The organism is Streptomyces sp. NPDC102514 (assembly GCF_055584525.1).
The window spans coordinates 1-42,198 of record NZ_JBVJLW010000037.1 but is presented as its reverse complement, the minus strand read 5'-3'; the positions used below and the strand labels follow the sequence as shown (position 1 = coordinate 42,198).

The following is a 42,198-nucleotide window of genomic DNA, read 5'->3' as shown; positions in this document are numbered from 1 at the left end:
ATTTTTGGCACGCTGTTGAGTTCTCAAGGAACGGACGCTTCCTTTGTACTCACCCTCTCGGGCTTTCCTCCGGGCGCTTCCCTTCGTGTTTCCAAACTCTATCAGTGAATTTCCGTCTCCCTGACCACCGATTCTGCGAACATGCAGAACCAGACCCCGAGAGAGGAACTGACAAGTTTGGGTGCTGCCAGGCACGGACACTTTCGCGTCCCTCGGCCTCAAGCAGGAGTACGACAGTACACGGGGCTCCGGAGCGGGCGCAAATCGTTTCCGTCGAGCACAACGACCGCCAACCGGCTCACCAGCTCCTCTTGGCGCGGAACCGTCACTTCTCATGACTTACGCTGCTCAACAGTGCGCCGTCCGGGACAGGCAGTGACGGCCCATATGAATCCCCGCCCCCCGGGAGGCTTCCCATGACCAACGTGACGTCCCCTCTTGCAGGACGCACCATCGGACTCACCGCTGTACCCGACCCGGTCTTCTCCGGGGCCATGGTGGGCCCCGGGACCGCGATCGACCCCGTACGGGAGGCCTCTGAGTCGGTCTCGCCCATCGACGGCGTCGTCGTCTCCCTTCACCCGCACGCCTTCGTCGTGGTCGACGACGAAGGTCACGGAGTGCTGACGCACCTGGGCATCGACACCGTTCAGCTCAACGGCGAGGGTTTCGAGCTGCTCGTCAACAAGGGCGACACCGTGCAGCGCGGGCAGGCCGTGGTGCGCTGGGACCCCGCCGCCGTCGAAGCGGCCGGCAAGTCCCCCATCTGTCCCATCGTGGCCCTCGAAGCCACGGCAGAGTCCCTCTCCGACGTCAGCGTTGACGGCGAAGTGAAGGCTGGCGACGCTCTCTTCAGCTGGCACTGACCTCATCGCCGTCAGCGACGGCAGGCACGGCACGACATCACGGCGGCAGGAGCCGCCGCCCTATCGGAGACTGGTGACATGGAGACAACGCTGCGAGGCGTCGGCGTGAGCCACGGTGTGGCGATCGGCGAAGTTCGGCACATGGGAACGGCGGTCCTCGAACCGCCTGCCAAGCAGATACCTGTGCAGGACACGGAGCGCGAGCAGGGCCGCGCCCGTAAGGCCGTGGAAGCCGTGGCCGCCGATCTGATGGCACGCGGCAATCTGGCGGGCGGCGAGGCCCAGGCCGTGCTTGAGGCGCAGGCCATGATGGCCCAGGACCCGGAGCTCATGGCCGACGTCGAACGGCGTATCGCCGTCGGCAGCACGGCGGAGCGCGGGGTGTACGACGCGTTCGCCTCGTACCGCGCCCTCCTGGCGAACGCCGGCGAGTACCTCGCGGGCCGGGTGGCGGACCTCGACGACGTGCGGAACCGTATCGTCGCCCGGCTGCTCGGTGTTCCGATGCCGGGTGTTCCCGACAGCGACGAGCCGTACGTCCTCATCGCCCGTGACCTCGCGCCGGCCGACACGGCGCTGCTGGACCCGACGCTCGTCCTCGGTTTCGTCACCGAGGAGGGCGGGCCGACCAGCCACAGCGCGATCCTGGCGCGGGCTCTCGGTGTACCCGCCGTGGTGGCACTGCCGGGAGCCGGTGAGCTGGCCGAGGGCACGATGGTCGCCGTGGACGGCAGTTCCGGTGAGATCTTCGTGAACCCGAGCGCCGAGAAGAAGGCCGAGCTGGAGGCCGCGGCTGCCGCGCGCAAGGCGGCGCTTGCCGGGTCGACCGGCCCCGGGGCGACCTCCGACGGACACAAGGTTCCGCTGCTGGTCAACATCGGCGGCCCGGCCGACGTTCCGGCGGCGGTCGAGGCCGGTGCCGAGGGCGTGGGTCTGTTCCGCACCGAGTTCCTCTTCCTCGACGACAGCAAGAACGCGCCGTCGGAGGAGAAGCAGGTCGAGGCGTACCGCACGGTGCTTGAGGCCTTCCCCGAGGGGCGGGTCGTGGTGCGTGTGCTCGACGCCGGCGCCGACAAGCCGCTCGACTTCCTGACGCCCGCCGACGAGCCGAACCCGGCGCTGGGCGTGCGTGGTCTGCGGTCGCTGCTCGACCACCCCGACGTACTGCGTACGCAGCTGACGGCACTGGCGAAGGCTTCCGAGGGCCTGCCCGTCCACCTCGAGGTCATGGCGCCGATGGTCGCCGACCGTGCGGACGCCAAGGCGTTCGCCGACGCGTGCCGTGCCGCGGGCCTGCAGGCGAAGTTCGGTGCCATGGTCGAGATTCCGTCGGCCTCTCTGCGGGCGCGCTCGATCCTGCAGGAGGTCGAGTTCCTGTCGCTGGGTACGAACGACCTCGCGCAGTACACCTTCGCCGCCGACCGTCAGGTGGGCGCCGTGTCCCGGCTCCAGGACCCGTGGCAGCCGGCGCTGCTCGACCTGGTCGCGATGTCCGCCGAGGCGGCCCGGGCCGAGGGCAAGAGCTGTGGCGTCTGCGGTGAAGCCGCTTCGGACCCGCTGCTCGCGTGTGTGCTGACTGGTCTCGGTGTCACCTCCCTTTCCATGGGTGCGGCGTCGATTCCCTACGTCCGCGCGACGCTGGCCAAGTACACGCTGGCGCAGTGCGAGCGGGCCGCGGCGGCCGCGCGTGCCTGCGACAGCGCCGAAGAGGCGCGCACGGCGGCTCAGGCAGTGCTGTCCGGCGAGTAGTTCGGGCGAGTAGTCATCCGTGATCGAGGGGCGCTCCACCGAAGGGTGGGGCGCCTCTCGCGTGTTCTGCGGGCGTGTTCAGTGCGTGTGCGCGGTTGTGTGGCCGTCGTCGCCCAGGTCCGGTGGCGCGCAGTAGTCGACGCCCGACTCCGGGGAGACGAGGTCGCCCGATTCGACGTCCGTGCAGTAGGCGTCGAAGACCTCTCCCGCGGTGAGGGGTTCCAGTCCCTCTCCTCGCAGACGCCAGCCGTAGACCTGGTCGGTGGCGTCGGGTGCGGCGGTGCGCATGACGAGGCCGCCTGCGCACCGGGTGGCGATGCCCAGAGCGAGCACCGTGGTGAATTCGAGTGCCTCCGCCTCGTCCAGGTGCGGTGTTCCGTGCTGGTCGTCGTCGGTGCGAAGGACGGCCACCAGTGCCTCTGGTTCCGTGGAGACACTGCACACGAGGTGCCGCTCCCCGGGGCCCGAGGCCTGGAGGATGCGGACGAGCAGATCCGAGGCGCGCTGGAAGGCCGCTCGGCCGATGTCCTCGCCGCAGGACGCGCAACTGCCGATCCGGGCCAGGAGCGTGGTCGCGTACTCCCAGGTGGCCCGGCGGACCGCTTCGTCGATGAGATCGGGGACGAGGATGTCGAGGGTCTGGCCCTCGTAGGGGACGGTCGCGCCGGTCGTGGCGAGTTCGGCCGTGAAGCGGGTGCGGCTGGAGGCGGTGTCGGGGTCGAGTGCGTGCTCGGCGCAGAACTCCGCGTACTCCTCGGGGTCGAAGAGTGCCACCGTGGTGTGGCCGCCCTCGGACGCGAGTGTCCTGAGGAGGGCCTCCACCTGCCGGAGATAGTTGGTGTGGTCGTCGAAGGCGAAGGTGCGGTAGCGGCGTCGCATGGCGGTGAAGTCCTGCTCGTCGGTCAGCAGGCCGATCGTTCCGGCGACTTCGCGGCGCAGGACGCGTCGCATGGTCTGGTGCTGGGTGTGCGCCATCTTTCCCCCTGTGCGCGGTGATCAATGCTCACTCACCGTAACCGGCGGCACTGACAATCCGCCTCGGGGTGTCCGAGGCGGTCGCGGCAGGGGGCAGGTCAGGCGCGGTCGCGGGCCAGCTGCACGTAGAAGTGGAGCAGGTCCAGGTTGTCGACGGAGCCGGAGTTGACGGCCTTTTCGAGGGGGGTGCCCTGGAGGAGGCGTTTGACCGGGACCTCGATGCGCTTGCCCGTCAGGGTGTGGGGGATGCCGGGGACTTCGATGACCTCGTCGGGGATGTGCCGGGGCGAGAGCTGTTCCCGGATGGTCCGCTTGATACGGCCGAGGAGGGCGTCGTCGAGTTCGGCTCCCGGTGCCAGGTGGACGAAGAGCGGCATCCAGTAGCCGCCGTCGGGCTGTTCGACGCCGATGACGAGGGATTCACGGATCTCCGGAAGGCGTTCGACCGCTTCGTAGATGTCGGCCGACCCCATGCGGACGCCCTGGCGGTTGAGGGTGGAGTCCGAGCGGCCGTGGATGACGACGGAGCCGCGTGAGGTGAGGGTGATCCAGTCGCCGTGGCGCCAGACTCCGGGGTACGTGTCGAAGTAACTGTCGTGGTAGCGGCTGCCGTCGGGGTCGTTCCAGAAGCGGATCGGCATGGACGGCATGGGGTTGGTGACGACGAGTTCGCCGACCTCGTCGATGAGGGGTTTTCCGCTCGGGTCCCAGGACTGGAGGTCGGTGCCGAGGCCGGGGGCCTGGAGTTCGCCGATGTGGACGGGGAGGGTGGGGACCGCTCCCGCGAAGCAGGAGCACACGTCGGTGCCGCCGCTGACGGAGGCGATCCACAGGTCGTCGCGCACCTCGTCGTGGAGCCAGCGGAATCCGTCGGGCGGCAGGGGCGAGCCGGTGGTGGCGACGCACTTGATCCGGGACAGGTCGAAGTCGCGGGAGGGGTGCACGTCCGCCTTGCGGCACGCCATGACGTAGGCCGCGGAGGTGCCGTACAGGGTGGCGCCGGTGCGTTCGGCGATGCGCCACTGGGCGCCGGTGTCCGGATAGCCGGGGCTGCCGTCGTACAGGACGATCGTGGTGCCGGTCAGGAGGCCGGAGACGAGGAAGTTCCACATCATCCAGCCGGTGGACGTGTACCAGAAGAAGCGGTCCTCGGGTCCCAGGTCGCAGTGCAGGCCGAGTTGTTTGAGGTGCTCGACGAGGATGCCGCCCTGGGACTGGACGATGGCCTTGGGCAGGCCGGTCGTGCCGGAGGAGTAGAGCACCCAGAGCGGGTGGTCGAAAGGCACCTCTTCGTAGACGGGTGTCACGTCCGCCGAGATGAGGGCGGACCATTCCAGGGCGCCTTCGGGGGCCTCGGTGCCGAGCAGCGGGATGTGGACGACGGCGCGCAGGGTGGGCAGTTCGCGGCGCAGTTCGGCGACGGTGTCCCGGCGGTCGTGTTCCTTGCCTCCGTAGCGGTAGCCGTCGACCGCGAAGAGGACGACGGGTTCGACCTGCTGGAAGCGGTCCAGGACGCTGCGGGCGCCGAAGTCCGGGGCGCAGGACGTCCACACCGCGCCGACGGCGGCGGTGGCGAGGAGGGCGGCCACGGCCTGCGGGATGTTCGGGAGGTAGCCGCTGACGCGGTCTCCGGGGCGTACGCCGAGGGCACGCAGTTCGGCGGCCAGGGAGCCGACCTGCCGGCGTAGTTCGGACCAGCTGACGGGACGGAGCTCGTGGGTCTCGTCGACGTACAGGAGGGCCGGTTCGTCCGCTCGGGTGTCGGCCGCTCGCAGTGCGTGCTCGGCGTAGTTGAGGGTGGCTCCGGGGAACCACTGGGCTCCCGGCATCGAGCGGTCGCCCAGCACGCGCGCGTAGGGGGTGGAGAACCGTACGTCGAAAAACTCCGTGACGGCTTTCCAGAACGTGTCCAGTTCGTCCACCGACCAGCGGTGCAGACCGGCGTAGCCGCCCTCGGCAGGGGCTCCGTGGTGCTCGGCCGCCCAGGCCTGGAATCGGGTGATCTGTGCCTGGGCGATGTGTTCCCGGTCGGGCTGCCAGAGCGGCGAGGGGTTCGATGAGGTCATGGGTCGGCTCCCGGACTGCGCGCGTCGTGTGCGTGTACCGCGCACGGGCTGGGGTGTGCGCGTCACGCGGCTGAGACGGACGATGCCATGTGATCGACTTTGGCACCAGGGTTGGTCCCACATAGTCCGCCCCGTGAACATGTGGTGGGGCCATGGGTGAACGGAAGTTGAACGGAACACTCATGGGTCCATTCGGGTGGCAGGCTGAGCAGCATGAACGGTCGTGACCTGGTGCGTTCGATGAAGGCGGTCGGTTCTGCGGGGGCGGGCCAGGGCTTGCTCACCGTGCGGGCCGCGTGGCGCAGGAGGCGTACCGACGCCGTCGGGCTGCCGGTGCGGGGGGCCGAACGGGCGCGGGTTCCCGGGCCCGTGCTGGCCGCGGAACCCGCGCCCGGCGGCGGCGTCGTCCGGTTCACCCGGTCGGAGCTGCGGATCACCGTCACGGCCGGTGGAGCGGTCTTCTGGGGGTGGGACGGGGCGGGGCCCGAGCCCTCGTACGCGCTCGACGGCGGTGTTCCCGAGCCGGATCCCCGGGCCGTGCTGGAGCCGGACAAGGACGGCGCCTGGCGGGTGGTGGCGGAGCGGATGACGGTGGTCGTGTCGCGGCTCGGTGCCGTGGAGGTGCGGACGCCGGGCGGGGTGAGTCTGCGGCGCGAACTGCCGCCGCGGTGGTGGGAGCCGGTCGGGGGTGGCGTGGCGCGCTGGATGCAGCGCTCCGAAGTGGCCGCGGACGCGCGTTTCTTCGGCCTGGGCGGGCGTGCTTCGGGGCTCCGGCTGCGCGGCGGGACGTACCGGCTGTGGAACACCGGTCCCGGGCACGCCTTCGGTCCCGGTGACGATCCGCTGCACCTCACCATGCCGGTGCAGATGGTGGTGGCCGACGCGGCCACGCACCTGGTGTTCCACGACAGTTCCTGGGACGGCACCGTGACCCTGCGCGAGGGCGAGGAGGGCGCCGGGTCGGGGCACGACCGGGCCGGGACGAGCGATCTGCGCATGGACGGCGGTCCGCTGCGCTGCTGGGTGGTGGTGGGCACTCCCGCGCGCGTGCTGCAGACCTGGGCGTCCCTGACGGGTGCCGCCGCGCTGCCGCCGGCCTGGGCCCTGGGGCACCATCACGTGCTGCGGGGCCCTGGGAGCGAGCAGGAGGTGCGGCGGGTCGCGGGGGGTTACCACGAGCACGGGCTGCCGCTGGACGCCGTGCATCTGGGTGTCGACCACTTCGACGCGCAGCGGACGTTCACGGTCGACCGGGACCGCTTCCCGAAGCTGCCGGTGCTCGCGGAGGAACTGCGCCGGGACGGGATCCGGCTGGTGTCGGTCGTGGAACCGGCCGTCAGGCCGGAACCCGGCGACTCCGTGTACGACACCGGAACCGCCGAGGACGCCTTCGTGCGGGACTCCGCCGGAGAGGTGGTGCGCGGGGTGGTCCGGTCGGGCGAGGCGGTCTATCCGGACTTCACGCGCGCGCGTACGCGCCGGTGGTGGGGCGGGCTCTACGAGGAACGGCTCTCCCAGGGGTTCGCCGGTTTCTGGCACGACCTGGACGAACCCGTGTCCCTCACCGCTTTCGGCGAGTCCACGCTGCCCCGTTCGGCGCGGCACGACCTTGAGGGCCGCGGCGGCGACCATCGCGAGGCGCACAACGTGTACGCCCTCACCATGGCCCGGGCCGCCCATGAGGGGCTGAGCGAACTGGTCCCCCTGGAGCGGCCGTTCCTGTTCTCGCGTTCCGGGTGGGCCGGAACGCAGCGCTACGGAGGGATCTGGTCCGGGGAGCCGGCCACGGGCTGGCCCGGTCTGCGGGCCTCGCTGTCGCTGGTGCTGGGACTGGGACTGTGCGGAGTGCCGTACTCGGGGCCGGACGTGGGCGGCGTCGACGGGGAGCCCTCCCCCGAGCTGTATCTGCGGTGGTTCCAGCTGGGCGCGTATCTGCCGCTCTTCCGTACGCACGCGGGTCCGCGGGCCGGGCACGGGGAGCCCTGGGAGTTCGGTGACGAGGTTCTGGAGCACGCGCGCGTGGCGCTCGTCGAGCGGCGGCGGCTGCTGCCGTACTTCATGACGCTGGCGCATCTGGCACGGCGTACGGGTGCGCCCTATGTGCGGCCTCTGTGGTGGGGCGTCCCGGAGGACAGGGCGTTGCGCGACTGCGAGGACGCCTTCTTGCTGGGTGACTGTCTCCTGGTGGCCCCGGTGCTGGAGCCGGGGACGGACCGGCGTGCCGTGCGGTTGCCGCGGGGCCGCTGGTACGACGTGGAGACCGAGAGGGTGTACGAAGGGCCCGCGCAGGTGCTGGTCGACGCCCCGCTGTCACGGATCCCGGTACTGGTCCGCGCGGGTGCCGTGCTGCCCGTACGCGGCGACGACGGCTCTCCGGAGCTGGAGGTGTGGGCGCCCGCCCACGGGCGGACCGGGGGCGGGCTGGTGGTCAGCGACTCCGGGGACGGCTCGGAGGAGCCGGAGATCGAGCGGTATGTGACGCGCCGGCAGGGGGCGCGCGTGGTCGTGGAGCGGGAGGGGGAGGACGGCCCGGTCGAGCCGTCCCTTCCCGTACGGGTGCGGGGGCTGGGGCCGACGCCCTGACGAGCCGGCTGCGAGAATCCCGGGGGTCCCTCAGATGTACCGGCCGTCGAACCACGCCTTGGCCGCCATGGTGTGCAGCGGGAAGGCGAGTTCGGTCGACCTGCGCAGCAGGTGCCAGCCCTCGGTCTCGTCCGTCGCGGCGGACGGCGGCAGGTCGTCGGCGGGGCGCTCCGGGAGGGCTCCGAAGAGCAGCAGGTGCCCGTCGGGTGAGCTCAGCGCGTCGACGAGGCGTACGTCGCGGCTCGCCGCGACGATGCCCGTCTCCTCCTTGAGCTCACGGACGACGGCCTGCCGCCAGTCCTCCCGGTGATCGATGAACCCGCCGGGCAGAGCGACTCCCCCGCGCGCGGGGTCGATCGTTCTGGTGATGACGACCAGGGCCGCCCCCTTGGTGTCGTACACGGGCTGCAGGGCCACCGCGACCGGCAACGGGTTGCGGTAGGCCACACCGCCGCAGGAGGCGCAGGTACGGGGCCAGCCGGAGACGCCTTCTCCGTAGGGCGCGCCGCAACTCGAACAGTGGGTGCCCGGCGCGGAGTTGGCGGACGGGATATGGGATGGAGACACGCCCGGGACTGTATCCGATGATCAGAAGGTTGTTTTCTGTCGACCGCCCCAGTGGTGTTTCAGCGCCTCCTCAGTACCTGCCCAGCGCCTGCCCAGCGCCTGCCCAGCGCCTGCCCAGCGCCTGTTCAGTGGGTTGTGACGAGGGAGTGGGCCGAGACCGGGAAGTCGAAGTAGGTGTCGGGGTAGGCCTCGGGCTTGAAGGTGAAGTGCCACCATTCCTCCGCAAGGTTCACGAAGCCCAGGTTTTCGAGCGTGTCCTTGAGGAGGAGCCTGTTGGCTCGCTGCTGCCCCTGGATGCGCGGGTCGAGCGTGTGGGACAGGGTGTCGAAGCAGTCGTAGCCCGTGCCCATGTCCACGGAGTTGTCGGGGAAGCGGTCACTCCGGGGCGCGAAGCAGGGCACGAGGGGTTCTCCGGGGACGTACGGCCGGGTCGGCTTCGCCGGGAGCTTCACGATCGTGAGGTCCATGGTCGAGCCGCGGCTGTGACCGGACTTCTCGGCGATGTAACCGTCCTCGAACAGCCGGGTCTTGTCGACGTTCGGGTAGAACTCGTCCTTCATGCGCTGGTCGTCGAGGTCCTTGGCCCAGCGGACGAAGTGGTCGACGGCCCGCTGGGGCCGGTAGCAGTCGTACACCTTCAGGGAGTAGCCCTGGGGCAGGAGTTGCCGCTGGGCCTCGTGGAGGGCTTCGGCGGCGGGTTTCGTGAGGATGCACAGCGGCTCGCGGTAGCCGTCGATGCGCTCGCCCACGAAGTTGTGCGGGGTGAAGTAGCGGATCTCCTGGATGATCGTGCGGTCCACGGACCGGAGGGCCACGAAGTCCCCGGGGGCCTTCGGCTCGGGTGTCGCCGTCGCGGTGGCGGAGGCGGCGCTGACGGCGAGCAGGGCGGCGAGCGCGGTGACGAGACCGCGTACCGCTGTGGTGAGTCGGGTCATGACCCATGCGTCTATCAGGCGCGGGTTGCCCGGGGGAAGTGATCGGATACGGTCCGCGCCCGATCGGCGGGCCGGGCCGGGCCGGGCCCGGGAGGGAGGGGATCCGGGCGACCGGACCGGGTGGTTCCGGGTGAGGGACGGCCGGGACCACCCCCGTGGGTCCCGGTCGTCCCTACCGATGCTCGGACGCCCAGGAGGCCCGCGCCGGTTCTCCGCGGTCACCCGCGGTTCTCCGCACCGGGCGGCGTACTCCCTGCACACTGCCCAATCGGCGTGGCCCGTGGCAGACTTCTGACGTTCCGTCAGATCCAGCAGATCCAGCGTCGTGGAGGAACCTTGTCGCGCACTCGTACACCCGTCGTCACCGGCTGGTTCGCCGGCGAGGGAGACGACTTCCGGCTCCTCGGCACGCGCTGCTCGGTCTGCGCGTCCGTGTTCTTCCCCCGGGAAGACGCCTTCTGCCGCAATCCGGGTTGCTCCGGCGGCGAACTCGTGGAGACACCGCTGTCGAGGAGGGGCCGCATCTGGTCCTACACGGACAGCCGGTACCGGCCGCCGTCACCCTACGTGTCCGACCGGGAACTCGAATGGCAGCCCTACGCGTTGATCGCTGTGGAGCTGGCGGCCGAGCGTCTCGTGGTGCTCGGGCAGACGGTTCCCGGTGTCGCCGTCGCCGATCTGACGGTGGGCATGGAGGTGGAGGTCGTCCCGGGCGTGCTGAACGAGGACGCGGAGACGACCTGGACGACCTGGCACTGGCGGCCGACGGGGGTGACGGCATGACGGGTGAGGTGGCGGTGCTCGGCGCGGGTATGCACCCGTGGGGCAAGTGGGGGCGGTCGTTCGTCGAGTACGGGACGGTGGCGGCGCGCGAGGCACTGGCCGACGCGGGGCTCGACTGGCGTCAGGTCGGCTCGATCGTCGGCGCGGACACGGTGCGTGGCGGTTATCCGGGATATGTCGCCGGAGCGACGTTCGCCAGGGCGCTGGGCTGGCAGGGGGCCCGGGTGGCGAGTGTGTACGCAGCGTGCGCGTCGGGGGCGCAGGCCGTCGACACGGCACGGGCGCAGATCCTCTCGGGGCTCGCGGACGTGGTGCTCGTGGTGGGTGCGGACGCGGCGCCGAAGGGGTTCTTCCGGCCCGCGGGCGGGGACAGGGCCGACGATCCGGACTGGCTGCGGTTCCGGGTCCTGGGGGCGACGAATCCGACGTACTTCGGGCTGTACGCGCGTCGGCGGATGGCGGTCCACGGGGACACCCTGGAGGACTTCGCGCAGGTCAAGGTGAAGAACGCGGCCATGGGGGCGCTGAATCCGAACGCGCGCTACCGCAAGCGGGTCACCGCTGAGGAGGTCGCCGCGTCGGCGGTGGTCGCCGATCCGCTGCGGCTGCTCGACATCTGCGCCACCTCGGACGGCGGGGCGGCGCTGGTGCTGTCCAGCATGGAGTTCGCGCGCCGGCACGGGGCCGCGGACCCGGTACGGATCCGCGCGGTGTCCACGGTGACGCCCCGCTATCCCACCACCGTGCTGGACCTGCCCGACATCGCGACGGACTCGGCGGTCGCGGTGGAGCCCGCGGACGGGACGTTCCGCGCGTCGATCGCGCGGGCGGCCTACGAGGAGGCAGGGATCGGTCCGCAGGACCTCTCGCTCGCCGAGGTCTACGACCTGTCCACGGCCCTGGAACTGCAGTGGTACGAGGATCTGGGGCTGTGCGGTGAGGGCGGCGCGGCCAAGCTCCTGCGGGAGGGCGCGACGGCGCCGGGCGGCCGCATACCCGTGAACATGAGCGGCGGACTCGCCTCCTTCGGAGAGGCCGTTCCCGCCCAGGCCATCGCCCAGGTCTGCGAGCTCACCCAGCAGTTGCGGGGAGCGGCGGGCGACCGGCAGGTGGCGGGCGCCCGGGTCGGAGTCACCGCGAACCAGGGCCTGTTCGGGCACGGTTCGGCCGTGATCGCCGTCAGATGAGACGGCGGGCGGCTCCTCGCCGGCATCGGACAGGGCCGGCGGTACACGGCCCCGCGGCGGCACGCGATCGGTGCGAGGGGTGGGTGCGAACCGTTCTCGCCCGCGACCTTGACGCTCCATCAGCGCCGGTGAACACTTCCGGTGTCAGTCGGCGTCGCCGCAATTCGGCGTATTCAGGCACTGCGCCGCGCGGGCCTCGTCCGCGCCAACGGGCCATCCCCCACCGGCGATTCGACTGCTACGGCACGCTCGTCACGGACGCCGGGCGGGGCGCGGGATCTCCCTGCCCTCGGCTGAAGTAGCCATGGGAACGCACCCTGCACGGTGGACCGGGGCGGATCGCCCCGGGTTTGGGCCTAGGAGCCGCCATGAGCAACGGAGATGTTTTCGTCGGTGAGGTCATCGGCACAGCGATACTCATCCTCTTCGGCGCCGGAGTCGTCGCCGCTGTCGTACTCAACTATTCCAAGGCGAAGGACGCCGGCTGGGTCGTCATCGCCTTCGGGTGGGGCTTCGGCGTGCTGGCCGGCGCGTACACCGCCGCGCCGCTGTCCGGCGGGCACCTCAACCCCGCGGTGACGATCGGCATCGCGATCGACACCGGCGACTGGGACCAGGTCCACATCTACATCGCCGGGCAGATGGTCGGCGCGTTCCTCGGCGCGGTGCTGTGCTGGCTGGTCTACTTCGCGCAGTTCCAGGCCAATGCCGAGGAGGAGATCGCGCAGCCGACGCTCGGGATCTTCTCCACCGCGCCCGAGATACGCAATCCCGTGGCGAACCTCATCACCGAGATCATCGCGACCATCGGTCTGGTCCTGCCGATCCTGGCCTTCGGGCTCACCGAGGGGCTCGGCCAGTCCGGTACCGCGATCCTGATCGTCGCGTTCCTGGTGGTCGGCATCGGTCTGTCGCTCGGCGGGCCGACGGGGTACGCCATCAACCCGGCCCGCGACCTGGGCCCGCGTATCGCCCACGCCATCCTGCCGATCCCCAACAAGGGTACGTCGGACTGGAGTTACTCGTGGATTCCGGTGGCGGGGCCGCTGATCGGCGGAGCGCTGGCCGGGGTCATCTTCAACGCGGCCTTCTAGGCCCGGTCGTCACCTTCCCGGTGCCGGTCGGACGACGGGCACCGGGAAGGTGACGAAGGGAGCCGCTGCCGCCCTACGCAGAATCCGACGAAGGGGACGTCATGACGGACAAGTTCGTCGCCGCGATCGACCAGGGCACCACGTCGAGCCGCTGCATCGTCTTCAACCAGGACGGCGCGATCGTCGCCGTCGACCAGCGTGAGCACCGCCAGATCTTCCCCAAGCCCGGCTGGGTGGAGCACGACGCCACCGAGATCTGGTCGAAGGTGCAGGCCGTGGTCGCGGGCGCGATCGCGAAGGCCGGGCTGCGCGCGGACCAGCTCAGCGCGCTGGGCATCACCAACCAGCGGGAGACGACGGTCCTGTGGGACCGGGCCACCGGCAAGCCCGTGCACAACGCGATCGTGTGGCAGGACACCCGTACCTCCGCGCTCTGCAACGAACTCGGCGGCACGGACGGGCAGGACCGTTTCCGCGAGCAGACGGGGCTGCCGCTGGCCAGCTACTTCTCCGGTCCCAAGGCGGCCTGGCTGCTGGACAACGTGCCGGGGCTGCGGGCCCGCGCCGAGCGCGGTGAGATCGCCTTCGGCACGATCGACTCCTGGCTGATCTGGAACCTCACCGGCGGCACCGACGGCGGCCGGCACGTCACCGACGTCACCAACGCCGGCCGCACCATGCTGATGAACCTCGAAACGCTGCAGTGGGACCAGTCCATCCTCTCCGCGATGAACGTCCCCGAGGCGGTCCTCCCCGAGATCAAGTCCTCCTCCGAGGTGTACGGGACGGCCGTGGGCCAGCTCGCCGGGGTCCCGGTGGCCTCCGCGCTGGGCGACCAGCAGGCGGCGGTGTTCGGGCAGGCCTGTTACGACGTGGGCACGGCCAAGAACACGTACGGGACGGGCAGTTTCCTGCTGCTCAACACCGGGAACCGGCCCGTGCCCTCGAAGAACGGGCTGCTGACCACCATGGGGTACAAGATCGGCACGGAGGCGCCGGTCTACTGCCTGGAAGGGGCCATCGCGATCACGGGCGCGCTGGTGCAGTGGTTCCGCGACCAGCTCGGCATCATCCGTACCGCCGACGAGATCGAGACCCTGGCGACGAGTGTCGACGACAACGGAGGCGCGTACATCGTGCCCGCGTTCTCGGGTCTGTTCGCGCCGTACTGGCGCTCCGACGCGCGCGGGGTCGTCACGGGGCTGACCCGGTACGTCACCAAGGGGCATCTGGCGCGGGCGGTCCTGGAGGCGACGAGCTGGCAGACGCGTGAGGTCGTGGACGCGATGTTCCAGGACTCCGGGGTGCAGATCACGACCCTGAAGGTCGACGGCGGCATGACCAAGAACAATCTGCTCATGCAGCATCAGGCGGACGTGCTCGACGTGCCGGTGATCCGCCCGAAGGTCTCCGAGACGACGTGCCTGGGAGCGGCGTACGCGGCCGGTCTGGCGACCGGGGTGTGGAACGACCTCGACGAGCTGAAGACGCACTGGCAGAAGGACGCCGAGTGGACACCGTCCATGGAGGCGTCGGTCCGTGACCGCGAGTACGGCAACTGGCGCAAGGCGGTGGAGAAGAGCTTCGGCTGGCACGACGACGCGCACTGAGCCCCGTTGCCGTGCCGCTTCTTTTCGTGTTCCACGCACGCGTGGAACACGAAAAGAAGCGGAAGCGCGGCCCCCGGGCCGTCGTGTGCTTCAGCCGGTGACGGTGTGCCGGCGTTCGGCCGCGTACGCCATCGCGTGCTGGACGACCTCGATGAGGACTTCCTTGACCGACTCCCGGCCGCGTGCGTCGCACAGGACCACGGGGACCGCTGAGTCCAGGTCGAGGGCCTGGCGTACGTCCTCGGCGGGGTAACGGGAGGCGCCCTCGAAGCAGTTGACGCCCACCACGAAGGGGATGGAGCGCCGCTCGAAGTAGTCGACCGCCGCGAAGCAGTCCTCCAGGCGGCGGGTGTCGGCGAGCACGACAGCGCCCAGGGCGCCGGTCGCGAGCTCGTCCCACAGGAACCAGAAGCGGTCCTGGCCGGGGGTGCCGAAGAGATACAGCACGAGGTCCTCGCGCAGCGTGATGCGGCCGAAGTCCATGGCGACCGTGGTGGTGTGCTTGCCCTCCACACCGCTCGTGTCGTCGACCGGACGGCCCGCCTCGGTCAGCAGTTCCTCCGTGCGCAGCGGCTTGATCTCGCTGACGGCGCCGACCAGGGTGGTCTTGCCGACGCCGAAGCCGCCCGCCACGAGGATCTTGAGAGTGACGGGCTCGACCGGGGCCTTGCCGCGTTCAGTGCGCCCGAAGATCATCGATCTCTTCTCTCACTTCTCGCTCGCTCAGGTGGTGTCTCGTTGCCGCTGTGGTGGCACGCGGTTCACAGGGCCCGGAGGCCGCTGATCACGTCACGCAGAATGCTTTCGTCCGGCAGTTCCGCCGGGGGTACCGGACGGGTCACATGGACCAGTTCGTCCTCGACGAGGTCGCCGATGAGAACCCGTACGACCCCGATGGGCAGGTCGAGTTCGGCGGCCAGTTCGGCGACCGACTGGGGGGCGTCACGGCAGAGTTCGACGATGTCCACGTGTTCCGGGGACAGGGAGTTGTCCGCCTCGGGGTCGGAGGCGTACTCCTCCGTCACCACCACCGCGATCAGGTCGAGGCGGTGCTGGTTCGGGCTGGTGGTGCGGCCTCGTGTCATGGCATACGGACGGACCACCGGTCCGGCCTCGTCGTCGAACCAGTGGGACAGCTCCTGCCCGTCTCCGCTCATGCCGACTCACTACCCGCCCGAGGACAGTTCGGTGCGCGGAGCGGCGGCGAGATGTACGCCGACGCGCTTCACGAGCAGCGTCATCTCGTACGCGACCTGGCCGACGTCGGAGTCGGCGTCGGAGAGGACGGCGAGGCAGCTGCCGTCACCGGCGGCCGTGACGAACAGGAACGCCTCGTCCAGTTCGACCACCGTCTGCCGGACGCTGCCCGCGTCGAAGTGACGGCCGACGCCCTTGGCGAGGCTGTGGAATCCGGAGGCGACGGCGGCGAGGTGTTCGCTGTCCTCCCTCGTCAGATCGGTCGAGACCCCCGTGGGGAGGCCGTCTCCGGAGAGCACGAGTGCTTTGCGGATGCTGGCGACACGCGCCACCAGGTCGTCGAGGAGCCAGTTGAGCTCCCCCGTCGCCGTGGTGGTCGTGGTGTGGCCGGCGGCCTTCGGTGCGGTCATCGGCCGTCTCCCTTAGTCGTTCCTGGTGCTGTGCCGTCCTGGGCCTCGTCGCCCGCGGCGTTCTCCTCGCGCCCACGCCGCCAACCACGCTGCAGCGAGGCCATCCGGTTGCGTACTTCGTCCGCGTCACGCTCCGAGGGATCCGTCGTACGGGCCGGGGCGCGCGTGGTGCGCAGGTCGGGCCCTTCCTTCAGCTGCGGGGCCAGATTGGCCTGCCGTACCCGGCGGGGCAGACCGGAAGCAGGGCCTCCGGCCGGTCCCGCGGTGCGGGCGCCCGGGATGCCGGGCGACGGGGCGCCGGGACGCGTGCCGTTCGGTTCGATCCCGCGGCGCGATCCCCGCTGCGGCAGGGCCGGGGCTTCACCGGGTCCGCCGTCCGCGGCTCCGGGGTCGCGCACGACCGCTCCGCCCGTCACTCCGCCCGGCTCGGCTCCGCGGTCCGCGCCACGGTCGGGGGCCGGGCGGCGCTCACGGTCCGCCGGGCCGGCGCCGGCTCCCGCGGGCCAGTCGTCGGCCTCGCCCCTGCGCACGGTGAGCGGGTCCCCGGTCTCCCGGCGTCCCGGCCCACGCCTGGCGCCCCTCGACCGCTTCGGCAGCTCTTCGAGCACGCCGGAGCGCTCGGGCGTCTCCTGGGACCGGGTCCGGTCCTGAGCCTGGGCCGACTGGGGCAGTTCCGTGACCTCACCGTTGTCCGGGCGGTCCGTGATCTCGTCGCGCCGCGACCTGCCGTGGGTCACGGGGCGGCCGTGCGAGCTGACCAGCTTGGGGGTGCGGCGGCGCGACAGCGAGACACCGGACCGCTCGTCGTCCTCGGAGGAGGGTGCCGGCTCACGCGGTGTCTCACGCGTCTCGTCCCCCGCCGGCCCGGCGATGGAGCGGCGCGGGCGGAAGATGCCGCCGCGTTCGCCGTCCTCGTCGTCGAGGGCGCCGGGGAAGTCTTCGAGGGCGTCCAGGCCGACGGGCGCCTCCAGTTCGACCGGTCCGTCGAGGATCGACGCCGACAGGCCAGGCAGCGTGACCGGCACCTGCGACAGGGCGGCCCTGCGGCCTTCGTCAGCCTCGTTCTTCGCGTTCCTGGAGGGAACCGCCCTGTCGAGCCGGAATCCGACGCCGTTGGTGTCGGGCACGTCGTCCGAGAGCAGCGCGTCGGGCACGAAGACCACCGCGGTCGTCCCGCCGTACGGGGACGGCTGCAGGGAGACGCGTACGTTCTGCCGCTGGGCGAGCCGGCTGACCACGAAGAGGCCGAGCCGGTCGGTGTCGGACAGTTCGAACTCGGGGGTCTCGGCGAGCCGGAGGTTGGCGTCGAGGAGCGCCTCGGCGGCCATTCCGAGGCCGCGGTCGTGGATCTCCAGGGTGAAGCCGTTGGCGACGCGCTCGCCGAGGACCTGTACGGCCGTGTGCGGCGGCGAGAACACCGTGGCGTTCTCCAGGAGTTCGGCCACCAGGTGGGTGAGGTCGGCGACGGCGGAGCCGGTGACCGCCATCCGCGGCAGCCGCCGGACCTCGATGCGTTCGTAGTCCTCGACCTCGGCGACGGCGGCGCGTACGACGTCCATCAGCTGGACGGGCTTGCGCCACTGCCTGGAGGGGGCCGCTCCGGAGAGGATCACCAGGCCTTCCGCGTGGCGGCGCATACGGGTCGTCAGATGGTCGAGGCGGAAGAGGTCGGCGAGTTCGTCGGTGTCCTCGGTCCTGCGTTCCATCGTGTCGAGGAGCGTGAGCTGCTTGTGCAGCAGGACCTGACTGCGGCGGGCGAGGTTCACGAAGACGTCGGAGACCCCGCTGCGCAGTTCGGACTGCTTGACCGCGGCCTCGACGGCGGACCGCTGGAGGCTGTTGAGCGCCTGGCTGACCTCGCCGATCTCGTTCTTCTCGTACTCCAGGCGCGGGACTTCGGTCTCGACGTCGACCTGTTCGCCCGCGGAGAGGCGGCGCATCACGCTGGGCAGCCGGACGCCCGCGGTCTCGTGGGCCTCCTGGCGGAGCCGGCGCAGGTCGCGGATGAGGCTCCGGCCGATGCGTACGGACATGAAGAGCGAGAAGAGCACCGCGGCCAGGCCGAGCACGCCGGCGATGGCCGCCTTGACGATGACGCCGACCGCGACGGGGCGGACGCGGTCCTGGAAGCGGTCGCTCGCCTGGGTGTTGAACTTGTCGAGGCCGTCGAGGACCCCGTCGGCGAGGCCGTCCCAGCTCTTCGCGGTGACGCCGCGCGGGGTGCCGGGCGCGGAGGCGAGGGCGGACTGCTCGGCCACGCGCAGGGGCGCGGTGGCGGCGTTCTTCCAGTAGCGCTCGTAGCGGACGCGCTCCGTGGAGGGCAGCTGCGGGAGGTTGATCTCGTACATGATCGTGCGCTGGGCCACGAGGTCGGAGATGTCGCGTGCCTCTTCGCGGGTGACCTTGCCGACGACGAGGGCGGATCCGAGCAGGGCGTCCTCGCGGGCCAGCAGTTCACGGGCGCGCGACATGTTGACGAGGGCGCGGCCCTGCTTGTCCACGTCCACGTTGTCGAGGACCTGGAGGTTGGCCAGGAGGATGTAACAGGGGTCCACCAGGCGGTTGTAGAGGTCCAGGGCCTGGGCGCGGGTGACGGTGTTGTCCTCGACGCTCTGGCGCAGCGACCCGACGCCGTCGAAGGCGTCCAGGATCGCGGTGAGACGCTCGGTGGTGTCGGAACCCATCTCGTCGCGTACGTCGGAGTTCCTGGCATTCCTGCGGATCTTCGAGACGACCTCGTCGGTGGCGGTCCGCGTGCGGCGCAGGTCGGTGAGGGCGTCGGAGGCCCGGGGGTCCGCGAGATAGACGAGGGTCTGACGGCGCTCGGCCTGGAGGACGCTGATGACGTCCTCGGTGGGATAGCCGATCTTCTGCACGATGAAGGTCGTGTCGAACAGCTGGTTGACCTCGCGGCCCGTGAGTACGGTGGCGAAGCCCCAGATCCCGGTCAGGGAAACCAGCGGCACGAGAAGCAGCGCCACGATCTTCCGGCGGATGGACTTCCCGCGAAAGCGCATGGCCTCCCCCAGCTCGGCCCCCGGGGACGGGGGCACACATGTACGGCAACAAACGGCGTGAGCCTACTACCGACGCACAGGTATCTCGAAGGCCTGTCCGAGCCTGTCCGGACCGACGCGGCGCGTATCCGGAACAAGACATCCGCAGTTGTCCGTTCATTGCGGGAGATTGCCTCCCTGAAACCGACACGGGGAAAAGAGCGGGACGGGGTCCGCTCGGCGCACCACTTGGCCGAAATTTTTCGATCGCCGGGAATCTTCGGCTTACGCCGATCGTCTGTCTGTATGGAAGTTGGAGGCGGAATCGGCTGCAGGTGCCGGATGCCGCGCCCAGGGGGCGTATAACAGCGCAAGCCGGGCAGCCGATGGGGAGCCGGAGTCTCGTGACACCGGAGCGAGCGGCTGTCGGGCGGTGGGGAGTGACAGGTTGATGGGCACGGCGGAGCGGTACGGGGCACCCGGGACGGGCGCCACGACGATCGCGGAGGCGGAGCGGGGGTCGCAGATCCCCCGCCGGGACATTCCGGCCGACATCGCGGCCGATCTCGCAGCCATGGACCGCGCGGCCGCGGAAGCGGACCGTGTGGCGGAGGCCAGGTGGAGGTCCGCGGTTGCGGCGGGGGCCGGAACCGCGCCCGTGACAGGGGCAGAAGCTGTGGCAGAGGCCGTGTCTGCCGCGCAGGCGGGCACGAGGACTGTGGGAGAGAGCAGGACGGGGGCTGTGACGGAAGCCGGGGCGAAGCCCTTCGCGAGGAGCGGGGACGACCGGGTGCCGCAGACCGGGGAGCAGTACGTCACGGAGCCCGAAGAGCGGGCGTACTACCGGCCCTTGTGGGTCGAGGAGCCCGCGGACAGGCGTCGGCTGCCCGATCCCGTGCGTACGTCGGCGGTGCGCGCCGTCATCATCATCGCCGTCACGCTGATCCAGGCGATGGTCGCCTTCCTGTGCACGCTGGCCGGTTCGTGGCTCGCGTTCCCCATGGTGCTGAGCAGCGTGGCGAGCACGGTGGTGGCCACCTGGGGCGCGCTGGACGTCTGGGTGACGCGCCAGGTGTGGAACCAGCGCAACGGCGTGGTGTCGGAGCCGAGCAGCACCGCCCGGGCCCTGCGGCGCGAGCGGCGCAAGATCCGGCGTCAGGAACGCTCCGCGGAGCGGACCAAGGAGCGGATACGCCGTCGGGGCGGCGGCGCGGGCCAGTTGTCGCACTCCTGACACGTCACACGTCCTGGGACACCGGCTCCGCCATGTCCCAGGACGTGTCCGGCCTAGGGCCTGTCTGACAATTCCCGTCGTCGCCCGGAGGGCGGCCGGGCGGCGTCAGACAGGCCCTAGGAGACCGCCTCCATCGCGTCCGCCCCGCGGCCCAGTTCACGCCGGGCCCGCGTGAACGGGCGGGGGCGGTTGACGGACAGCACCGCGGTCGTCCGGCCCTCGCGCTCGTAAAGCGCGAGCAGGCCGTCCTCGCCCGGTGCCCCGTCGGTGACCGTCCCTTCCGTGATGCGGACGGTGTCGGTGTCGAGCCGCCGTCCGGCGAACTGGATCCGCGCCCCGTACTGGTCGGACCAGAAGTAGGGCAGCGGGCGTACGGTCTCCGCGGTGTACCCGGCCAGGAGGTTGCGCACGGCGATCCGGGGCTGCTCGGTGGCGCTGGTCCAGTGTTCGGCGCGGATTCCGCCCACGCGGGCCACGTCTCCGACGGCGACCACCTGGGGCAGAGCCGTCGCGCAGCCGTCGTTGCACAGCACGCCGTCGTGCAGCGCGAGCGGCGAGCCCGCCAGCCAGCCGGTGTTGGGGACGGCGCCGATACCGACGATCACGACATCGGCGGGGAGGAGACGGCCGTCGGAGAGTTCCACTCCGGTGACCGCGTCCCGACCGCGCAGTGCGGTGACGCCCGTGCCCGTGATCAGTCCGACGCCGCCGCGACGATGCAGCGCCGCGCACAGGGCCGCCATCTCGGGGCCGAGTTGGGGCACCAACGGCAGGGGAGCCGCCTCCACGACGGTGACGTCGTGGCCGAGTCCGGCGCACGAGGACGCGGTCTCGGCGCCGATGAATCCTCCGCCGATCACGACGACACGGCGGGCACCCGCGGTCAGTTCGGCGCGCAGGGCGCGGGCGTCGTCGAGGGTGCGCAGGGTGTGGACCCCGGCGAGCCCGGGACCCGGCAGCCGGCGCGCCGAGGCGCCCGTGGCGATGACGACGCCGTCGCCGGAGACCGTACGGCCGTCGTCCAGGAGGACGGTGCGGCCGCGGGTGTCGAGGCCGCGGGCGCGGGTGCCGAGGAGCCATTCCGCGTCGAGTTCGGCCATTTCCTCGGTGTCGCCGAGGGCCAGTGCGTCCTCGCCGGACCGGCCGGTGAGGAAGTCCTTGGACAGGGGCGGGCGGTCGTAGGGGCGGTGCGGTTCGTCCCCGACGACCACCAACCGCCCGTCGAAACCCTGGGTACGCAGCTCACGGGCCGCGTACAGCCCGGAGAGCGAGGCCCCGACGACGATGACGGTCCTCATACGGCCGGCTCCTTCCGGACGGCAGGCGCGGAGGGCGTCGTGCTTCCGGGAACCGGTGCGGCGCCGGTCACCGCCCGAGCAGGGAGGCGTGTGGGCCTCTCACCTGTGTGCCGGGCGGAGCCCATGAAAAGGTGGGGACCACAGGGGCGCGTTGTGGTGCCCCTCGCGTGGGGGATCGTCATGCCGCCGTGTCCTCCTTCGCTGCCACGTGGACATGGATGACACCGTCGTCGACGGTGACACGGTGGGTGCGGACGGCGCGGCGCGCGGGCAGGCACGTCGGCAGTCCCGTGCGGAGATCGAACGAGGCGGCGTGCAAGGGGCATTCGACCAGGCAGCCCTCCAGCCACCCCTCGGAGAGCGACGCGTCCTGATGGGTGCAGGTGTCGTCGATGGCGTACAGCTCGCCGTCGGCGTTGAACACGGCGATGGGCGGCATGGTGTCGACACGGACGGATTCGCCCGCGGGGAGGTCATCAAGGCGGCAGACGGGAATCACGGGCCCCCCTCTCGGTCCAGGACCCACAGTCCTGGTCCTCACAGGTCCGGTGCGGTCCGAGACCTTCCCGGTCACGGACTCTTCGGTAACATGATGTTTCGTATGGCGCACGAGGGAGCGCTATGCGCAACAGAATCCGCGCGGGATGCCCGTCGCGTCAAGGGCTTCCGGCAGATGCGGCTCAAACCGGGCCGCCAGGTGGTGAGAGTTGAGCTATGACCCGCACTCAGAAGCAGGCTGACGGCACAGGGGAGACACCGGAGAAGCAGAGCAGAGGCGCGGGGAGCGCCGTCCAGTCGGTGGACCGCGCGGTGAGCGTGCTGGAGATCCTCGCCCGGCTCGGCGAGGCGGGCGTCACCGAGATCGCCGACGAGCTGGAGGTCCACAAGTCCACGGCTTTCCGGCTCCTCGGGGTGCTGGAGAACCGCGGCCTGGTCGCCCAGGCGAAGGACCGCGGGAAGTACTTCCTGGGGGCCGGCGTACTACGCCTGGCGGGGGCGGCGGCAGTGCGGCTGGACATCTCGCAGGAAGGGGTGCCCGTCTGCCGAGAACTCGCGGACGAGCTGGGCGAGACCGTCAACATCGCGGTCCTCGACGACAACGCGGCGGTCAACATCATGCAGGCCCGTGGCGCCGCGTCGGTCACCGCGCAGAACTGGCTGGGCAGACGCACCCCGCTGCACGCCACCTCCAGCGGCAAGGTGCTGCTGGCCCACCTGCCGCCGACGCTCCGCGAAGGGCTGCTGGCCAGGACCCTGCCGCGCTTCACCGAGCGCACGATCACCGGGACGGCCGCGCTGCGCGCGGAGCTGGAGGCCGTGGTCGAGCAGGGGTACTCGTTCGCCCTGGAGGAGCTGGAGCTGGGGCTGGCTGCCACGGCCTCGCCGGTGCGCGCGCACGACGGCAAGGTGATCGGCGCGATCAGCGTCTCCGGACCGGTGTACCGCCTGGAGCCGGACCGGCTGCCGGAGCTCGCCAAGCGCACGGTCGCGGCCGCGGCCGACCTCTCGCGCCGGATGGGCTACGGCTTCTGACGGATGCGGGGCGCCCCCGCGTGCGGACACGGAACCGGCCCCGGGACGGAGGCGGACACCGAACTCGTACGGCGACGGAACCGGCCATGGAACCGAGCCGGAGGCCGAACTCGTACGGCACGGAATCGGCCACGAAACGAGGTCGGGAGGCGGGCTCCGGCGGAGGTGGTTCGGACGCGGGCCCGAGCCGGGCGCCGGGCTTCGTGCGGACACGGGACACGGCGCGAACCGCCGGGCGGAACACGGCGCGGGGTCAGGAACATCTGGCCCCGCGCTTCCGTGTGTCGGACAGATTTCGGGGCGCCGGTTCCTTTTGCCAAGGGTTAACCCGTACCTCTTGACGGCCCCCTGGAGGCGTTCTCACTATGTTCCTCATAGCGCAACCCATAGTGCATTGCGCAACAGCAGAGGAGCTAGGTCGTGCCATACGAGGTCCGTGCCGTAGTCGCTGTGAAGAAGGGCGCACCCGTCGAGGTGCGGACGATCGTCGTACCCGATCCCGGTCCTGGCGAGGTGCTCGTCACCGTGCAGGCCTGCGGGGTCTGCCACACGGATCTGCACTATCGCGAGGGCGCGATCAGCGACAACTTCCCGTTCCTGCTGGGCCACGAGGCGGCCGGCACGATCGAGGCGGTCGGTGAGGGCGTCACCGACCTCAGGACCGGCGACTACGTGGTCCTTGCCTGGCGGGCCCCCTGCGGCGCGTGCCGCTCCTGCCGCCGTGGCCGCCCCTGGTACTGCTTCGACTCGCGCAACGCCACCCAGCCGATGACCCTCCTCGACGGCACCCCGCTCAGCAACGCGCTCGGCATCGGCGCCTTCGCCGAGAAGACCCTGGTCGCGGCGGGCCAGGCCGTGAAGATCAACCCCGCGGCCCGCCCCGAGGCCGCCGGCCTGGTCGGCTGCGGGGTGATGGCCGGCTACGGCGCCGCGGTGAACACCGGCAACGTCGGGCGCGGTGACACGGTCGCCGTCATCGGCTGCGGCGGTGTCGGCGACGCGGCCATCGCGGGCGCCTGCCTCAACGGCGCCATGAAGGTCATCGCCGTCGACATCGACGACAAGAAGCTCGACCGGGCGGAGAGGTTCGGCGCCACCCACACGGTCAACTCGCGTGGCACCGACCCGGTCGAGGCCGTGCGCGCCCTCACCGACGGTTTCGGGGTCGACATCGCCATCGACGCCGTGGGCCGCCCGGAGACCTTCGAGCAGGCCTTCTACATGCGCGACCACGCGGGGCTGCTCGTGCAGGTCGGCGTCCCGGCGCCGGAGATGAGGATAGAGCTGCCGCTGATCGACGTGTTCTCCCGCGGCGGCGCGATCAAGTCCTCCTGGTACGGCGACTGTCTGCCCAGCCGCGACTTCCCGTTCCTCATCGACCAGTACCTCTACGGGCTCCTCGATCTGGGCGCGTTCGTCTCCGAGACCATCGCGCTCGACCAGGTCGAGGAGGCACTGTCGAACATGCACCGCGGTGAGGTGCTGCGCTCGGTGGTGGTCCTGTGAGCGGCCACGAGTCCGACAGCCCCCGTGCCGCCGTCGTGCCCCGGGTGGTCGTCGTGGGCGCCGGCATCGTCGGCTGCTCCCTCGCGGACGAGCTGACCGCCCGCGGCTGGACCGACGTCACTGTCCTCGAACAGGGGCCGCTCCCCGCTCCCGGCGGCTCCACCTCCCACGCGCCGGGCCTCGTCTTCCAGACCAGTCCCTCCAGGACCCTCACGGCCTTCGCCCGCTACACGGTCGAGAAGTTCAACTCCCTGGAAGTGGGCGGCGTCTCCTGCTTCAACCAGGTGGGCGGCCTGGAACTCGCGACCACGCCCGAACGCCTCGCCGAGCTGCACCGCAGGGCCGGGTACGCCGCCTCCTGGGGCGTACCCGGCGAGATCGTGAGCGCGGCCCGCTGCAAGGCACTCTGGCCCCTGATCGACGAATCGATGGTCCTCGGGGGCTTCCACACCCCCGACGACGGTCTGGCCCGCGCGCTGCTCGCGGCCCACGCCCAGAAGGAGCGGGCCGAGAGCCGCGGTGCCCGCTTCCTGGACCGGCACACCGTCACCGGGATCGAGAAGGAGGACGGCAGGGTCACCGCCGTCGTCACCGACCAGGGCGTCTTCCCCGCCGACCACGTCGTCTCGGCGGCCGGATTCTGGGGGCCGGTGATCGGCCGCATGGCCGGGATCGACGTACCTCTGCAGCCGCTCGCCCACCAGTACGCGCGGACGAAGCCGCTGCCCGAACTGGCCGGAGCCACTTCGGAGGCGTCGAGGCCGATCCTCCGTTTCCAGGACCGCGACCTCTACTTCCGTGAGCACACCGACCGCATCGGCATCGGCAGTTACGCCCACCGGCCGCTCCCCGTGGACCCCTTCGCGGTCCTCGGCTACGACGAGGCACGTGCGAACGACCTGGAGATGCCGTCGTCGTTCCCCTTCACCGAGGAGGACTGGGCGCCGAGCTGGGACGACTGCCGCAGGCTGCTGCCCGCCCTGCGCGGGAGCACGATCGAGGAGGGCTTCAACGGCGTCTTCTCCTTCACCCCCGACGGCATGCCGGTCCTCGGCGAATCGCGTGCGCTGCGGGGTTTCTGGCTGGCGGAGGCCGTGTGGGTGACCCACTCGGCCGGTGTCGCCAAGGCCGTGGCCGAGTGGATGATCGACGGCCGCCCCGAGATCGACGCCCACGAGTGCGACCTCACGCGTTTCGAGGAGGCCCAGCGCTCACCCTCGTACATCAGGGAACGCGGCTCGCAGCAGTTCGTCGAGGTGTACGACGTCCTGCATCCGCTCCAGCCGATGGAACGGCCGCGGCCTCTGCGGGTCGGCCCCTTCCACGCGCGCCAGCAGGAACTGGGCGCGTACTTCCTGGAGGGCGGCGGCTGGGAGCGTCCGCACTGGTACGAGGCGAACGCGCCGCTCGCCGCCGGGCTGGACGTGCCCGCGCGGGACGCCTGGTCGGCGCGGTACTGGTCGCCCGTCGCCGCGGCCGAGGCGCTGGCCACCCGCGAGAAGGTCGCGCTCTACGACATGACTCCCCTGCGCCGCCTCGAAGTCACCGGCCCCGGCGCCCTCGAATTCCTGCACGGCATGACCACGAACAACCTCCGCAAGAAGCCCGGCGCGGTCACCTACACCCTCCTCCTGGACGACACGGGTGGCATCCGCTCCGACCTCACCGTCGCCCGCCTGGGCCCCGACCGTTTCCAGGTGGGCGCCAACTCCCCCGCGGACCTGGACTGGTTGACCAGGCACGCCCCCGACGGCGTACACCTCCGCGACATCACGTCCGGTACGTGCTGCGTCGGCGTCTGGGGGCCGCTCGCCCGCGCGCTCGTGCAGCCGCTCACCCGCGACGACTTCTCGCACGAGGGCTTCGGCTACTTCCGCGCCAAGGAGACGTACATCGGCCATGTCCCCGTCACCGCCATGCGGTTGAGCTACGTCGGTGAACTGGGCTGGGAGCTCTACACCAGCGCCGACCTGGGGCTCCGCCTCTGGGACACACTCTGGGAGGCGGGCCGGGAGCACGGTGTGATCGCGGCCGGGCGCTCCGCGTTCAACAGCCTGCGGCTGGAGAAGGGGTACCGGGCGTGGGGCGTCGACATGACCGACGAACACGATCCGTACGAGGCGGGGGTGGGGTTCGCCGTTCGGCTGGACAAGGGGGAGTTCTTGGGGATGGGGGCACTGGAGGGGCGCGGTGAGCGTCGGCCTCGGCGTCGGCTCACGCCGTTGTTGCTCGACGATCCGTCGGCCGTGGTGCTCGGCAAGGAGCCCGTGTATGTCGACGGCTCCCCTGCGGGGTACGTCACGAGTGCGGCGTACGGGTACACCGTGGGGCGGTGTGTGGCGTATGCGTGGTTGCCGGTGTTGCCCGTGGGGGCGGGGGTCTCTGTCGAGTACTTCGGGGAGAAGGTGGGGGCGACTGTCGTCGATGAGCCGATCTTCGATCCGAAGATGAGCCGTATTCGACGGTGATCGTCCCCCCGAGGGAGGGACCGTCGACAGCCTGCGGGTTCGTGGGGGCTGGTCGCGCCGTTCCCCGCGCCCCTTAAAAGCAAAAGACTGCGCCGTTCCCCGCGCCCCTGAACGGCGGAAGTCCGCGCCGTTGCCCGCGCGACTCAAAGACAAAAGATTGCGCCGTTCCCCGCGCCCCCGGAAAGACGGAGGTCCCCGTGTCCCCCAGTTACGACGTCGTCGTCATCGGTCTTGGCGGTATGGGTAGTGCCGCTGTTCATCATCTGTCCTCGCGTGGTGTGCGGGTGCTCGGTCTTGAGAAGTTCGGGCCCGTGCACAACCGTGGGTCCAGTCACGGGGGTTCGCGGATCACCCGGCAGTCCTACTTCGAGGACCCGGCGTACGTGCCGCTGCTGCTGCGCGCCTACGAGTTGTACGAGGACGTGGAGCGGGCCACCGGGCGGGACATCGCCACCCTGTGCGGCGGTGTGATGATCGGCCGGCCCGACTCACTGACCGTCTCCGGTTCGCTGCGCTCGGCGGCCCGGTGGGACCTGCCCCACGAGATGCTCGACGCGGCCGAGATCCGCCGCCGTTTCCCCACCCTCGCCCCGAGGGACGACGAGGTCGGGCTCTTCGAGAGGCAGGCCGGCCTGGTCCGCCCCGAGAACATGGTCGCGGCCCATCTGCAGCTCGCCACCCGGCAGGGCGCCGACCTGCACTTCGACGAGCCGATGACCCGCTGGGAGCCGTACCGGGACGGCGTACGCGTGCACACCGCCGAGAACACGTACACGGCGGGCCAGTTGGTGATCTGCCCGGGTGCCTGGGCGCCGCAGCTGCTCACCGACCTCGGGGTGCCGTTCACCATCGAACGGCAGGTCATGTACTGGTTCCAGCCCAGGGGCGGGGTCCGGCCCTTCGTGCCCGAGAACCACCCGATCTACATCTGGGAGGACGCCGACGACGTCCAGGTGTACGGCTTCCCGTCCATCGACGGGCCGGAGCTGGGCGCCAAGGTCGCGTTCTTCCGCAAGGGGCAGATCTGCACCCCGGAGACCATCGACCGCACGGTCCACGAGGACGAGATCCGGGCGATGGCGGACCACATGTCCCGCTGCATCCCCGATCTGCCCGGCACCTTCCTCAAGGCCGCCACCTGCATGTACTCCAACACTCCGGACGAGCACTTCGTGATCGCCCGGCATCCCGCGCATCCCGAGTCCGTGACCGTGGCCTGCGGTTTCTCCGGCCATGGCTTCAAGTTCGTGCCGGTTGTCGGCGAGATCCTCGCCGATCTGGCCCTGACGGGGACCACCGGTCACCCGATCGGCCTGTTCGACCCCCACCGCCTCGCCGCCGCGCCCGCCTGAGGAGCACGCTCGTGTCGACGACCCCCGTATCCGCCGCCCCCGCTTCCGTCTCCCCCGCCGCCTCCGCCCAGCTGCCCCCCAGTCTGATCAGCACACTGCCGGGGCACTACTACACCGATCCGGAGATCTTCCGGCAGGAGCAGGAGCACCTCTTCGAGTCGATGTGGTTCTGCGCCGTCCGCGGCGCCGACCTGGCCAAACCTGGTGCGTTCCGTACGGTCCAGGTGGGCCGCGAGAGCGTCCTGATCACCCGGTCCCGTACCGGCGAGCTGCGGGCCTTCCTCAACATCTGCCGCCACCGCGGTGCCCGGCTCTGCACCGAGGAGGCCGGCGAGGTCCGGCGCAACCTCCAGTGCCCGTACCACGCCTGGACGTACGGCCTGGACGGGAAGCTGATCGCGGCGCCGAACCTGGTGAAGATGCCGGACGTCGACCGCACGGAGTACGGGCTGGTCACCGTCGCGCTGCGGGAGTGGCTCGGATACGCCTGGGTGTGTCTGGCCGACGAACCGCCGTCCTTCGAGGAGACGGTGATCGGCGCGGCCGTCGAACGGCTCGGGAACGTGGCGGCCGTCGAGCACTACGGCACGGAGAACCTCGCCCTCGGCAAACGCATCACCTACGACGTGCGGGCCAACTGGAAACTGATCGTCGAGAACTTCATGGAGTGCTACCACTGCGCGACCATCCACCCCGAACTGACGGAGGTGCTGCCGGAGTTCGCGGACGGTTACGCCGCCCAGTACTACGTCGGCCACGGCGCCGAGTTCGGCGAGGGGATCAAGGGCTTCACGGTCGACGGCAGCGAGGGATTCGGCAGGCTGCCTGAGGTCGCGGAGGATCAGGACCGTCGTTACTATGCGATAACGGTCAAACCCACCGTGTTCATCAATCTCGTCCCCGACCATGTCATCCTGCACCGCATGTTCCCCCTCGCCGAGGACCGGACGATCGTGGAGTGCGACTGGCTCTACGCCCCCGAGGTCGTCGAGTCGGGCGCCGATGTGTCGAGGTCCGTGGAGCTCTTCCACCGGGTCAACGCCCAGGACTTCGAGGCGTGCGAGCGAACGCAGCCCGCCATGGCGTCCCGCGCCTACCGCAGGGGCGGGGTGCTGGTGCCCACCGAGCACCACATCGGGATGTTCCACGAGTGGCTCATAGGCATGCTGGGAGGCAGGGATGGCGGATCTCTACATCGGCGGCACCTGGACGGGCGCGCGGGAGAAACGCACGCGTGAGATCCGCTGTCCGGCCGACGGATCGCTCGTCGCGGTCGTCGACGAGGCGGGCGGCGAGGACACCGCCGACGCGATCGCGGCCGCGCGCCGCGCCTTCGACGAGGGCCCCTGGCCGCGGACCCCCGCGAACGAGCGCGGCGATGTGCTGCTCCGCGTCGCCGACCTGCTCGCCCGCGACAAGCCCGCACTCGCCCGCGCGGAGTCCCTCGACACCGGCAAACGCCTGGTGGAGAGCGAGTACGACATCGACGACATCGAGAACTGCTTCCGCTACTTCGGACGGCTCGTCGCCAGCGAGTCCGGCCGGGTCGTGGAGACGGGCACGGAGGGCGTCGACAGCCGGGTCGTACACGAACCGGTCGGGGTGTGTGCGCTGATCACCCCCTGGAACTATCCGCTGCTCCAGACCGCGTGGAAGGTAGCCCCGGCGCTGGCCGCGGGCAACACCTTCGTCCTCAAGCCGAGCGAGCTGACTCCGCACACCGCGATCCATCTGATGCGTCTCCTGGAGGAGGCCGGGGTGCCCGCCGGGGTGGCGAACCTGATTCTCGGCGCCGGTCCGGAGGCGGGCGCTCCGCTGGGCGACCATCCGGACGTGGACCTGGTCTCCTTCACCGGCGGTCTGCAGACCGGACGCCGGCTGATGGCCGCGGCGGCCGGGACGGTGAAGAAGGTCGCCCTCGAACTGGGCGGCAAGAACCCGAACATCGTCTTCGCCGACGCCGACTTCAAGACGGCCGTCGACATGGCGCTGACGGCCGTCTTCCTGCATTCCGGGCAGGTCTGCTCGGCCGGGGCGCGGCTGCTGGTCGAGGACTCCCTGCACGACCGTTTCGTCGACGAGGTCGTCCGCCGGGCCCGGCTGATCAGGCTGGGCGGGCCGTTCGACGAGCGGGCGCAGACCGGGCCGCTGATCTCGGCGGCCCACCGGGCGAAGGTCGAGGCGTACGTGGCCAAGGGGCTGGAGGAGGGGGCGGTCCTGCGCTGCGGAGGGGGCCGGCCGGCCGAGCCCCCGCACCCGGAGGGCTTCTACTATCCCCCGACCGTGCTCGACGAGTGCTCCGGAGAGATGACCGTGGTCCAGGAGGAGTCCTTCGGGCCGGTCCTGACCGTCGAGCGGTTCACCGACGAGGCGGAGGCCGTACGGCTGGCCAACGCCACGATCTACGGACTGGCCGGCGGCATCTTCACGTCCGACGAGGCGAAGGCGCAGCGCGTCGCGTCGGCGCTGCGCATCGGAACGGTCTGGATCAACGACTACCACCCGTACGTCCCGCAGGCCGAGTGGGGAGGCTACAAGCAGTCCGGGTTCGGGCGGGAACTCGGACCTGCGGGCCTCGCCGAGTACCGCGAGACCAAGCACATCTGGCGGACCACGAATCCGAGCCCACAGGGCTGGTTCTCGTGAACCGCCGCCGCGAGCGACTCCGCGACCGCCGCGGCTGACTTGGGGGGCTGCCGACAACCACCGCAGAATCCACCGCACTTCACCGTACGGATCCGGCCGCCGGCGCCATAAGATCCAGTCTTCACCGACGACCCCGCACGAGCCGCACTCCCCCTCCCGCCCGGGAGAACTCCCCCTTCCCAGGAGGCCGCTCATGACCACCACCGAGCAACCATCGGAGCAACCAGCCGGTCAGCACGGTCACAACGACAAGCACAGTCACGACGACTCCGAACTCAACGAGTTCGGCTACAAGCCCGAGCTCAAGCGCACGCTCGGCAACTTCCACACCTTCGCCGCCGGGATCAGCTACATCTCCATCCTCACCGGCACCTTCCAGCTGTTCTACTTCGGCTACGGCAGCGGCGGGCCCGCCTACTGGTGGTCCTGGCCCATGGTCTTCATCGGCCAGTTCATGGTCGCGCTCTGTTTCGCGGAACTCGCCGCCCGCTATCCCGTGGCCGGTTCCGTCTACAACTGGTCCAAGAAGATAGGCAATCCGCACATAGGCTGGCTGGCCGGCTGGACCATGCTGATCGCCTCGGTCGTGTCGATCGCGGCCGTGGCCCTCGCCTACCAGCTGACGCTTCCGCAGATCTCCTCCACGTTCCAGTTCGTGGGCGACGGCACGGGCAAGTACGACGTCGCCACCAACGCCGTGCTGCTGGCCTCCGTCCTGATCGTCTTCACCACTCTGGTGAACGCCCTCGGTGTGAAGCTGATGGCCCGGATCAACACGGCGGGCGTCTTCATCGAGCTGATCGCCACCGTCGTACTCATCGTGCTGTTCGCCGTGCACATCACCCGTGGTCCGGGGGTCGTGCTGGAGACGAACGGTACGGGCGCGGGCCAGCCCGGCGGCTACTTCGGCGCGTTCCTGGTCGCGTCGCTGGCGTCCGCGTACGTGATGTACGGCTTCGACACGGCCGCCTCGCTCGGCGAGGAGTCCCTCGACCCGTCGCGCAACGCGCCGCGCGCGATCATCCGTGCCATCGTCGCCTCGTTCGTCCTCGGCGGACTCGTCCTGCTGCTCGCGCTGATGAGCGTGTCCAGCCTGAAGGGCGACCGGCTCTCCACGGACGGCCTGCAGTACGTCGTCCTCAACGTGCTCGGTGAGGACGCGGGCAAGGCCATGCTGTGGTGCGTGTTCATCGCGGTCACCGTGTGCGCCCTGGCCGTGCACACGGCGGCGATCCGGCTGGCCTTCGCGATGGCGCGGGACAACAACCTGCCCGCCTCCTCCAAGCTGGCCAAGGTCCATCCGCGCTTCCAGACCCCGATCCTGCCCGCGGTGATCATCGGCATCCTGGCGCTGGCGATCCTGGTGGTCAACATCCGCCAGCCGCAGATCTTCACCGTGGTCACGAGTATCGGCATCATCCTGATCTATCTCGCGTATCTGCTGGTCACCGGGCCCATGCTGGTGGCCAGGCTGCGCGGCAAGTGGCAGCCCGCGGGCGAGGGCCGGTTCTCGCTCGGCCGCTGGGGACTGCCCGTCAACATCGTCGCCGTGGTGTGGGGCACGGCCATGATGATCAACCTGATCTGGCCGCGCGCCGCGGTCTACAACGCCGCCGCCCCGTACCACTGGTATCTGCGGTGGGGTGCCGTCCTGTTCGTCGGCATCGTGATGGGTGGCGGCTTCGCCTACTACTGGTTCGTGCAGCGGCACCGCACCGGAGTGCTCGCGGAGCACCAGTACAAGGCCGCCGGCACACCGCTTCCGCCCGCCTCTCCGGCGGCCACACCCACGGCCGACTGACAACGACCCACACCCGACCACCGACCACCGACCACCGACGATCGCAACTCCTCAAGAAGTGCTAGGGCTCCAGGACTCCAAGGAGGTCAACTCACCATGCAGGAAGACGAGTTCGACTATGTCGTGGTGGGCGGGGGCACCGCGGGCAATGTGGTCGCGGCCCGGCTCTCCGAGGACCCGGCCGTCACGGTCTGCGTCCTGGAGGCCGGACCCAGTGACGTCGGCGACGACGCCGTCATGAAGCTGGAGCGCTGGATGGGGCTGCTGGAGTCCGGCTACGACTGGGACTACCCGGTCGAGCCGCAGCCCAGCGGCAACAGCTTCATGCGGCACGCCCGCGCCAGGGTGCTCGGCGGCTGCTCCTCGCACAACTCCTGTATCGCCTTCTGGGCACCGGCGGAGGACCTGGACGACTGGGCCGCCGCGGGCTGTACGGGCTGGAGTTCGGCGGAGCTCTTCCCGCTCTACCGGCGGCTGGAGAACAACGACGCCCCCGGCGAGCACCACGGCCGCACCGGCCCGGTGAAGCTCCGTACGCTCAAGAGCGACGACCCGTGCGGGACGGCCCTGCTGGAGGCCTGCGCCCAGGAGGGCATCCCGACGACGCCCTTCAACTCGGGCAGGACCGTCGTCCGGGGCGCGAGCTGGTTCCAGATCAACTCCGACGAGAACAACATCCGGCAGTCCTCGTCGGTCGCGTATCTGCACCCGATCCTCGGCAAGCGCCCGAACCTCGATGTACGGACCGGGGTGCGCGCCAAGAAGCTGGTGCTGGACGGGCGGCGCTGCGTGGGCGCCGAGTACCTGGACCCCGACCTGATCCACACCCGGACGGTACGGGCCAGGCGCGAGGTGATCGTGTCCTGCGGCTCGATCGACAGCGCGAAACTGCTGATGCTGTCGGGCATCGGGCCCGCCGGACATCTGCGGGAGGTCGGCGTCGACGTCGTGGTGGACGCGGCAGGCGTCGGCGAGAACCTTCAGGACCATCCCGAGGGCGTCATCATGTGGGACGCCAAGCAGCCCATGACGACCACCTCGAGCCAGTGGTGGGAGGCGGGCATCTTCTACGACACCGAACCGGGCCTCGACCGGCCCGACCTGATGTTCCACTACGGGTCGGTGCCGTTCGACATGAACACCGCGCGGTGGGGCTATCCGACCTCCGAGAACGCGTTCTGTCTCACGCCGAACGTCACCCGTGCGAAGTCGCGGGGCACGGTGCGGCTGCGGACCCGCGACTACCGGGACAAGCCGAGGGTCGATCCGCGGTACTTCACGCACGAGCACGACGCGCGCGTGATGACGTACGGGCTGAAGCTGGCCCGGCGGATCGCCTCGCAGCCCGCGCTGAGCGGGTGGGCGGGGGCCGAGCTGGCCCCGGGGCCCGACGTCCGGACGGACGACGAGCTGCTCGACTACATCCACAAGACCCACAACACCGTCTACCACCCGTCGTGCACGGTGAAGATGGGTGCGGAAGGGGACGCTTCCGCCCCGCTGGACCCGCGGTTGCGGGTCAAGGGGGTGGAGCGGCTGCGGGTCGCGGACGGGTCGGTGATGCCGGATCTTGTCAGCGTGAATCCGTGCATCACAACGATGATGATCGGCGAAAAATGCGCCGACCTCCTGAAAGAGGACGCCCTGTAGGCCCCTTCAGGGGCCCCGTCAGGGGCGCGGGGAACTGCGCGACCAGCCACAACGGACCCGCAGTGACCCGCAACCGCGCGATGGTGGGGAAACTGACGGCCGGTGGGGGCCGGTCGCGCAGTTCCCCGCGCCCCTACGGGGCCGCCGGCGCGGGCCGCTTGTACATGCGGGTCGCCGTGATCTCCGTGTGGGCGGCCTCCCCCGCGGGAACCTCCCGGGGCAGGCCCGGCCGGAGATGTTCCTCCACGCTGATGTACTTGAGCCCCGCCCGCAGATCCGCGTCGTTGCGCAGGCGGATGACCAGCGGGAACTCCGCGAGCGCGGTCGTGTCGAACAGGCCCGTGGTGTACAGGAGTTGCACACCGAGCGCGTCGGACACGGCCCGCTGCAGCTCCAGCAGATACGTCGCGTTGGCGCGCCCGATGGGGTTGTCCAGGAACAGCGTGCCGGCGTGACGGTGCTTGTCCCGGCCGCGGTCGTTCGACCGCAGGGCCGCCATCGTGCAGTACAGCGCGATCGCCGCGGTGAGCAGCTGGCCGCCGGAGAACACGTCGCCCATCTGCCCGACGGGGACGCGCTCGGCGCGCAGCACGGCGTCGGGCTTGAGGATCTCGACGGCGACACCCTTGGGCTGGAGCGCCGCGGCCACCCCTCTGAGCAGCAGGGACATCCCGTCGCGGCGCAGGTCGGAGTTCTTCTTGACGGCCGCCCTGGTCGCCTCGTCGACGACCTCGCCGAGGCGTTCGGCGAGCGTGGCCTGATCGGGCTCCTCGAAGCGGATCCGCAGGAACTCCTGTCCCGACCACTCCCCCAGCCCTTCGGGGAGCCGGGACAGCCGCTGGGCCGACCGCAGGGTGGCGAGCGCGGACTCGACCAGGCCGCGCAGCCGGTCCACGATCGAGTCGCGGTTGCGCTCCAGCTGCGCCAACTCGTCGGTGAGGACCCGCAGTCGGGGCGCGAAGGCGTCCGCCCACTTCTGCGCGTGCTCGGGCAGCGCGGACGCGGGCAGCTCCCGGATCTGCTGACGCGCGGGCGTGCGCACCTGCTCGTACCGCGTGGAGTTGGCGTGCCGTACGAGGATGTCGCTCGCCTCGCGCACGGCCGCCTCGGCGGCGGAGAGGTCGGCCGCGCAGCCGCGCAGGGAGCGGCGGGCCTCGGCGGCGGACTGCCTGGCCTCTTCGAGCGTGCCGGGGTAGGGCTCGGTCTCCTCCTGTTCCTCGTCCGTGTGCTCCCGCAGGAGGTCCCGGAGCAGGGCGGCCGTCTCGTCGAAGCCGCCGGCCGCGTCCTCGGCGGCGTGGTGGGCGTCGAGCAGTTCGGTGTGCGCGGCGCGCGCCTGGCTCAACGCGTCGGTGCGGGAGGCGAGTTCGCCGGTGGCGGTGCGCAGCAGGCTCTGCGCGTGCTCGGCGTCGCGCGGCACGAGGTCGTCGGGCAGCTCGGTGTGCGCGTCGGCTTCCTCGGGCGCGTGCCGCTCGGCCTCGCCGCGCAGTCGGCCGAGCTGTTCGCTCGCGGTCGACACCCGGCCTTCGAGGAGCTGGACCAGTTCCTCGGCGCGGGCCACGGCCGCCTGCCGGGACGGTCCGTCGGAGCCGTCGGTGGACTCCAGAAGCTGGGCGGCCCGGGTGCGCACCTTGTTGGTCAGCCGGTTCAGCTCGGTGAGCGCGGTGCTCTCGTCGCTCTCGGCCCGGGACTGCTCGGCACGCAGGTCGGCGCCGACCCCGACCTTCTCGTACAGCTGGGAGGCGGCCCGGTAGGCCTCGCGGAGGGCCGGCAGCGACGACTTCGCGGCTCCCGACTCCTCCTCCGGGAGATCGTCGGGGGCGCCCGCGATCTCCGCGCGCTCGGCGCGCAGCGCACGGGCCGTGCGCCGGGCGTCGTCGGCGGCGCGCTGGGTGCCGCGCCGGTCCTCGTCGGCGGCGCGGGCCCGCTCCAGACAGGACTGGGCGCGGGCCTCCGACTCGGCCGCGTCGTCGGCGAGTTCACGTACCTTGACCTGCCAGCCGGCGCGCTCGCGCAGCCGGAAGGCGAGTCCGGCGAGCGCGTCGGCCGCGCGCCGGGCCCGCTGGGCGGCTTCCTGCCGTTCGTCCCGGACGAGGGCCGCCTCGGCCGCCTCCTCGTCGGCCTCGGTCCGCACGGCACGGGCCTCGGCCAGCTCGGCCTCGGCCTCCTCGGCGAAGGTGCGCGCGTCACCGGCCGCGGTGGCGAGTTCGGTGAGCCGCCCCGCCGGGCAGCCCGTGCGCCAGGAGGCGAGCCGTGCGGCCAGCTCCCGGTCCTTGGCGAGCCGGGCCGCCGACTCGCGGATCTCGTCGTCCCGCTCGGCCGCGCGCCTGCGCAGCGCCTGCCGCTCCTCGTCGGCGGCGTGCTCGTCGTGCATGGCCGGGTTCGGCGGTACGAGGAAGACGTCGTCCCCGCCCGCGCCGGGGGCCGGGGTCGGGGCGAGCAGCGCGGCGGCCGTGCCGACGGCCACCGTGGAGCGCGGGAGCAGCGCGGCGTCGGTGAGGGCGTCGCGGGCCCTGGCGTGGGTGTCCGGGTCCGTGATGATCACGCCGTCGACCAGTTCGGGCCGGGCGGCCAGCACGCGTGCGTGGTCGACGGGGTCGACGGCCTGCGCGAGGTAGCGCCAGCCGGGCAGCGCGGGGATGCCGTGCTCGCCCAGGTACTCCACGGTGGCGAGCACGTCGGGGCCGGGCGGCAGCAGCCCGCCGTCGCCGAGCGCGCCGAGGATGCGGGAGTCGTCGGCCGCGGCGGTCCGCAGTTCGAAGAGCTGTCGTTCGGCGGAGGTGACGGTGTCGTCGAGGAGCTGCCGGAGCTCGTCGGCGTAGTGGTCCAGCTCCCGGGGGGTGAGGGGGCCGTCACCCTCGCCGTCACCTGCCGTGGTGGTGGTGATCGCCCTGCTGTCGGCGCTCGTGTCCGTGGGGGTCGAGTGCCTGGGCCCCGGCAGCGACGGGCGCCCGGGGCTTCCCGGACCGCCGGAGGCTCCCGGCAGGCCGAGCAGTTCGGCGAGCCGCTCCTCCGCCGCCAGGGCCTGGGCGATCCGCCGTTCCGCGTCGTACGCGTGCTCGGCCGCCGTCGCCGCGTCGGCCGCGCGGGCCGCCGTCAGCTCGGCCCGGGACTCGGTGGACGCGGCCTCACGGGCGTGGTCCGCGGTGCGGCCGGACGCCTCGCGCGCGGTGTCCCAGGCGGCGACGGCCGTCTTCTCGGCGTCGCTCGCGGCGAGCGCGGCGCGGGCGGGGTCGGCGTCGGGGGCGGTGTCGTCGAGCCAGCCGGCGCGCACCGCCTCGGCAGTCTCCTGCTCGACCTCGCCGAGGCGCTGGCGCAGATGGCCGACCTCGCTGCGGGCGCGCTGCGCCTCGGTGGCGGCGGACGTCGCGTCCCGGTGGGCGGCCTCCCCGACCTCCTGCAGCGAACTGGACCGCTCCTCCTGCTCGTTGGCTACCGACTCGGCCCCTTCGGCGGCGGCGTGCAGGGCGCGTACGAGGTCGACGGCGGCCCTGGCCCGGGCGGCGAGGGCGGGAGCGGCGTCCCGCTCGGCCTCCAGGATCGCGGCGGCCACGCGGGTGGAGCGGTCGGCCGCCGCACGGTGGCGCAGCACGGCTTCCGCCGCCTGCCACGCGGAGTGCAGGGTGCGCGCGTCGGCGAGTTCCTTCTTCTGCGCGGCGGCGCCCTTCTCTGCGGCGGCGAGCGCCAACGAGGCGTGCCGGTAGGCCAGTTCGGCCGCGATCAGCGCACTGCGCTCCCGGGACCCCTCCGCCTCGGTGACGCGGTGGGCGGCGGTGGTGACCTGCTGGGCGAGGTCGCCGGTGCGGCCCCGCTCCCGCACGGCGCGGGCGGAGAGCCGCCTGGCCAGCGTGCGCGTACGCCGCTCGGCGGCCGTGTGGATGTCGCGCGCGTGGGAGCGCGCGCCGGCCGCCTCGACGATCCGCCCGAGCAGGTCCGCGGACCCGGCGGTGAACTCGCGCTCGGCGATCAGCTCGGCCCGTCGTCCCAGCTTGTTGCCGAATCCGCCGACCAGGTCGGCGAGGCCGTCGGTGTCGCGGGTGTCGGTGACCGCGCGCAGCAGCAGGTCGGTGAAGTCGGAGTCCTTCTTGACGGCGAAGAGACCGGCGGCCTCGCCCTCGTCGGCGTTCATCTCGCGCTGGTAGCGGAAGAGTTCGGGGTCGAGGCCCAGGTCGCCGAGGTGTTCGATCCAGCGGTCGTGGATCTCCTCCCAGTGCACTTCGAGGTGCGGGTACGCCTTGCCGGCCTCGGTGAGCGCGTCCCGGAAGCCCTTCATGGTGCGCCGCCGGCCCTGCGCGCCCGAGGCGCCCTCGACGGGCGGCCGGACGGCGGTGCCCTCGGCGACCGGCAGGTTGTCCAGGCTCAGCCCGGGGCCGGGCCGGAAGGAGTACCAGGCCTCGGCGAACTTCCGCGGGTCGTTGGAGACCTGCCGCCCGCGCCACTCACTGACCTTGCCGACCACCACGCATTCGCCGGTGATCGTGTGCTGCCACTCCAGCGCCACATGCCCGCAGTCGTCCGCGAGCAGGAACTTGCGCAGCACACCGGAGCTGGCGCCGCCCAGGGTGTTGCGGTGGCCGGGCAGCATCACCGAGAAGATCAGCTTGAGCAGTACGGACTTGCCGCCGCCGTTCTCCAGGAAGAGCACACCGGCGGGTGCGGGGCGGCGCGGCGGCCCGACGGGCTCCTCCTGGAAGAACTCCGCCTGCGTGGGCGCGGGGTCGGGCACGAGCCCGCCGACTCCGCGCAGGTCCAGCACGGTGTCGGCGTAGCGCGCACCGGCCGGCCCGATGGAGTAGAGGCGGACCCGGGACAGCTCGTACATGGCGGACTCTCGTAGTCGTAAGCGGTGTGGGGGATGTGAGGGGACGGGGGTCGAGGGGGTCGAGGATCCGAGCCGGAGTCGGTCGGGTCGGGTCGGGTCGGGTCGGGTCGGTTACGAGTGGAACGGCAGCCCGGCGTCGGCGGCCAGCTCCAGATCGTCGGTGTCGTCGGCGGGCATCAGGCTCGCGGTGCCGTCGGTCACCGGCACGACCCCCAGCTCCAGCAGCTCGGCCAGGGCGGCGCTGCCCGCCATGTCCCGCACCTGGAGCTGATAGCGGGCGGTCGTGCGGTACGTGCCCCCGGCGTCGTCCCCGGTGCGCTGAAGGAACCCGGAGTCGGTGAGGAACGCTGCCGCCTTGCCGACGATGCCGGTGGTGGAACCGGCCAGTCGTCGGGCGTCCTTGGTGGCCCCGGCGGAGCTGCGCCGCGCCCAGATCCGCCAGGCGGCCTCAAGACCCGGCGCGTCCGTGGCCGGGTCGGTGTTCTCCCCCTGCTCCTCGGCCCGCTCCTCCAGACGCCGGCAGGCCTGCCGTACGAACGCGTCGACGCCGTTGACGGAGACGCGCCCGATGTATCCGTCGTCCGCGAGGTCCTCGGGCCGCGGGAAGGCCAGGGCGGCGACGGAGAGGTGGGCGAGGCCGTGCAGGAACCGGTCGCCGGAGTCGGCGGACGCCCGTCGCGCGTAGTCGCCCATGCGCACGGCGAACACCGAGTCCTCGGCGGCGGTCACCGCCATGCCGGCCCGCGGGGACACCTCAAGGACGACGAGTCCGAGCCCGGTGGCCACGGCGTCGGCGAGCCGCGCGAAGGGGGGATCCTCGCGGTACCGCCGCAGCAGTTCGGCGTACTCCTGGTCCCGGGCGGGCTGTGTCTTGGGCTGCAGCCCGAAGGCCACGAGCCGGGCCGCGTCCGCGGTGTCGGCAGGGGTGACGGGGGCGCTCACCGCCGCGGCGACCGCCTCCGGCTCACTCCACTCGACCTGCTCACTCACGACTGCTGCAACTCCTTCATCTCATCGGCGGGGCCAGGGGCGCCCTCGGGGGCGCGGGGAACTGCGCGACCGGCCACGGACGGCCCGCAGTGGAACGACGGCCGGTGGGGCATTACGCGACCTCCGACCGACCCGCGGTCATCCCGACCACGTCCAGCAGAGCCATCCCCACGATCAGATCCGCCCCGCCGAACTCCGGATCGTCCAGCTCGACCCCGTCGTCCACGGCGAACAGCAGCCGCTCCTCACCCTGCCGATACGCGGTGCCGACCGGCGGACTGGCCGCGTGCACCGCCAGCAGGGCGACGAGATACGGCAGTTCAGGATCCTGCCGCCGCGCGTCGGCGAGCAGCCCGGACAGCCGGCGCGGCGCGTCGGCCGGCAGGTCGAGCAACTCCATCGCGGCGCCGAGCTGTTCCTCGCTGAACCGGCTGTCGTCCGGCGTCGCGATCAGATCCGGTTCGGGCATCTCGGCGCCCAGGTGCTCCCGCTCCACCGGCGGCGTCAGCAGCAGGTCGACGAGGTCCCCGACCCGGACGGACGCCGGGGTGCGCAGCCCCGTCCCGCGCGCGAAGAAGGCGTCGGTCACCCGCAGTGCCTGCTCCAGGGGCAGCGGCAGCACGGGGGCGACGAGATGGCCGTAGAGGTCTATCCCGGAGGTCGTCATCGGGGTCGCGAAGGCCTGCCGGTCCTGCTCGGCGCGGAACAGCGGCCCGGCCTCCAGGAGCCGGGACTGCAACTGCGTGTGGCGCCGGATGCAGTCCTTCACGATGTCGACGAGCTCGGCGGCCCGGCGCTTCTGCTCGGGGTCCTCCGACTCGTCGCGTGCCCTGCGGATGTTGGTGAGGATCGCGTTCTCGTGGCGGTAGCGGTCGGCCACGTGGTCGAGGGCCTCGGCGATCATGTCGGGCACGGCCTGCAGCCAGTCCACCGCCCGGACGTTGCGCCGGGTCGCGTCCAGGGCCCTGCGGAGCGTCTCCGAGTACTGCACGGTGCGGTAGCGGGCCTGCTCGGCGGCGAGCTGGGCGTCCGCGAGACGGCCCCGGCTGATCAGCACCTCCAGCTTGACCTCGGCGGCGATCTGCGCGCTGGTGACGTCGGTGTCGAGGGCGCCCACGAGGACGTTGACCGCCTCGTCCGTCGTACGGAGGTACACGCTCCCTCCGTAGCCCGCGACCTCCTCGATCAGCTTGAAGTCGTAGTCGCGGCGCACGTACGAGCCGTCGGGCGCGAACGTGCCGTAGACGGCGCGGAAGCCGCGGTCGACGCTGCCGACGTTGATCAGGTTCTCCAGGACCCAGCGGGCCACCCGCTCGTGCTCGCTGACGGGCCGGCGCGGGGCCTGGGCGGCGATGCGCGGGATGAGCCTGGCCACTATCTGGTCGTGGTCGGCGCCCGTGTCGAAGTCCATGTTCAGCGTGATGAGGTCGATGGAGGCGAGGGCGACCTCCGCCATGCCGTACACCGAGTACTCACCCGCGAGGTTCGCCTTGCGCACATCGAGGTCGTGCAGGGGCGCGGTGCAGGCGAGCGCGCGCAGACGGCGCGCCAGGCCTTCGTCGGCGGCCGGGCCCGGCGCGGGGCGCGGCCCCGCGCTGAGCTGGGGCGGAACGCTGTCCGTCGATGCAGGCGAAGTCACGGTGCACAGACTAGGTCCTTGGTCTGACAACCACCGAAACGCTCCGTTGTGTGCGGTGGGGTACTTCAGGTCGAATATCCGGTACGCGCCGGATGCGACTGGTTGCGCCCACGCGGCGGAGCCGCACATCACGCAGCCCCGCGCCCCTAAGGCGACGTTTCCTTTGGTGGGGGTTGTCGTTGTGTTGGTATGACGAGTCTTGCTGAGCATCTGGTCTCGGATGAGTTGTGGGAGTTGTTTCGGC

Annotated in this window: 29 protein-coding genes; 16 read left to right on the top strand and 13 right to left on the bottom strand. The window is 71.1% G+C overall.

The window, feature by feature from the left end; genetic code table 11:
• Positions 1-416: 416 nt before the first annotated feature.
• Both ACZ60E_RS44455 and ptsP read left to right on the top strand, forming a co-directional pair.
• Entirely contained in the window at positions 417-866 is a 450-nt protein-coding gene (locus ACZ60E_RS44455) for a PTS sugar transporter subunit IIA (protein WP_469448056.1), read from the top strand.
• A gap of 78 nt (positions 867-944) precedes the next feature.
• Positions 945-2,615, top strand: a complete 1,671-nt coding sequence (gene ptsP / locus ACZ60E_RS44450) for a phosphoenolpyruvate--protein phosphotransferase (RefSeq protein WP_469448055.1) — start codon at positions 945-947, stop codon at positions 2,613-2,615.
• Positions 2,616-2,693: 78 nt separating this feature from the next.
• Here the strand turns inward: ptsP and ACZ60E_RS44445 are convergent, their stop codons facing one another.
• On the bottom strand, positions 2,694-3,590 hold the full coding sequence (locus tag ACZ60E_RS44445; RefSeq protein WP_469448054.1) for a hypothetical protein: 897 nt from the start codon (positions 3,588-3,590) through the stop codon (positions 2,694-2,696).
• Between the two features lie 98 nt (positions 3,591-3,688).
• Positions 3,689-5,656: an acetoacetate--CoA ligase gene (locus ACZ60E_RS44440; protein WP_469448053.1), complete on the bottom strand. Its 1,968-nt coding sequence runs from the start codon at positions 5,654-5,656 to the stop codon at positions 3,689-3,691.
• A 213-nt stretch (positions 5,657-5,869) separates the two neighbouring features.
• Between ACZ60E_RS44440 and ACZ60E_RS44435 the strand changes: the two genes are divergently transcribed.
• The gene (locus ACZ60E_RS44435; protein ID WP_469448052.1) at positions 5,870-8,239 is read left to right on the top strand and encodes a glycoside hydrolase family 31 protein; all 2,370 of its coding nucleotides are present in this window, start codon (positions 5,870-5,872) and stop codon (positions 8,237-8,239) included.
• 30 nt (positions 8,240-8,269) lie between these two features.
• Here the strand turns inward: ACZ60E_RS44435 and ACZ60E_RS44430 are convergent, their stop codons facing one another.
• Positions 8,270-8,806 carry an NUDIX domain-containing protein gene (locus ACZ60E_RS44430; RefSeq protein WP_384812169.1) on the bottom strand — a complete coding sequence of 179 codons (537 nt, stop codon included), beginning with the start codon at positions 8,804-8,806 and terminating at the stop codon, positions 8,270-8,272.
• Between the two features lie 125 nt (positions 8,807-8,931).
• The gene (locus ACZ60E_RS44425) at positions 8,932-9,741 is read right to left on the bottom strand and encodes a M15 family metallopeptidase (RefSeq protein WP_469448051.1); all 810 of its coding nucleotides are present in this window, start codon (positions 9,739-9,741) and stop codon (positions 8,932-8,934) included.
• Between the two features lie 336 nt (positions 9,742-10,077).
• On the opposite strand from ACZ60E_RS44425, the gene ACZ60E_RS44420 reads away from it, so the two are divergent.
• The 4 genes from ACZ60E_RS44420 (at position 10,078) to glpK (ending at position 14,415) form a co-directional block, all read left to right on the top strand.
• Entirely contained in the window at positions 10,078-10,524 is a 447-nt protein-coding gene (locus ACZ60E_RS44420) for a Zn-ribbon domain-containing OB-fold protein (RefSeq protein ID WP_384812164.1), read from the top strand.
• On the top strand, positions 10,521-11,711 hold the full coding sequence (locus tag ACZ60E_RS44415) for a lipid-transfer protein (protein WP_469448050.1): 1,191 nt from the start codon (positions 10,521-10,523) through the stop codon (positions 11,709-11,711). Before ACZ60E_RS44420 ends, ACZ60E_RS44415 begins: the two co-directional genes overlap by 4 nt.
• 368 nt (positions 11,712-12,079) lie before the next feature.
• Positions 12,080-12,805, top strand: coding sequence for an MIP/aquaporin family protein (locus ACZ60E_RS44410; protein WP_384812159.1), 726 nt, complete (start codon positions 12,080-12,082; stop codon positions 12,803-12,805).
• Between the two features lie 101 nt (positions 12,806-12,906).
• Positions 12,907-14,415 (top strand): glycerol kinase GlpK, encoded by a 1,509-nt coding sequence (gene glpK / locus ACZ60E_RS44405; protein WP_384812156.1) that lies wholly within the window; start codon positions 12,907-12,909, stop codon positions 14,413-14,415.
• Between the two features lie 90 nt (positions 14,416-14,505).
• On the opposite strand, the gene ACZ60E_RS44400 is transcribed toward glpK, so the two are convergent.
• The 4 genes from ACZ60E_RS44400 to ACZ60E_RS44385 all read right to left on the bottom strand — a co-directional run bounded on the left by ACZ60E_RS44400 (position 14,506) and on the right by ACZ60E_RS44385 (position 19,039).
• Positions 14,506-15,111: a GTP-binding protein gene (locus ACZ60E_RS44400; protein WP_107019589.1), complete on the bottom strand. Its 606-nt coding sequence runs from the start codon at positions 15,109-15,111 to the stop codon at positions 14,506-14,508.
• Between the two features lie 65 nt (positions 15,112-15,176).
• Positions 15,177-15,572: a DUF742 domain-containing protein gene (locus tag ACZ60E_RS44395; protein ID WP_107019590.1), complete on the bottom strand. Its 396-nt coding sequence runs from the start codon at positions 15,570-15,572 to the stop codon at positions 15,177-15,179.
• 9 nt (positions 15,573-15,581) lie between these two features.
• Positions 15,582-16,022 carry a roadblock/LC7 domain-containing protein gene (locus tag ACZ60E_RS44390; protein ID WP_384812154.1) on the bottom strand — a complete coding sequence of 147 codons (441 nt, stop codon included), beginning with the start codon at positions 16,020-16,022 and terminating at the stop codon, positions 15,582-15,584.
• Entirely contained in the window at positions 16,019-19,039 is a 3,021-nt protein-coding gene (locus ACZ60E_RS44385; RefSeq protein WP_469448049.1) for a nitrate- and nitrite sensing domain-containing protein, read from the bottom strand. Before ACZ60E_RS44385 ends, ACZ60E_RS44390 begins: the two co-directional genes overlap by 4 nt.
• A gap of 769 nt (positions 19,040-19,808) precedes the next feature.
• Here ACZ60E_RS44385 and ACZ60E_RS44380 point away from each other — a divergent pair.
• A complete protein-coding gene (locus ACZ60E_RS44380) occupies positions 19,809-20,252 on the top strand; it encodes a hypothetical protein (protein ID WP_469448057.1) in 444 nt (147 codons plus the stop codon).
• 116 nt (positions 20,253-20,368) lie between these two features.
• Here ACZ60E_RS44380 and ACZ60E_RS44375 read toward each other — a convergent pair whose 3' ends face one another.
• On the bottom strand, positions 20,369-21,550 hold the full coding sequence (locus tag ACZ60E_RS44375) for an NAD(P)/FAD-dependent oxidoreductase (RefSeq protein ID WP_469448048.1): 1,182 nt from the start codon (positions 21,548-21,550) through the stop codon (positions 20,369-20,371).
• Between the two features lie 178 nt (positions 21,551-21,728).
• Positions 21,729-22,049 (bottom strand): bifunctional 3-phenylpropionate/cinnamic acid dioxygenase ferredoxin subunit, encoded by a 321-nt coding sequence (locus tag ACZ60E_RS44370; protein WP_384812145.1) that lies wholly within the window; start codon positions 22,047-22,049, stop codon positions 21,729-21,731.
• A 215-nt stretch (positions 22,050-22,264) separates the two neighbouring features.
• Here ACZ60E_RS44370 and ACZ60E_RS44365 point away from each other — a divergent pair, with 215 nt between their 5' ends.
• The 8 genes from ACZ60E_RS44365 (at position 22,265) to ACZ60E_RS44330 (ending at position 34,506) form a co-directional block, all read left to right on the top strand.
• Complete coding sequence (locus tag ACZ60E_RS44365; RefSeq protein WP_384812142.1) at positions 22,265-23,083, top strand: IclR family transcriptional regulator; 819 nt, start codon at positions 22,265-22,267, stop codon at positions 23,081-23,083.
• A 420-nt stretch (positions 23,084-23,503) separates the two neighbouring features.
• Positions 23,504-24,589 (top strand): S-(hydroxymethyl)mycothiol dehydrogenase, encoded by a 1,086-nt coding sequence (locus tag ACZ60E_RS44360; RefSeq protein WP_469448047.1) that lies wholly within the window; start codon positions 23,504-23,506, stop codon positions 24,587-24,589.
• Entirely contained in the window at positions 24,586-27,057 is a 2,472-nt protein-coding gene (locus ACZ60E_RS44355; protein WP_469448046.1) for a GcvT family protein, read from the top strand. The genes ACZ60E_RS44360 and ACZ60E_RS44355 overlap by 4 nt, the downstream gene beginning before the upstream one ends.
• A gap of 197 nt (positions 27,058-27,254) precedes the next feature.
• Positions 27,255-28,409: an N-methyl-L-tryptophan oxidase gene (gene solA, locus ACZ60E_RS44350; protein ID WP_469448045.1), complete on the top strand. Its 1,155-nt coding sequence runs from the start codon at positions 27,255-27,257 to the stop codon at positions 28,407-28,409.
• Between the two features lie 11 nt (positions 28,410-28,420).
• A complete protein-coding gene (locus ACZ60E_RS44345; RefSeq protein ID WP_469448044.1) occupies positions 28,421-29,647 on the top strand; it encodes an aromatic ring-hydroxylating oxygenase subunit alpha in 1,227 nt (408 codons plus the stop codon).
• Positions 29,589-31,055 (top strand): aldehyde dehydrogenase family protein, encoded by a 1,467-nt coding sequence (locus ACZ60E_RS44340; RefSeq protein ID WP_469448043.1) that lies wholly within the window; start codon positions 29,589-29,591, stop codon positions 31,053-31,055. The genes ACZ60E_RS44345 and ACZ60E_RS44340 overlap by 59 nt, the downstream gene beginning before the upstream one ends.
• Before the next feature lie 193 nt (positions 31,056-31,248).
• Positions 31,249-32,856 (top strand): APC family permease, encoded by a 1,608-nt coding sequence (locus ACZ60E_RS44335; RefSeq protein ID WP_469448042.1) that lies wholly within the window; start codon positions 31,249-31,251, stop codon positions 32,854-32,856.
• 96 nt (positions 32,857-32,952) lie between these two features.
• Positions 32,953-34,506, top strand: coding sequence for a GMC family oxidoreductase (locus ACZ60E_RS44330; RefSeq protein ID WP_469448041.1), 1,554 nt, complete (start codon positions 32,953-32,955; stop codon positions 34,504-34,506).
• 133 nt (positions 34,507-34,639) lie between these two features.
• On the opposite strand, the gene ACZ60E_RS44325 is transcribed toward ACZ60E_RS44330, so the two are convergent.
• The 3 genes from ACZ60E_RS44325 to ACZ60E_RS44315 all read right to left on the bottom strand — a co-directional run bounded on the left by ACZ60E_RS44325 (position 34,640) and on the right by ACZ60E_RS44315 (position 41,954).
• The gene (locus tag ACZ60E_RS44325) at positions 34,640-39,325 is read right to left on the bottom strand and encodes a hypothetical protein (RefSeq protein WP_469448040.1); all 4,686 of its coding nucleotides are present in this window, start codon (positions 39,323-39,325) and stop codon (positions 34,640-34,642) included.
• 111 nt (positions 39,326-39,436) lie between these two features.
• Positions 39,437-40,315, bottom strand: coding sequence for a hypothetical protein (locus ACZ60E_RS44320; RefSeq protein ID WP_384812120.1), 879 nt, complete (start codon positions 40,313-40,315; stop codon positions 39,437-39,439).
• A 112-nt stretch (positions 40,316-40,427) separates the two neighbouring features.
• Positions 40,428-41,954 carry a hypothetical protein gene (locus ACZ60E_RS44315; protein ID WP_469448039.1) on the bottom strand — a complete coding sequence of 509 codons (1,527 nt, stop codon included), beginning with the start codon at positions 41,952-41,954 and terminating at the stop codon, positions 40,428-40,430.
• Between the last annotated feature and the right edge of the window lie 244 nt (positions 41,955-42,198).

Bases quoted from the DNA above. Each gene is read 5' to 3' on its own strand.
- ACZ60E_RS44330 (WP_469448041.1), top strand. From the start codon at position 32,953: ATGCAGGAAGACGAGTTCGACTATGTCGTGGTGGGCGGGGGCACCGCG.
- glpK (WP_384812156.1), top strand. From the start codon at position 12,907: ATGACGGACAAGTTCGTCGCCGCGATCGACCAGGGCACCACGTCGAGC.
- ACZ60E_RS44410 (WP_384812159.1), top strand. From the start codon at position 12,080: ATGAGCAACGGAGATGTTTTCGTCGGTGAGGTCATCGGCACAGCGATA.
- ACZ60E_RS44375 (WP_469448048.1), bottom strand. From the start codon at position 21,550: ATGAGGACCGTCATCGTCGTCGGGGCCTCGCTCTCCGGGCTGTACGCG.
- ACZ60E_RS44390 (WP_384812154.1), bottom strand. From the start codon at position 16,022: ATGACCGCACCGAAGGCCGCCGGCCACACCACGACCACCACGGCGACG.
- ACZ60E_RS44395 (WP_107019590.1), bottom strand. From the start codon at position 15,572: ATGAGCGGAGACGGGCAGGAGCTGTCCCACTGGTTCGACGACGAGGCC.
- ACZ60E_RS44335 (WP_469448042.1), top strand. From the start codon at position 31,249: ATGACCACCACCGAGCAACCATCGGAGCAACCAGCCGGTCAGCACGGT.
- ACZ60E_RS44415 (WP_469448050.1), top strand. From the start codon at position 10,521: ATGACGGGTGAGGTGGCGGTGCTCGGCGCGGGTATGCACCCGTGGGGC.
- ACZ60E_RS44435 (WP_469448052.1), top strand. From the start codon at position 5,870: ATGAACGGTCGTGACCTGGTGCGTTCGATGAAGGCGGTCGGTTCTGCG.
- ACZ60E_RS44425 (WP_469448051.1), bottom strand. From the start codon at position 9,741: ATGACCCGACTCACCACAGCGGTACGCGGTCTCGTCACCGCGCTCGCC.
- ACZ60E_RS44440 (WP_469448053.1), bottom strand. From the start codon at position 5,656: ATGACCTCATCGAACCCCTCGCCGCTCTGGCAGCCCGACCGGGAACAC.
- ACZ60E_RS44365 (WP_384812142.1), top strand. From the start codon at position 22,265: ATGACCCGCACTCAGAAGCAGGCTGACGGCACAGGGGAGACACCGGAG.
- ACZ60E_RS44340 (WP_469448043.1), top strand. From the start codon at position 29,589: ATGGCGGATCTCTACATCGGCGGCACCTGGACGGGCGCGCGGGAGAAA.
- ptsP (WP_469448055.1), top strand. From the start codon at position 945: ATGGAGACAACGCTGCGAGGCGTCGGCGTGAGCCACGGTGTGGCGATC.
- ACZ60E_RS44325 (WP_469448040.1), bottom strand. From the start codon at position 39,325: ATGTACGAGCTGTCCCGGGTCCGCCTCTACTCCATCGGGCCGGCCGGT.
- ACZ60E_RS44385 (WP_469448049.1), bottom strand. From the start codon at position 19,039: ATGCGCTTTCGCGGGAAGTCCATCCGCCGGAAGATCGTGGCGCTGCTT.
- ACZ60E_RS44400 (WP_107019589.1), bottom strand. From the start codon at position 15,111: ATGATCTTCGGGCGCACTGAACGCGGCAAGGCCCCGGTCGAGCCCGTC.
- ACZ60E_RS44455 (WP_469448056.1), top strand. From the start codon at position 417: ATGACCAACGTGACGTCCCCTCTTGCAGGACGCACCATCGGACTCACC.
- ACZ60E_RS44445 (WP_469448054.1), bottom strand. From the start codon at position 3,590: ATGGCGCACACCCAGCACCAGACCATGCGACGCGTCCTGCGCCGCGAA.